The sequence below is a fragment of the Variovorax gossypii genome, from assembly GCF_003965815.1.
Taxonomy (GTDB): Bacteria; Pseudomonadota; Gammaproteobacteria; order Burkholderiales; family Burkholderiaceae_C; genus Variovorax; species Variovorax gossypii.
In genome coordinates, this window is record NZ_RXOE01000010.1 from 57,088 (window position 1) to 110,646 (window position 53,559).

At 69.1% G+C, this 53,559-nt stretch carries 57 protein-coding genes and 2 pseudogenes (2 of these 59 cut by a window edge); 27 read left to right on the forward strand and 32 right to left on the reverse strand.

Annotated elements, in window-relative coordinates; translation table 11 throughout:
• Both EJP69_RS26600 and EJP69_RS26605 read left to right on the forward strand, forming a co-directional pair.
• Positions 1-974, forward strand: the 3' portion of a protein-coding gene (locus tag EJP69_RS26600) for a tripartite tricarboxylate transporter substrate binding protein (RefSeq protein ID WP_126473285.1). 46 nt of this gene lie to the left of the window's left edge; the window shows 974 of its 1,020 coding nt (coding positions 47-1,020); its start codon lies off the left edge, out of view; the stop codon is at positions 972-974.
• Positions 975-994: 20 nt separating this feature from the next.
• Positions 995-2,710, forward strand: a complete 1,716-nt coding sequence (locus EJP69_RS26605) for an FAD-dependent oxidoreductase (RefSeq protein ID WP_126473286.1) — start codon at positions 995-997, stop codon at positions 2,708-2,710.
• Positions 2,711-2,716: 6 nt separating this feature from the next.
• Here the strand turns inward: EJP69_RS26605 and EJP69_RS26610 are convergent, their stop codons facing one another.
• Positions 2,717-4,183, reverse strand: coding sequence for an MFS transporter (locus tag EJP69_RS26610; RefSeq protein ID WP_126473288.1), 1,467 nt, complete (start codon positions 4,181-4,183; stop codon positions 2,717-2,719).
• Positions 4,184-4,370: 187 nt separating this feature from the next.
• On the opposite strand from EJP69_RS26610, the gene EJP69_RS26615 reads away from it, so the two are divergent.
• Both EJP69_RS26615 and EJP69_RS26620 read left to right on the forward strand, forming a co-directional pair.
• A complete protein-coding gene (locus tag EJP69_RS26615) occupies positions 4,371-4,898 on the forward strand; it encodes a phosphatidylglycerophosphatase A family protein (RefSeq protein ID WP_126473290.1) in 528 nt (175 codons plus the stop codon).
• A gap of 5 nt (positions 4,899-4,903) precedes the next feature.
• Complete coding sequence (locus EJP69_RS26620; protein WP_240652295.1) at positions 4,904-5,428, forward strand: CinA family protein; 525 nt, start codon at positions 4,904-4,906, stop codon at positions 5,426-5,428.
• Positions 5,429-5,450: 22 nt separating this feature from the next.
• Here the strand turns inward: EJP69_RS26620 and EJP69_RS26625 are convergent, their stop codons facing one another.
• Positions 5,451-6,635 carry an Acg family FMN-binding oxidoreductase gene (locus tag EJP69_RS26625; RefSeq protein WP_126473292.1) on the reverse strand — a complete coding sequence of 395 codons (1,185 nt, stop codon included), beginning with the start codon at positions 6,633-6,635 and terminating at the stop codon, positions 5,451-5,453.
• Between the two features lie 100 nt (positions 6,636-6,735).
• On the opposite strand from EJP69_RS26625, the gene EJP69_RS26630 reads away from it, so the two are divergent.
• From EJP69_RS26630 to EJP69_RS26640, 3 genes are read left to right on the forward strand one after another with little or no spacing between them, the layout of a single operon-like run.
• Positions 6,736-7,632 carry a LysR family transcriptional regulator gene (locus tag EJP69_RS26630; RefSeq protein WP_093203995.1) on the forward strand — a complete coding sequence of 299 codons (897 nt, stop codon included), beginning with the start codon at positions 6,736-6,738 and terminating at the stop codon, positions 7,630-7,632.
• 34 nt (positions 7,633-7,666) lie between these two features.
• Positions 7,667-8,164, forward strand: coding sequence for a nuclear transport factor 2 family protein (locus EJP69_RS26635; protein WP_093203991.1), 498 nt, complete (start codon positions 7,667-7,669; stop codon positions 8,162-8,164).
• Complete coding sequence (locus EJP69_RS26640; protein WP_126473294.1) at positions 8,161-8,481, forward strand: GNAT family N-acetyltransferase; 321 nt, start codon at positions 8,161-8,163, stop codon at positions 8,479-8,481. Before EJP69_RS26635 ends, EJP69_RS26640 begins: the two co-directional genes overlap by 4 nt.
• Here EJP69_RS26640 and EJP69_RS26645 read toward each other — a convergent pair.
• Both EJP69_RS26645 and EJP69_RS26650 read right to left on the reverse strand, forming a co-directional pair.
• On the reverse strand, positions 8,471-9,658 hold the full coding sequence (locus EJP69_RS26645) for an MFS transporter (RefSeq protein WP_126473503.1): 1,188 nt from the start codon (positions 9,656-9,658) through the stop codon (positions 8,471-8,473). The genes EJP69_RS26640 and EJP69_RS26645 overlap by 11 nt on opposite strands.
• A 52-nt stretch (positions 9,659-9,710) precedes the next feature.
• Positions 9,711-10,505, reverse strand: coding sequence for a YecA/YgfB family protein (locus EJP69_RS26650; RefSeq protein WP_126473296.1), 795 nt, complete (start codon positions 10,503-10,505; stop codon positions 9,711-9,713).
• Between the two features lie 55 nt (positions 10,506-10,560).
• On the opposite strand from EJP69_RS26650, the gene EJP69_RS26655 reads away from it, so the two are divergent.
• Both EJP69_RS26655 and EJP69_RS26660 read left to right on the forward strand, forming a co-directional pair.
• Entirely contained in the window at positions 10,561-12,258 is a 1,698-nt protein-coding gene (locus EJP69_RS26655) for an FMN-binding glutamate synthase family protein (protein WP_126473297.1), read from the forward strand.
• A complete protein-coding gene (locus EJP69_RS26660; protein WP_126473299.1) occupies positions 12,255-13,175 on the forward strand; it encodes a BUD32 family EKC/KEOPS complex subunit in 921 nt (306 codons plus the stop codon). The genes EJP69_RS26655 and EJP69_RS26660 overlap by 4 nt, the downstream gene beginning before the upstream one ends.
• An 18-nt stretch (positions 13,176-13,193) precedes the next feature.
• Here the strand turns inward: EJP69_RS26660 and EJP69_RS26665 are convergent, their stop codons facing one another.
• Genes EJP69_RS26665 through EJP69_RS26680 form a run of 4 tightly spaced genes read right to left on the reverse strand, consistent with a single transcriptional unit; the run spans position 13,194 to position 14,793 of the window.
• Positions 13,194-13,439: a hypothetical protein gene (locus EJP69_RS26665; protein ID WP_126473301.1), complete on the reverse strand. Its 246-nt coding sequence runs from the start codon at positions 13,437-13,439 to the stop codon at positions 13,194-13,196.
• Between the two features lie 50 nt (positions 13,440-13,489).
• A complete protein-coding gene (locus tag EJP69_RS26670) occupies positions 13,490-13,732 on the reverse strand; it encodes a hypothetical protein (RefSeq protein ID WP_126473302.1) in 243 nt (80 codons plus the stop codon).
• Positions 13,729-14,352: a type VI secretion system amidase effector protein Tae4 gene (locus EJP69_RS26675; protein WP_240652296.1), complete on the reverse strand. Its 624-nt coding sequence runs from the start codon at positions 14,350-14,352 to the stop codon at positions 13,729-13,731. The genes EJP69_RS26670 and EJP69_RS26675 overlap by 4 nt, the downstream gene beginning before the upstream one ends.
• 9 nt (positions 14,353-14,361) lie before the next feature.
• On the reverse strand, positions 14,362-14,793 hold the full coding sequence (locus EJP69_RS26680) for a putative toxin-antitoxin system toxin component, PIN family (protein WP_093301646.1): 432 nt from the start codon (positions 14,791-14,793) through the stop codon (positions 14,362-14,364).
• Between the two features lie 114 nt (positions 14,794-14,907).
• On the opposite strand from EJP69_RS26680, the gene EJP69_RS26685 reads away from it, so the two are divergent.
• On the forward strand, positions 14,908-15,405 hold the full coding sequence (locus EJP69_RS26685) for a surface-adhesin E family protein (RefSeq protein WP_093203974.1): 498 nt from the start codon (positions 14,908-14,910) through the stop codon (positions 15,403-15,405).
• Here the strand turns inward: EJP69_RS26685 and EJP69_RS26690 are convergent.
• The gene (locus EJP69_RS26690; protein ID WP_126473304.1) at positions 15,391-16,623 is read right to left on the reverse strand and encodes a THUMP domain-containing class I SAM-dependent RNA methyltransferase; all 1,233 of its coding nucleotides are present in this window, start codon (positions 16,621-16,623) and stop codon (positions 15,391-15,393) included. The two genes, EJP69_RS26685 and EJP69_RS26690, sit on opposite strands and share 15 nt — an antisense overlap.
• An 82-nt stretch (positions 16,624-16,705) precedes the next feature.
• Here EJP69_RS26690 and EJP69_RS26695 point away from each other — a divergent pair, with 82 nt between their 5' ends.
• From EJP69_RS26695 to EJP69_RS26720, 6 genes are all read left to right on the forward strand, one after another.
• A complete protein-coding gene (locus EJP69_RS26695) occupies positions 16,706-18,511 on the forward strand; it encodes a hybrid sensor histidine kinase/response regulator (RefSeq protein WP_093301641.1) in 1,806 nt (601 codons plus the stop codon).
• Between the two features lie 116 nt (positions 18,512-18,627).
• On the forward strand, positions 18,628-19,221 hold the full coding sequence (locus tag EJP69_RS26700) for a cytochrome b (protein WP_093203965.1): 594 nt from the start codon (positions 18,628-18,630) through the stop codon (positions 19,219-19,221).
• Between the two features lie 2 nt (positions 19,222-19,223).
• Positions 19,224-19,811 carry a YceI family protein gene (locus tag EJP69_RS26705; protein ID WP_240652303.1) on the forward strand — a complete coding sequence of 196 codons (588 nt, stop codon included), beginning with the start codon at positions 19,224-19,226 and terminating at the stop codon, positions 19,809-19,811.
• A 68-nt stretch (positions 19,812-19,879) separates the two neighbouring features.
• The gene (locus EJP69_RS26710) at positions 19,880-20,518 is read left to right on the forward strand and encodes a YceI family protein (protein ID WP_126473306.1); all 639 of its coding nucleotides are present in this window, start codon (positions 19,880-19,882) and stop codon (positions 20,516-20,518) included.
• A gap of 10 nt (positions 20,519-20,528) precedes the next feature.
• Positions 20,529-20,897, forward strand: a complete 369-nt coding sequence (locus tag EJP69_RS26715) for a hypothetical protein (RefSeq protein ID WP_126473308.1) — start codon at positions 20,529-20,531, stop codon at positions 20,895-20,897.
• Positions 20,898-20,944: 47 nt separating this feature from the next.
• A complete protein-coding gene (locus EJP69_RS26720; protein ID WP_126473310.1) occupies positions 20,945-21,604 on the forward strand; it encodes a LysE family translocator in 660 nt (219 codons plus the stop codon).
• A 13-nt stretch (positions 21,605-21,617) separates the two neighbouring features.
• Here EJP69_RS26720 and EJP69_RS26725 read toward each other — a convergent pair whose 3' ends face one another.
• The 7 genes from EJP69_RS26725 to argS all read right to left on the reverse strand — a co-directional run bounded on the left by EJP69_RS26725 (position 21,618) and on the right by argS (position 29,779).
• A complete protein-coding gene (locus EJP69_RS26725; protein WP_126473312.1) occupies positions 21,618-23,219 on the reverse strand; it encodes a phospholipase D family protein in 1,602 nt (533 codons plus the stop codon).
• A gap of 13 nt (positions 23,220-23,232) precedes the next feature.
• Positions 23,233-24,843 (reverse strand): RNA polymerase factor sigma-54, encoded by a 1,611-nt coding sequence (gene rpoN / locus EJP69_RS26730; RefSeq protein WP_093203954.1) that lies wholly within the window; start codon positions 24,841-24,843, stop codon positions 23,233-23,235.
• 21 nt (positions 24,844-24,864) lie between these two features.
• Positions 24,865-25,659 carry an LPS export ABC transporter ATP-binding protein gene (gene lptB / locus EJP69_RS26735; protein ID WP_093203952.1) on the reverse strand — a complete coding sequence of 265 codons (795 nt, stop codon included), beginning with the start codon at positions 25,657-25,659 and terminating at the stop codon, positions 24,865-24,867.
• Positions 25,656-26,375 (reverse strand): lipopolysaccharide transport periplasmic protein LptA, encoded by a 720-nt coding sequence (gene lptA, locus EJP69_RS26740; RefSeq protein WP_126473314.1) that lies wholly within the window; start codon positions 26,373-26,375, stop codon positions 25,656-25,658. The genes lptB and lptA overlap by 4 nt, the downstream gene beginning before the upstream one ends.
• Before the next feature lie 132 nt (positions 26,376-26,507).
• Positions 26,508-27,155, reverse strand: coding sequence for a thiol:disulfide interchange protein DsbA/DsbL (locus EJP69_RS26745; protein WP_093203947.1), 648 nt, complete (start codon positions 27,153-27,155; stop codon positions 26,508-26,510).
• Between the two features lie 156 nt (positions 27,156-27,311).
• Positions 27,312-28,082 carry an SPOR domain-containing protein gene (locus EJP69_RS26750; protein ID WP_126473316.1) on the reverse strand — a complete coding sequence of 257 codons (771 nt, stop codon included), beginning with the start codon at positions 28,080-28,082 and terminating at the stop codon, positions 27,312-27,314.
• Between the two features lie 11 nt (positions 28,083-28,093).
• Entirely contained in the window at positions 28,094-29,779 is a 1,686-nt protein-coding gene (argS, locus tag EJP69_RS26755; protein ID WP_126473318.1) for an arginine--tRNA ligase, read from the reverse strand.
• 131 nt (positions 29,780-29,910) lie between these two features.
• On the opposite strand from argS, the gene EJP69_RS26760 reads away from it, so the two are divergent.
• Entirely contained in the window at positions 29,911-30,255 is a 345-nt protein-coding gene (locus tag EJP69_RS26760; RefSeq protein WP_093301629.1) for a hypothetical protein, read from the forward strand.
• Between the two features lie 98 nt (positions 30,256-30,353).
• On the opposite strand, the gene EJP69_RS26765 is transcribed toward EJP69_RS26760, so the two are convergent.
• From EJP69_RS26765 to EJP69_RS26800, 8 genes and pseudogenes are all read right to left on the reverse strand, one after another.
• Positions 30,354-32,390 (reverse strand): fused MFS/spermidine synthase, encoded by a 2,037-nt coding sequence (locus EJP69_RS26765; RefSeq protein WP_126473320.1) that lies wholly within the window; start codon positions 32,388-32,390, stop codon positions 30,354-30,356.
• Positions 32,391-32,397: 7 nt separating this feature from the next.
• A complete protein-coding gene (locus EJP69_RS26770; RefSeq protein WP_093203932.1) occupies positions 32,398-32,850 on the reverse strand; it encodes a DUF2214 family protein in 453 nt (150 codons plus the stop codon).
• Positions 32,851-32,911: 61 nt separating this feature from the next.
• Positions 32,912-33,838, reverse strand: coding sequence for a LysR family transcriptional regulator (locus EJP69_RS26775; RefSeq protein ID WP_093203930.1), 927 nt, complete (start codon positions 33,836-33,838; stop codon positions 32,912-32,914).
• Positions 33,839-33,886: 48 nt separating this feature from the next.
• Positions 33,887-34,830, reverse strand: a pseudogene (locus EJP69_RS26780) (SMP-30/gluconolactonase/LRE family protein).
• 8 nt (positions 34,831-34,838) lie between these two features.
• Complete coding sequence (locus tag EJP69_RS26785) at positions 34,839-35,810, reverse strand: Bug family tripartite tricarboxylate transporter substrate binding protein (RefSeq protein WP_126473322.1); 972 nt, start codon at positions 35,808-35,810, stop codon at positions 34,839-34,841.
• 33 nt (positions 35,811-35,843) lie between these two features.
• Positions 35,844-36,824 (reverse strand): Bug family tripartite tricarboxylate transporter substrate binding protein, encoded by a 981-nt coding sequence (locus EJP69_RS26790; RefSeq protein ID WP_126473324.1) that lies wholly within the window; start codon positions 36,822-36,824, stop codon positions 35,844-35,846.
• Positions 36,825-36,828: 4 nt separating this feature from the next.
• Positions 36,829-38,031 (reverse strand): CaiB/BaiF CoA transferase family protein, encoded by a 1,203-nt coding sequence (locus EJP69_RS26795; protein WP_126473326.1) that lies wholly within the window; start codon positions 38,029-38,031, stop codon positions 36,829-36,831.
• Complete coding sequence (locus EJP69_RS26800) at positions 38,024-38,959, reverse strand: hydroxymethylglutaryl-CoA lyase (protein ID WP_093203919.1); 936 nt, start codon at positions 38,957-38,959, stop codon at positions 38,024-38,026. Before EJP69_RS26800 ends, EJP69_RS26795 begins: the two co-directional genes overlap by 8 nt.
• A 126-nt stretch (positions 38,960-39,085) precedes the next feature.
• Here EJP69_RS26800 and EJP69_RS26805 point away from each other — a divergent pair, with 126 nt between their 5' ends.
• On the forward strand, positions 39,086-39,826 hold the full coding sequence (locus EJP69_RS26805) for an IclR family transcriptional regulator (protein WP_126473327.1): 741 nt from the start codon (positions 39,086-39,088) through the stop codon (positions 39,824-39,826).
• Positions 39,827-39,960: 134 nt separating this feature from the next.
• Here the strand turns inward: EJP69_RS26805 and EJP69_RS26815 are convergent, their stop codons facing one another.
• Together EJP69_RS26815 and hisC are read right to left on the reverse strand one after the other, a co-directional pair.
• Complete coding sequence (locus EJP69_RS26815; RefSeq protein WP_126473329.1) at positions 39,961-40,932, reverse strand: Bug family tripartite tricarboxylate transporter substrate binding protein; 972 nt, start codon at positions 40,930-40,932, stop codon at positions 39,961-39,963.
• 66 nt (positions 40,933-40,998) lie between these two features.
• A pseudogene (hisC, locus tag EJP69_RS26820) lies at positions 40,999-41,988 on the reverse strand (histidinol-phosphate transaminase); the annotation flags it as partial.
• 195 nt (positions 41,989-42,183) lie between these two features.
• On the opposite strand from hisC, the gene EJP69_RS26825 reads away from it, so the two are divergent.
• Positions 42,184-44,358 carry a malate synthase G gene (locus EJP69_RS26825; protein ID WP_126473333.1) on the forward strand — a complete coding sequence of 725 codons (2,175 nt, stop codon included), beginning with the start codon at positions 42,184-42,186 and terminating at the stop codon, positions 44,356-44,358.
• A 148-nt stretch (positions 44,359-44,506) separates the two neighbouring features.
• A complete protein-coding gene (locus tag EJP69_RS26830; protein WP_126473334.1) occupies positions 44,507-44,752 on the forward strand; it encodes a hypothetical protein in 246 nt (81 codons plus the stop codon).
• Positions 44,753-44,954: 202 nt separating this feature from the next.
• Here the strand turns inward: EJP69_RS26830 and EJP69_RS30010 are convergent, their stop codons facing one another.
• On the reverse strand, positions 44,955-45,080 hold the full coding sequence (locus EJP69_RS30010) for a hypothetical protein (protein ID WP_276318402.1): 126 nt from the start codon (positions 45,078-45,080) through the stop codon (positions 44,955-44,957).
• A gap of 54 nt (positions 45,081-45,134) precedes the next feature.
• Between EJP69_RS30010 and EJP69_RS26835 the strand changes: the two genes are divergently transcribed.
• Together EJP69_RS26835 and EJP69_RS26840 are read left to right on the forward strand one after the other, a co-directional pair.
• Positions 45,135-45,392 (forward strand): hypothetical protein, encoded by a 258-nt coding sequence (locus tag EJP69_RS26835; RefSeq protein WP_126473336.1) that lies wholly within the window; start codon positions 45,135-45,137, stop codon positions 45,390-45,392.
• A 74-nt stretch (positions 45,393-45,466) separates the two neighbouring features.
• Positions 45,467-46,783, forward strand: coding sequence for an MFS transporter (locus EJP69_RS26840; protein ID WP_126473338.1), 1,317 nt, complete (start codon positions 45,467-45,469; stop codon positions 46,781-46,783).
• On the opposite strand, the gene EJP69_RS26845 is transcribed toward EJP69_RS26840, so the two are convergent.
• The 3 genes from EJP69_RS26845 to EJP69_RS26855 all read right to left on the reverse strand — a co-directional run bounded on the left by EJP69_RS26845 (position 46,773) and on the right by EJP69_RS26855 (position 48,286).
• Positions 46,773-47,210 carry an EamA family transporter gene (locus EJP69_RS26845; protein WP_093204267.1) on the reverse strand — a complete coding sequence of 146 codons (438 nt, stop codon included), beginning with the start codon at positions 47,208-47,210 and terminating at the stop codon, positions 46,773-46,775. The two genes, EJP69_RS26840 and EJP69_RS26845, sit on opposite strands and share 11 nt — an antisense overlap.
• A gap of 76 nt (positions 47,211-47,286) precedes the next feature.
• A complete protein-coding gene (locus tag EJP69_RS26850) occupies positions 47,287-48,066 on the reverse strand; it encodes a hypothetical protein (protein ID WP_126473340.1) in 780 nt (259 codons plus the stop codon).
• Positions 48,059-48,286 carry a hypothetical protein gene (locus EJP69_RS26855; protein WP_093203900.1) on the reverse strand — a complete coding sequence of 76 codons (228 nt, stop codon included), beginning with the start codon at positions 48,284-48,286 and terminating at the stop codon, positions 48,059-48,061. The genes EJP69_RS26850 and EJP69_RS26855 overlap by 8 nt, the downstream gene beginning before the upstream one ends.
• Positions 48,287-48,701: 415 nt before the next feature.
• On the opposite strand from EJP69_RS26855, the gene EJP69_RS26860 reads away from it, so the two are divergent.
• Entirely contained in the window at positions 48,702-49,280 is a 579-nt protein-coding gene (locus tag EJP69_RS26860) for a fasciclin domain-containing protein (RefSeq protein ID WP_126473342.1), read from the forward strand.
• Positions 49,281-49,309: 29 nt separating this feature from the next.
• On the opposite strand, the gene EJP69_RS26865 is transcribed toward EJP69_RS26860, so the two are convergent.
• Positions 49,310-50,245, reverse strand: coding sequence for a LysR substrate-binding domain-containing protein (locus EJP69_RS26865; protein WP_093203895.1), 936 nt, complete (start codon positions 50,243-50,245; stop codon positions 49,310-49,312).
• 82 nt (positions 50,246-50,327) lie between these two features.
• Here EJP69_RS26865 and EJP69_RS26870 point away from each other — a divergent pair, with 82 nt between their 5' ends.
• The 4 genes from EJP69_RS26870 to EJP69_RS26885 are packed head-to-tail and all read left to right on the forward strand — an operon-like array spanning position 50,328 to position 53,094.
• On the forward strand, positions 50,328-50,696 hold the full coding sequence (locus EJP69_RS26870) for a DUF2917 domain-containing protein (protein ID WP_093203893.1): 369 nt from the start codon (positions 50,328-50,330) through the stop codon (positions 50,694-50,696).
• A 32-nt stretch (positions 50,697-50,728) separates the two neighbouring features.
• Positions 50,729-51,544, forward strand: coding sequence for an enoyl-CoA hydratase-related protein (locus EJP69_RS26875; protein WP_126473344.1), 816 nt, complete (start codon positions 50,729-50,731; stop codon positions 51,542-51,544).
• Between the two features lie 57 nt (positions 51,545-51,601).
• Entirely contained in the window at positions 51,602-52,858 is a 1,257-nt protein-coding gene (locus EJP69_RS26880; protein ID WP_126473346.1) for a 6-phosphofructokinase, read from the forward strand.
• Positions 52,855-53,094: a cysteine-rich CWC family protein gene (locus EJP69_RS26885; protein WP_126473348.1), complete on the forward strand. Its 240-nt coding sequence runs from the start codon at positions 52,855-52,857 to the stop codon at positions 53,092-53,094. Before EJP69_RS26880 ends, EJP69_RS26885 begins: the two co-directional genes overlap by 4 nt.
• On the opposite strand, the gene EJP69_RS26890 is transcribed toward EJP69_RS26885, so the two are convergent.
• Positions 53,085-53,559, reverse strand: the final stretch of a protein-coding gene (locus tag EJP69_RS26890; RefSeq protein WP_126473349.1) for a zinc-binding metallopeptidase family protein. Its footprint extends 842 nt past the window's final position; only the last 475 of its 1,317 coding nucleotides appear in the window; its start codon lies beyond the right edge, outside the window; it ends in the stop codon at positions 53,085-53,087. The genes EJP69_RS26885 and EJP69_RS26890 overlap by 10 nt on opposite strands.

Genomic DNA, 53,559 nt, shown 5'->3' on the forward strand with positions numbered 1-53,559 from the left:
TGCTGCTGGCCGCCGCCGGCGCGGCACTGACCGGCGGCACGGCGCTCGCGCAGGCGCCTTCCGCGCCGACCGGCGATTTCCCGAACCGGCCCATCCGCCTGGTCGTGACCTTCCCGCCCGGGGGCAGCGCCGACGCGGTGATGCGCATGCTGGTGCCCCGGCTCAACGAGAAGCTGGGCCAGCCGGTGGTGATCGACAACAAGCCCGGCGCGGGCGGCAACGTGGGGCTCTCGCTGGTGGCCAAGACTCCCGCCGACGGCTACACGCTGGGGCTGGGCGCGGCAGGCGCGCTGACCGCCAACGTCAGCCTCTATCCGCAGATGCCCTTCGATCCGGTGAAGGACTTCAAGCCGGTAGGCATGGTCGCTGCCACGCCCTTCGTGATCGTGGGACACCCTTCCATCGCCGCGCGCACGCAACGCGAGCTGATCGCGCTGGCAAAAGCCAGCCCCGGCACTCTGTCGATCGGCCACGGCGGCAACGGCACGGCCATGCACCTGTCGGCCGCCCTCTTCGCGCAGATGGCGGACGTCAAGCTGGTGGAGGTTCCTTATCGCGGCTCGGGCCCGGCGGCGCTCGACGCCATCGCGGGGCAGATTCCGCTCGCGCTGGTCGACCTGCCCGCCTCGCTGCAGCAGATCAGGGCCGGCAAGCTGGTGGCCTTCGCGGTGACGAGCGCGCAGCGCGTGCCGATGCTGCCCGAGGTGCCCTCGGTGGCCGAGGCCGGGCTCGCCGGCTACGACTCCACCGGCTGGTTCGGCGTGGTGGCGCCTGCCGGCACGCCAGCGCCCGTCGTCGCGCGGCTCAACGCCGAGATCAATGCCGCGCTCGGCGACGAGCAGATCAGGGCCTCGATGCGCAACCTCGGCGCGGAGCCCGCGCCGACCTCGCCCGAGGCCTTCGAGGCGTACATCCAATCCGAAACGAAGAAATGGGCGAAGGTGATCCAGACCGCCCGCATCAGGCTCGACTGACGACAGGCATCCGCCAGAACATGACCGACCAGAACCACACCTCAGCACTGCAGGCCGACGTGATGATCGTCGGAGCCGGCCCCGTGGGCCTCACGCTGGCCATGGACCTCACCTCGCGCGGCGTCTCGGTCCTCATCTGCGAGACGCGCCGCTTCGCCGAGCCGCCGAACGTGAAGTGCAACCATGTCGCCTCGCGCACCATGGAACAGTTCCGCCGCCTTGGCGTGGCGCAGAAGCTGCGCGACGCGGGCCTGCCGGCGGATCATCCGAACGACGTGGTGTTCCGCACCACCGTGACGGGCACCGAGCTCACGCGCATCCCCATCCCCTGCCGGCGCGACCGCTACACCGAGACCGAGGGCCCCGACGCATGGTGGCCCACGCCCGAGCCGCCGCACCGCATCAACCAGATCTACCTGGAGCCCATCCTGCTGAAGCACACGGCCGCGCTGCCGGGCGTGCAGCTGCTCAACCGCACGCAGTTCGCGGGCTTCACGCAGGACGATACCGGCGTGACCGCGATCGCCACCGACATGGACAGCGGCGTGACGCGCAGCATCCGCTGCCGCTACATGGTGGGCTGCGATGGCGGCTCCTCGGCGGTGCGCAAGCAGATCGGCGCGAAGCTCGAGGGCACGGCAGTCATACAGCGCGTGCAGTCGACCTTCATCCGCGCGCCGGGGCTGCGCGCGCTCATCCCGGGCAAGCCGGCATGGTCGTACTACGCGATGAACCCGCGCCGCTGCGGCACGATGTTCGCCATCGACGGACGCGAGACCTGGCTGGTGCACAACCACCTGAACGCCGAGGAGCCCGAGTTCGACTCGGTGGACCGCGACCGGTCGCTTCGAGAAATCCTCGGCGTGGGCCCCGACTTCGAGTACGAGGTCATCAGCAAGGAAGACTGGATCGGCCGCCGCCTCGTGGCCAACCGCTTCCGCGAGGGCCGCGTATTCCTCGCGGGCGACGCTGCCCACCTGTGGGTGCCGTACGCCGGCTACGGCATGAACGCGGGCATCGCCGACGCGCTCAACCTCTCCTGGCTGCTCGGCGCGGTGGTCCAGGGCTGGGGCGACGAGGCCATGCTCGACGCCTACGAGGCCGAGCGGCTGCCGATCACCGAGCAGGTGTCGAACTTCGCGATGAACCATGCGCAGAAGATGATCCGCGCGCGCCGCGCCGTGCCGCAGAACATCGAGGAGCCGGGCGCCGCCGGCGACGCGCTGCGCGCCGAGATCGGCCGCGAGGCCTACGAGCTGAACGTGCAGCAGTTCTGCTGCGGCGGCCTGAACTTCGGCTACTTCTACAGCGGCTCGCCGATCATCATCCCGGACGGCGAGCACATGGCGCCGCCCTACTCGATGGGCGAGTTCACGCCCTCCACCGTGCCCGGCTGCCGCGCGCCGCATTTCTGGCTGGCCGATGGCCGCTCGCTCTACGACGCCTTCGGCCCCGGCTACACCATGCTGCGCTTCGACCGCAGCGTGGACGTGCGCCCGCTGGAGCGCGCCACGGCCGCCTACAACATGCCGCTCACGGTGCTCGACATCGAGACGGAGGAAGTGCCCAAGGCCTACACGCACCGCCTCGTGCTGTGCCGCGCCGACCAGCACGTGGCCTGGCGAGGCGCGCACCTGCCGGCCGAGGTCTACGACCTGGTGGGCATGCTGCGCGGCGAGGGCCAGCGCATACGCGCTCGCCGCAAGGCGCTGGCCTGGGAAGGCGTGGTGGCCTGAGCCGCTTCACCAGCTGCGCCGCGCGACGACGCGATACGCGAGCCACGCGGCGGCCGCCGGCGCGAACGCAAAGCCCGCGAACAGCCACACGGCCGCCGACTTCGCGCCCTCCACGCCACCCGGCACGCTGAGCCCCGCCGCGTTCGCCACCAGCCCCGCCACCGCCGCGCCCACGGCCATGCCGTAGAGCTGCACGGTGGTGATCGAGGCCGAGGCCAGTCCCTGCTCGCCCTTCGGTGCCAGCGCCATCACGCGCGTGATGAGGTGCGGCCAGCCGATGCCCACGCCGAGCCCCACGGCCGCGAGCGCGGTTGCGATCAGCAACGTCTCGAAGCCGCCGCCGAAGAAGCCCGGCGAAGGCAGCAGGCACGCGAGCGCCGCGAGCCCCAATGTGCACGCCACCGGCCCGATGCGCAGCATGCGGTCGGCCTTCGCGCCGCTGCGGCCCGAGGACAGCAGCGAGCCCGCGCTCCAGCCGCCCGCCATCGCGGCCGTGAGATAGCCCGCCGCCAGCGGCGAGTGGCCGTGCAGCAGCTGCAGGAAGTACGGCACGAAGATCTCGGTGGTGCTTCCGATGAGCAGCAGCGCCACGCTCGCGTAGATGGCGCCCAGCGGCGCGCTCACGGCGTAGGCGCCGGCCGGCAGCACGCGCACGGCGGCTCTGCTGTCGATGCGCGTGGCGGCGAAGCCTATGGCCAGGCCCAGCGCGACGCCCGCCGCCTGCCAGGGTAGATCGGGCACCAGGCCGCTGGCGGCGATCACGAGCACCGAGGCGGCGAGCAGGCCGATCTGCAGCGCCGGCACGCGCGGCGGCGTGGCGGGCCGCTCGTGCTTCACGCCCATCGAGGGCCGCAGCTGCACGAGCACCAGCACTGCTTGCGCCGCCGCCACCGGCAGCAGGAACCAGAAGGCCCATCGCCAGTGCCCGGCCTGCGCGAAGAGCCCGCCCACGGCCGGCCCGCACAGCGTGGCCACGCCCCACATGCCCGACACCAGCGCCACCGCGCGCGGCCACAGCCGCTGCTCGAACACCAGCTGGATCAGCCCGTAGCTCAGCGCCGCTAGCAGCCCGCCGCCCAGCCCCTGGACCGTGCGGCCCGCCAGCATCCACGGCATGGCCGGCGCGAGCGCGCAGCCCACCGAGCCGGCGCTGAACACCGCCAGCGCCGCCAGGCAGGCGCCGCGCGGGCCCAGCACCGCGAGCAGCCGCACCGACAGCGTGGCGCCGAGGATCGAGCCGATCACGAAGAGCGTGGTGCTCCAGGCGTACCAGTCGAGCCCGCCGATCTCTCGCACCACCGAGGGCAGCACGGTGGTCACGATGTGCACGTTGACCGCGTGCAGGGCGACGCCGCCGGTCAGGGCCAGGGCGCGCCAGCCGTTGCGGCCGCTGAACAGTTCGCCCCAGGCGGCGGTGGAAGAAGGGGCATGCAGAGCGGCGGACGAGGCTGGAGAGGAAGGCATGGCAGGCATCGCGCTGGCGCGAGGATCGGATCGGAAGGAGCCCGGATACTAGGCGTCGCCCGCCAATTAAACAAGCTATTGCTTTGATAAATAAAACTGCACCGACCCGACCCCGCCGCAGATGCGCGAAACTCCTGCCCCGATGCAAGCCGTTTCCCCCAACTCTTCCTCTTCGTCCACCCCGACCTCCGGCGCCATGCCCCAACCCTCGATGCGCCGTGCCACGCTGAGCTTCCTGCTGTCCCACCCCGCGCACTTCATCGCGCTGGGTTTCGGTTCCGGCCTCTCGCGCCTCGCGCCCGGCACGGTGGGCACGCTGTGGGCCTGGGTCGCCTTCTCGGTGATGCAGCTGTGGTTCTCGCCCGCCACCATCGGCTGGATCATCGCGGCCTCGCTGCCAGTCGGCTGGTGGGCCTGCACGGTGGCCGCGCGCGACATGAACGTGGCCGACCCCAGCCCCGTGGTGTGGGACGAGGTGGTCGCCTTCTGGATCGTGCTCTGGCTGGTGACGCCGGCCGGCCTGCTGGCGCAGACGGTGGCCTTCCTGCTGTTCCGCTTCTTCGATGCCGCCAAGCCCGGCCCGGTGGCCTGGGCCGACAGCCTGTTCAAGCCGCGCGACCCGGCGCAGGTGCGCTGGTGGCAGGCCGGCTTCGGCATCATCCTCGACGACCTGGTGGCCGCCTTCTGCACGCTGCTGGTCATTGCGCTGTGGCGCGCATGGTGACCCCGATGGATTCCTCGCTCTCCCCGACCACGGCGCTCGCGGACCAGGACACGGCCGGGCTGGTCGTGACCCTGGCCGACCTGCTGCAGAAAAAGGGCTGGATGCTGGCCACCGCCGAGAGCTGCACCGGCGGGCTGATCGGCGCGGCCTGTACCGACCTCGCGGGTTCGAGCGTCTGGTACGAGCGCGGCTTCATCACGTATTCGAACGAGGCCAAGACCGAGCTGCTGGGCGTGGACGCGGGCGTGATCGCCGCGCACGGCGCCGTCAGCGAGCCGGTGGCGCGAGCCATGGCCACGGGCGCGATCGCGCATTCGCCGCCCTCGCGCGTGGCGCTCGCGGTGACCGGCGTGGCCGGACCCACGGGCGGCACGCCCGACAAGCCGGTGGGCACCGTGTGGTTCGGCTGGTCGGTCGACGGCGACGTGCGCACCGAGCGCCGCCGCTTCGACGGCGACCGCGCCACGGTGCGCGCGGCCACGGTGCACCACTCGCTGCAGACGCTGGTGGAGCTGCTGCTCGCGCGCTGAGCCCGCCGGCGCCCGCGGCGCCTCAAGCCATCATGAAACCCGCGAGCGCCCGGCGCGGCGCGGCGGGCACGGGCGCCATCGGGTAGCCGAGGCGGCAGATCATCTGCACCGTCGGGCCCTGCCTGTCGCCCGGGAGCGCGGTGCCCAGCAGCATGTCGTGCGCAGCCGCGCGGTGCGGCGCCATTTCCGCGAACTCCTCCAGCGGCTGGCTCATCGGGTGCATGCCCAGGCCCAGGTCGGTGGCGCGCAGCTGCTGGCGCATGTAGGCACGGCCCGCCGCGATCTGCTCGGTGCGGCTGTTGCCGCGCGTGCTGAGCCAGACGAAGCCCATCGCGGTGTTGGCCTGGTCCTCGAACAGCTGCAGGGTGCGACGGAACGAGAGGCTGTCCTCGGACGCGGGCGTGCGGCGGTCGAACTGCCCCAGCGCGACGGCGACGCGCAGCGCAGGGTCGTTGATCGAGAAGCCGTCGCGGTGCGCGAGGATCTCCTGCGGGCCGACGCGCAGCAGCTGCAGGTTTTCCATCGCCGTGCCGGGCGTGGTGAGCTCCACCCGCGCGGCCGCCGCGCAGAGCTTGCGCAGGGGCTGCACGCGCGCCATGTCCACCGTGCCGGCCGAGCTCACCATGCCGCCCGCGGACGCGATGGAGGTCAGGCCCTGCAGGATGTCGGCCGACACCGGCCGCGTGAGGTCGAAGCGCTGCTTGGGCGTGCGCCGCCGCAGCACCTGCGCGAACAGCGGATCGGGCACGCCGCCGCCCGCCAGCCGCAGCCGCGCAACCGGAACGTGCGGCCAGTGCCTCGGCTCGCCGGCCAGCTCGCCCTGCGGCCACAGCTGCACGCTGGCCTGCAGCCCCTGCTGGGCGAGCGCCATCACCAGCAGCTCGATGAAGGCACCGTGGCCGATGACGATCTGGCGTCCGTACGGATCGGTCTCGGGCTGCACGCGCTCGCGGTCGCAATACACCACGATGGCGTCGGGCTCGCGCAGGTCGACCAGCCAGGGCTGGCGGTTGTAGGCGGTGGGAGCCGTCACGGCGTACGCGACGGCGCGCTTGCGCGCATCGGGCTCGTCGCCGGGGCCGTTCCATATCTCCAGCGCGGCCGCCGGCACGTCGGAGTTCAGCCACCAGGTTGCCAGCGCGGCCGCACCCGCCGCCACCACAACGCCGCCTCCCAGCAGCCGGACAAAGTTTCTTCGCTCATCCATCGGGCGGATTATCGAAAGCGGGGCAGCGATTAACAATCGCTTAAGCTTCCATAACTGCTATGCGGAACTGAATACCTGCCCGACACCCACCGGACCTCCGATGCGCTCCGAAAACGAACTCGGCTTCGACTGGCGGCTGGTGCGCGCATTCCTGGCCGCGCTCGACCACGGCAGCCTGCTCGCGGCAGCGCGCGCCCTGGGCGCGAGCCAGCCGACGCTGGGCCGGCACATCGCGGAGCTGGAGTCGCAGCTGGGCGTGGTGCTGTTCGAGCGCACCGGCCGGGGGCTGCGGCCCACGGCCATGGCCACGCGTCTCGCGGAATCGGCCCGTGCCATGGAGAACGGCGCGCTCGCGCTGTCGCGCAGCGTCTCGGGCGCCAACGCGACCATCGCGGGATCGGTGCGCATCTCGGCGAGCCAGGCCACCGCGCGCCAGATGCTGCCCGGCCTGCTGGTGCGGATGCGGCAGGAGCTGCCCGAGATCCAGGTCGACCTGGTGTCGACCAGCGAGATCAGCAACCTGCTGCAGCGCGAGGCCGACATCGCCATCCGCATGACGCAGCCCACCGCGGCCACGGTGGTGGCGCGCCGCATCGGCACCTTCGCGCTCGGAGCCTTCGCCCATGTCGACTACCTGCGGCGCCGCGGCACGCCGAGGCAGACGACCGACCTGTACCGGCACGACGTGCTGGGCTACGACAGCATCGACACCATCGTCCGCATGTCGGCGCAGCTGGGCACGCCCTTGCTGCGCGAGCACTTCTGCTTCCGCACCGACGACATGGGCGCCTACTGGGAAGCGCTGCGCCTGGGCATGGGCATAGGCTTCGTCAGCGAGTCGCTCGCGCGCACCGACGGCTCGGTGGTGCGCGTGCTGCCGCAGCTGAAGATCAAGTCGCTGCCGGTGTGGCTCGCGGTGCATCGCGAGATCCACACCGACCGGCGCATCCGCGCGGTCTATGATTTCCTCGCGCGCAACATCCCGGCGTCGATCTGACGCCACGCCGCTCCGCTCAACCCCAAGAGGCCTCATGACAGCAGCCACCAACGCCCAGACCATCGAGCGCTTCTACAGCGCCTTCGCGAAGCTAGACGCGCCCACCATGGAGGCCTGCTACGCCCCCGACGCGGTGTTCGACGACGAGGCCTTCTCGCTGCGCGGACGGCGCGAGGTGGGCGGCATGTGGCGCATGCTGGCCGGCGGCACCAAGGCCAAGGGCGCCGACGTGTGGAAGCTGACCTGGCGCGACGTGAAGGCGAACGACGACGGCACCGGCAGCGCCCACTGGGACGCGCACTACCGCTTCACCGCCACCGGCCGCATCGTCGACAACAGCATCGACTCGCGCTTCACCTTCACGCCCGAGGGGCTGATCGCCACGCACCGCGACAGCTTCCCGTTCTGGACCTGGTCGCGCCAGGCGCTCGGCACGCCGGGCCTGCTGCTAGGCTGGAGCCCCATGCTGCGCAACAAGGTGCGCGCCACCGCGGCAGCCAACCTCGCAACCTTTCTCGCACGACAGCCATGAGCACCAATGACACCGCCCTCGCCTTTTCCAACAACGAAGCACAGCACCGCTACGAGGCCGCGCTCGACGGCAAGCTGGCCGGCTACGCCGAATACAACCTGCTGACCGACGCGATCATGTTCACCCACACCGAGGTGCTGCCCGAATTCGAGGGCAAGGGCGTGGGCTCGGGCATCGCGAAGCACGTGCTCGGCGAGGCTCGCGCGAAGGGGCTGCACGTGATTCCGGTGTGCCAGTTCATCGCGGGCTATATCCGCAAGCACCGCGAATACGCTGACCTGGTGCGGCCCGATATTCAGCGCGCCTTCAAGATCTAGGCGATTCGGGCTTCGGGGCGGGCAGCCACGCGAAGGCTGCGATGCCGATCACCAGCAGCACGGCGATCGTGCCCAACACGGCCGTCAGCGGATCGCCGCCATGCGCCGCCGCCACCGAGGCGGCCACGCCCGTGCCCCACTGCATGAACGCCACGCCGAGGAACATCGCCATGGTGAACACGGCCATCGCGCGGCCGGTGAGCGTGGCCGGGTAGGCGCCGCGCACGTCGGCGTACTGCCAGACGATGAAGCCCGAGAGCACGCCGATCAGCACCATGCCTGCGATGTCGAGCCAGGCCGAGTGCAGCACGGCGATGAGCGCGAAGAGCCCGGCGTAGCCCAGGCAGCAGATCGCGATCCAGCGGCGGCGCGAGGCACCGTCGCGGTCGAGCCGCCCGAAGAGCGGCGCGCCGAACAGCGAGATCACCGACACCGCCAGCGCCACGTTGCCGCTCTGCACCAGCGAGTAGCCGTGGCGCTCCATCATCAGCGGGCCCAGCCACAGGCCGCGCAGCGAGATGAAGGCGGCGTAGGTGACAGCTCCCAGCACCATGATGCCCAGCGTATGCGGCATGGCGAACAGCGCGCCGAACTGGCGGATCGCCTCGGGAATGGACTCCCGCTTGCCCGGCATGGCCGAGGCCGGCTCGTGCACCCAGTACCAGATCGCCAGCCACGCCAGCGCTGCGGCCAGGGCCAGCACCAGGAAGCCCGCGCGCCACGAATACGCCTGCACCAGCCAGGCCAGCGGCGTGCCGGTGGCCAGCATGCCCAGGCCGCCGACGGCCAGCACGATGCCCGACACGGTGGCGAAGCTCGCCGGCGGGAAGTGGCGTGCGATGAACACCGTGCAAACCAGGAAGGCCGGCGCGCAGCCCACGCCGATCAGCGCCTGCCCGGCCACCAGCACCAGGTAGCTGGACGACACCGCCGACAGCAGCGCCCCCGCGATGGCGACCGGAAAGGCCACCAGCACCGTGCGGCGCACGCCGTGCAGGTCGATGCCGATGCCCATGAAGAGCTGCATCGCGCCGAACGCAAAGTGAAAGGCCCCCGAGAAGATCCCGAGGGCCTGTGCGGAGAGATGGAAATCGGCCTGCAGCGGGCTGGCCATGATGGCGCCCACCGTGCGGAACGCCTGGCTAAGCGCGACCCCGACGCACAGCGCCAGGACCATCACCCATGCCGCACGGGGCGTCAGGGGTGCGTCGTCTTTGCCAGTGCCGCTGCTAGGTGGCACCGTGGCACTTCTTGTATTTTTTTCCGCTGCCGCAGGGGCAGGGGTCGTTGCGGCCGGGAGCCGCTTCCTTGCGGATGGTCTCGGCCTTCGGGCCCAGGCTCTTCCAGAGCTGACGCAGGTCGTACACGGCCCAGATGGCGGCGCCGAAGTCGTCCAGCCGCTGCTGGCTCACGCTGGGCGGCGCGTCGTCGCTGTACATCGACAGCGTGGGCTTGCCGGTGTCGTCCTCGGTGAGGGCGACGATGTTGTCGAGCGCGTCGTTCAGCATGCGCGCGGCGTCCTTGTCGCGCGGCTCGGCCCAGTCTTCGGGCCAGTTCTCCACGGCGTACATGAAGCCCAGCGCCCAGACCTGGGCGAACGAGGGAATGGCCTCGCCGGCGACTTCGGCGCGTTCTTCTTCCGGCAGGGAGGCGATGGCGCCGCGGGTGTCGAGCACTTCGGGCTGCCAGCTGCGTTCGTCGTCGAGGGTCTCGACGGGGGCGTCGAGGCCTTCCTCGATCTCGATCCAGCGGCGCTTCCAGTTCCAGACGAACTCCATGTGCTGGGCGGAAGAGAAGCTGTCGCCCAGCAGGACGGGCCAGTATTCGGACGGCAGGATGGGCCGGCGGGTGCAGATCAGGGCGGCCATGAAGCCCTCGCAGAACTCCCACTGGGGGATTTCCTCGTCGTGCTCGCGCATGGCGTCGAGGGCCTGGTCGAGGGCGTCGAAATCGTCGGGGCCGAGGGGAGTGCGGGCTGCGGGGGTGCTGTCGGGAGGCGAAATGGGGTCGGGAATGGTCGTCATGGCAAGTTCGAGGCAGCCCTCTATGATGCAGCAGGCCACGGTCGAGACTATTTCTATGCCCACGATTATTCCGTTTCCGACGCGCTACAGCGCCTTCGCCCTGTGCGTGGTCGGTCTGGTGGCATGCCTGGCGTTCGTGCTGGTTTCGCCCCATCTGTGGCTGGCCTGGATCGGCGTCGCCGTCTTTGCGGTACTTACAGGTACCGGCGTACACGACCTGCGGCAGGCCCGTCATGCCATCCTGCGCAACTACCCGGTGATCGGCCACCTGCGCTTCCTGCTGGAGTTCATCCGCCCCGAGATGCGGCAGTACTTCATCGAGAGCGACTCCGAGGCCGCGCCCTTCTCGCGCGCCCAGCGCTCGCTGGTGTACCAGCGCGCCAAGGGCGACCCCGACAACCGCCCCTTCGGCACGCAGATGAACGTGACCATCGCGGGCTACGAGTGGATCAACCACTCGATGCGGCCGACCAAGCTGGCCGACCACGATTTCCGCATCGTGATCGGCGGCACGCCCCAGCCGGCGGGCGCGAACCCCGCGCAGGTCTGCACCCAACCCTACAGCGCCAGCGTGTTCAACATCTCGGCCATGAGCTTCGGCGCGCTGTCGGCCAACGCCATCCTCGCGCTCAACAAGGGCGCGAAGATGGGCGGCTTCGCGCACGACACCGGCGAGGGCTCGATCTCGCAGCACCACCGCGTGCACGGCGGCGACCTGATCTGGGAAATCGGCTCCGGCTACTTCGGCTGCCGCAACGACGACGGCAGCTTCAGCGAGGAGCGCTTCACCGCCAATGCGCGCGATCCGCAGGTGAAGATGATCGAGATCAAGCTGAGCCAGGGCGCCAAGCCCGGCCACGGCGGCGTGCTGCCGGCGCCCAAGGTCACGCCCGAGATCGCCGCCGCGCGCGGCGTGCCGGTGGGCGTGGACTGCATCTCGCCGGCCTCGCACAGCGCCTTCTCCACGCCGACGGAGATGATGCATTTCGTCGCCAGGCTGCGCGAGCTGTCGGGCGGCAAGCCCACCGGCTTCAAGTTCTGCCTGGGCCATCCGTGGGAGTGGTTCGGCATCGTCAAGGCGATGCAGGCCACCGGCATCACGCCCGACTTCATCGTGGTCGACGGCGCCGAGGGCGGCACCGGCGCGGCGCCGGTCGAGTTCAGCGACCACGTGGGCGCGCCGCTGCAGGAAGGCCTGCTGCTGGTGCACAACACGCTGATCGGCGTGAACCTGCGCCACCGCATCAAGATCGGCTGCGCCGCCAAGGTGATCACGGCCTTCGACGTGGCGCGCATGATGGCGCTGGGCGCCGACTGGTGCAACGCCGCGCGCGGCTTCATGATGGCTCTGGGCTGCATCCAGGCGCAGAGTTGCCACACCGGCCACTGCCCCACCGGCGTGACCACGCAGGACCCGCTGCGCCAGAAGGCGCTGGTGGTGCCGACCAAGGCCGAGAGGGTGCACAACTTCCACCGCAGCACGCTGCACGCGCTGCAGGAGCTGGTGCAGGCCGCGGGCCTCGACCATCCGCAGCAGATCACCGCGCACCACATCGTGCGCCGCATTTCCGACACCGAAGTGCGCCTGTTGAGCAACCTGGTGATGCAGGTGCAGCCGGGCGCCCTGCTCGGCCCGCTCGACGAGCAGCACAATGTCTTCCGTACCTACTGGCCGCTGGCCAGTGCAGAGAGTTTCCAGCCCGTGACGCAGGGCCCGCAAGGGCTCGTGACGGGCTTCGCATTGGCCGCATGAACCCACTGAGTAGAGGCGCCAGCCGGCGCCTGCAAACGCGCAAGGGCGCAGCTTCGGCGCCCGCGCCCCTGGACGCGCTTTCCCCGAACCCGCCGGCGCCCGGCGACTACGCGGAATTCCTGCGCACCACCCTGCCCCAGCAGCAGAAGAACGTGGCCAGCCACCGCTTCGGCAGCGAACGCGTGTGGCTCAAGAAGGCCGGCCCGCGGCACGGCAAGTGGGGCTACCGCGTGATGGCGGCGGTCGCGCGCATGGCGCGTCTGGACATCATCAAGCCCGTGCCCAACCCCGGCGGCGAGGCCGCCATCGCCACCGAGGCGCGGCGCCTCAAGCAGCTCGCGGCCGCCGGCCTGCGCGTGCCGGTGGTGCTGGCGCAGCAGCCCGACGGCCTGCTGATCTCCGACCTGGGCGAGAGCGGCCGCGCGACGGTGGTGCTGCAGGAGCGCCTCGACCAGGCAGCGGCCGCCGGCCCCGCCGCGCTGCTGTCGGTATGGCGCGAGGGCCTGGCCGCCATCGCCGCCGTGCACGTGTGCGGCCAGCACCTGAGCCAGGCCTTCGACCGCAATCTCGTGCAGTGCCCCGACGGCGTGATCGGCTACATCGACTTCGAGGACGACCCGGCCGAGGTCATGACCCTGGCCGAATGCCAGGCGCGCGACTGGCTGAGCTACCTGCATTCGACAGCCATGATGCTCGAGGCCGCCGCCCCGCAGGCCGCCGGGCAGCACTGGCACGCGGCCCTGGCCGGCGTGGGCGAAGAGGTGCGCGAGCGCATCGCGAATGCTGCAAGGCGAATGAAATGGGCGCAGAAGCTGCCGGCGAGCCGGCGCTGGGGGCGCGATACGCAGCGGGTGCGGGCGGTGGCTCGGCTGCTGGGGCGGTGGCATCTGCAGGCTTCAAACGGGATCCAGCACTAGCGGCTGCTGGCAGGGGTCTCATTCGCGGCCGGACGGCTTCCAGCGCCATCTACGGAACAGCCGATCGCCGAGCCATCCTCCAACGACGGCGCAGGAAACCTGTACCGCAAGGGCAAGCGCAAAGGCTCGCGTCAAGTCGCTCTCGCTTTGCGCCTTGCTCATCTCATACCAATGGCCAACGGGGACGAGCACGACCTTGGTCACAACAAAGCTGAGCGCCAATCCTCCCAGCACGATGCAGACGAGGCGAAGCAGGACTTTCAAGGGGTCTGTCGGAACCATATGGATTACGCTGGCGACGATCGGCGTAGGCTCTATGCGCGGTCAGCCTGCTTTCGGCGCCACCTGCGGAACAGTCGATCGCCGAGCCAGCCTCCGACTATCAAGGCAGCAAGTTGGACAGCGAGTGCAACCATGTACGCTCTACCCAAGTCGTCATCACTCTGTGCGAAGTTGAGCTCGTACCAGTAGCCGACAGGCCCGATCACCTTGTAGAAGACGAAGCCGAGCGCAATGGCTCCTACAACGATGAAAAGAATGCGGGCGGCCAGTCTCATGACACGTACCAGAACCATATAGCGGAAGCCTTCCGGAAGTCAGTCATATAGCCCTCCCACGACAGATGTAGCTGTATGCGGAACCATGATGACAAGGGAGTCATCCGCGAACCATTCCAGAGATCGATGTGGTCACCCTGTCGCCCTTCGCCCCAGTAGTTCTGGACGAACACGATTCCTGTGCGCTTGGCGATTTTCTCGAACCCTTCCTTGCCTGAGTATTTCTCGGTGCGAGACATGAAGCCGGACTTGCCGGAGTCCAGCCAGTTCGCGAGTTCCTGAGCCCTGATCGGGTACTTCGGCCTGTCCTTCTGCCAGGAATAGACACCAGGGAAGCTCTCGAGGCTCAGGCTGGAACGGATGAACGCCGCGCTCACGTTGATGGCGCATTGATCCTTGTAGACGTCCTTGTCCAGCAAGGCGTCGTCCCCCTTGATCGTCGGGTGGTTCGCCCAGAGGGTCGCAAAAGATGGCTGCATGATTTCCAGTCGGTCAAGGCAGGCGCAAGCCTGCGATGCCCATTCACCGCAGCCACCCTCCCCTTGCTGAAAATCTAGTGCCGCTTCAAAAAAGTTCGATGAACGAAACGTTGTCAATTGATACCCGGCACCGGGCAACATCACCGGCCACTAGGCCCCATACGCCGCCTGCACCACCACCCCTCGCAGCGCCAGCCGCTTCTTCATCGACAGCACCGCCCGGTCCTTGCTCAGCAGCAGCGCCTTGTGCGCCACGGCCAGGTCGATGAAGACCTGGTCGTCGGGGTCGCTGCACACGCATGGCGCGCGCGGCGGGACGGCTTCCACCACGTGCACCCGCGCGTCGAAATCGGCGAGCACGGCCGGCGCCTGCAGTTCCCGCTGCGCCATGCGCCGGGCGATCAGGGGGTAGCCCAGCACGCGTTCGAGTTCGGTGCGCATGGCGGCCGTGGCCAGCCAGCGCAGTTCGCCGGCGGCCAGGCGCGCGGTCAGCGGGCCCCAGGCCGGGTCCTCGAAGACCAGCAGGTCGAGCGCGATGTTGGTGTCGATGACGACAAGGCTGGCGGGTTCTGTCAACGTCATGGGATGTGCGGGGAATATCGCCGATGTTGCACCATCCGATGCCGCGGTCAGCCGCCCGTTAGCCGGGCCGACGACAATCGGACTTCGCCAAAACCAGCATCCCCGCCTTCCTTCATGAAACGCCTACCGCTGCTCTGCCTCGCCCTGCTCGCGTCCGTTGGCGCCCGGGCCGAGTGGCTGACGCTGGCGGGCACGCCCGGCGACGAGACCGCCAGCTATGTGCAGGTCGACCCGACCAGCGTCGAGGCCGACGGCTCGAAGCGCCTGGTGAGCCTGCGCATGAGCCTGCCGCAGGACCGCACCGGCCGCGACGGCATCAAGTACCGCTCCTTCCAGGCCCGGGCCAAGGTCGATTGCGATGCCCGCAGCGCGCGCTACGTGAACGTCAGCTACTTCGGGCATCCGAACTTCGTGGGCGAACCGGTCGCGGTGAAGCACTACGAAGAAGAGGAAGACGTGCGCCCCGTGACGCTGGCCGGCGCACGCGACCTCGTCACGCGCACGATCAACGCGGCCTGCGCGGTGCGGCCGAAGGAAGCCAGGGAGCCGCAACAACAACAGCAGCCCAGGCCCGAGGGCGAACCGCCGCTCTCGCCGCTACCTGCGCGCTGAGCCCGCGACCATGTCGAAGCGGAACAGCCGGCATTCGATCGGGCCGTTCCACATCGGCACGCGGCGCGACTCCTTCAGGCGCATCAGCTTCGGCAGCTTCAGGTCGGGCGTGAGCACCCAGGCGGTCCAGCCGGCGTAGTTCTTCTTCCAGTGGGTGGCGAGTTGCGGGAAGAAGTCGCCGCCGTCTCCGTCGGTGGACTGCGCCGCCTCCCGCGCCCCGGGGCGCCCCGCGCCGGCCACGCCGCCCACGGCGATGCGCTCGCCGTACGGCGGGTTGAGCATGATCACGCCGCCTTCGGCCGGCGGCATGCGCTGCAGCGCGTCGCCGCCGCGGAACTCGACGGCCTGCGCCACGCCGGCTCGCTCGGCGTTGCGCTGGGCGAAGTCGACCATGCGGTGCGACACGTCGGAGCCGAAGACCGCCGGGGCGCCGTCGCCGGCCACGGCCGCCTCGGCTTCCTGCCTGATGGCCGACCACACGTGCGCCTGGAACGGCAGCAGCTTCTCGAAGCCGAAGCGCCGCAGCGATCCGGCCGCGATGCCGCGCGCGATCTGCGCCGCCTCGATGGCGATGGTGCCGCTGCCGCAGCAGGGGTCGTACAGCGGCTGGTCCGCGACCTCGCCGGTCTCGGGGTTCCACCAGCCGCTGGCGGCCAGCATGGCGGCGGCCAGGGTCTCCTTCAGCGGGGCGTCGCCCTTGTCCTGGCGCCAGCCGCGCTTGAAGAGCGGCTCGCCGCTGGTGTCGATGTAGAGCGTGCAGGTGTCGGTGGTCAGGTGGGCGAACACGCGGCAGTCGGGCCACTGGGTCTCGATGCTCGGGCGCACGCCGTTGGCCTTGGCCCGGAAGCGGTCGGCAATGGCGTCCTTGATGCGCAGGGTGGCGAAGTTCAGGCTCTGCAGCGGGCTGTGCTGGGCGGTGGTCTCGATCTTGAAGGTCTGCTTCGGCGTGAACCAGATCTCCCAGGCCACGCCGCTGGCGATGCCGTAGAGGTCGTTCTCGTTGCGGTAGGGCCCGTGGGCCAGCTCGACCAGCACCCGCTGCGCGAGGCGGCTGTGCAGGTTGAGCTTCAGGCCGTCGCGCCAGTCGGCACGCACGCGCACGCCGCCGCGCAGGGAAAGCAGGTCCTGCCCGGCGCGGCCGGTCAGGGCGTGCACCTCCTGGGCGAGGAATTCCTCGACGCCGGCGGCGCAAGGCAGGAAAAAGGAGAGATCGTTCACGGAAAGTAGGCCATCGGGAAGCCCGACTAGGGGACTCCATTGTCGCCGCGCTGCAACCCTTCTCTATATAGTCGATTCGCCGATGACTCCCACCCCCGCATCTCCGCCAGCGCCGTCCCCCGCCGGCAACGGCAGCGACAGCTTCGCGATCCAGTGCGAAGTGCTGCGGCTGTCCATCAAGCCCATCGGACCGGTGCTGCTGGTGCAGTACCTGCTGAACTGCGGCGTGGCGGCGCTCTTCGCCTGGCAGTTCTCGCTCGTGCGCGCGCTGGCGTGGATCGCGCTGATCACCGGGGTGACGGCGATGCGGGGCTTCTTCCCGCAGCGGCTGCCCGAGCCCTTCACGCCCGCCAGCCTGCGCGAGGCGCAGCGCACCCATACGCTGCGCACCGCCGTCTGGGAGCTGGCGCACGGGCTGGCCGGCGTGCTGCTGTTCAACCCCGCACGCGTCGACCTCCAACTGCTGCTGGGCGTGATCATCATGGGCATGACGCTGTCGTCTGCCTTCTCGGTGTCGTTCTACACGCCGGCCACGCAGCTGGCGATCACGCTGCTGCTGGCGCCGATCATCGTCACCGGGCTCTGGCTGGGCGCCCCGGTGATGGCGGCGGTGGCCGTGATCGGGATCGGCCTGACCGCGATGATGTGGAAGCTGGTGGCCGAGCGCTCGCGCCAGCTCGAGGAAAACATCGGCCTGCGGCTCAACGAGCACAGCCTGCGCGAACAGGCCCTGGCCGGCCTGCGCGCCTCCGAGCAGGCGCAGGCCGAGCGGCTGCGCTTCTTCTCGGCCGCCAACCACGACCTGCGCCAGCCGGTGATGGCGATCGGCCTGCAGGCCGAGGTGCTGCGCCACCAGCTGGACGACGGCGCGAGCATGGAGGCGGTGCAGCACACGGTGGGTTCGCTGGCGCGGGCGCAGCAGGCGCTGGAAGGGCTGACCAACCAGCTGCTGGAAATCGGCCGCATCGAGGCCGCCGTCGACCCCCTGCGGCCCACCACCGTGGCGCTGGCGCCGCTGCTGCAGGAACTCGCGCGGCAGGCGGGCAACGGCCGGGTGCTGGTGCGCTGCCCGCCCGGCGCGATCGCCTGGAGCGACACGGTGTCGCTGCGCCGCGTGCTCGCCAACCTGGTCGACAACGCCGTCAAGTTCACGCCGCGCGGGCGCGTGCTGCTGGCGGTGCGCGCCCGCCGGCGCGACGGCGCCCGGGCCTGGCGCGTGGAGGTGCGCGACAGAGGCATCGGCATTCCGCCCGAGGCGCAGCAGCGCGTGTTCGACGACTTCGAGCAGATCGGCAACGTCGAGCGCAACCTGCAGCGCGGCCATGGGCTGGGCCTGGCGATCGTGCGGCGGCTGGCGACGCAGCTCGGCATCGAGGTGTCGCTGCGCTCGGCGCCGGGACGGGGCTCGGTGTTCGGCTTCGAACTGCCCGCCGCGCCCGAGGGCGCACAGGCGACTGCTCAGCAACCCACCGCTCCGGCCGCAAAGGACGAGGGCGCCGGTGCAACGAGCACGCTGCGCCCCGGCCTCGCCGTGCTCGTGGTGGAAGACAACGCGGTGGTGGCCGACAGCCTCGCCGCGCTGCTGCGGCAATGGGAAGTGGAGCCGCGCGTCTACGCCAGCGCCGCCGAGGCGCTGGCGCTGGCCGACCTGCACGCGCTCGACGCGGCGCTGTGCGACATCCGCCTGCCGGGCGCGCTCGACGGCATCGCGCTGGCCGCGAAGCTGCAGCAGCAGAAGCCCTCGCTGGCGATCGCGCTGATCTCCGCCGACATCACCGAAGCCACCCAGCGGCTGGCCGCCGAGCAGGGCTGGCGCGCGCTGCGCAAGCCGGTGCAGCCGGAGGAGCTGCGCCGGATGCTGCTGGGAGTGCAGCAGGCGCGCGGCTGACGCACCCGACCTACCTGACGCACCTGACGCGTGCTGGAGCTGGCACGGCCCGTGCTGTCATCGCTTCCGGGATATGCTCCGCGCACACCGCGTACAGGCCGCCGTCCCCGCCCCCGATGTCCACCGACACGCCTTCTTCCCCCCTCGCCACCGACCCGGCCGGCCTGCGCTACGACCTGTTCGCGATCGCGCTGCACTGGCTGCTCGCGGTGCTGATCGTCGGCTCCTTCGGCGTGGGGCTCTACATGACGGGCCTGCAGTTCTCCCCGCTGCGGCTGAAGATCTACAGCTGGCACAAGTGGGCGGGCATCACGATCCTCCTGCTGTCGGCATTGCGCCTGCTGTGGCGGCTCGGGCACCGCCCGCCGGCGCTGCCCGCGGGCATGTCGCGCCTGCAGCTGGCGAGCTACCGCGTCAGCCATGCGCTGATGTACCTGCTGTTCTTCGCGGTGCCGCTGTCCGGCTGGGCCTACAGCTCGGCCATGGGCATGCCCGTCGCGTGGTTCGGCGTGCTGCAGCTGCCCGACTTCGTGCCGGTCGACCACGACTTCGCCGAGGCGATGCTGCAGCCGCTGCACCGCAACTGCGCCTTCGTGCTGGCGGGCGTCACGCTGCTGCACGTGGCGGCGGTGCTCAAGCACCACTGGATCGACCGCGACGGTCTTCTGAAACGCATGTGGCCCGGGCCACGCCAGGAATCAGCTCGATGACGATGAAGATGAAGTTCCCGTTGTTCACCCCGGTGCTGGCCCTGGCCCTGGTCATGGCGCTGCCGGCCGGCGCGGAGCCCCCGGCCGCCAGGCTCGTTGCCGACAAGAGCCAGATCGTGTTCGTCAGCAAGCAGATGGGCGTGCCGGTGGAAGGCACGTTCAAGAAGTTCGACGCGCAGGTCGCCTTCGACCCGAAGAAGCCCGAGGGCGGCAGCGTCGTGCTTCACATCGACACCGCCAGCGCGGGCTTCGGCATTCCCATGAGCGACGCCGAGCTGCCCAAGCAGCCGTGGTTCGACGCGGCGCACTTCCCGCAGGCGAGCTTCCAGTCGAGCGCCATCAAGGCGCTGGGCGAAGGCAGGTTCGAGATGGCGGGCAAGCTCACCATCAAGGGCACGTCCAGGTATGTGACGGTGCCCGTCAGCATCGCGCCGGCGCCCGGCGGCAACTACGCGGTGGCCACCGGAAGCCTTACGATCCAGCGGCTCGACTACAAGGTGGGCGACGGCGAATGGACCGACACCTCGATGGTCGGCAACGAGGTGCAGGTGCGCTTCAGGTTCACGCTCGCGGGCCTCGGGCCGCTGTGATCCGCTTCGCCCACCCGCCCGCCCTCCTTCATCGGTTTTTCTCTTTCATGCCCCACACGACCAACGCCATGAAAAAGCTCCTTCTCACCGTGGCCCTGTCGGCCACCGTGTTCACCGGCGCCACGGCCCAGCAACAGCTGCCTTCCGAATTCGCGCCGGCGGCAGCCGCCAAGCCCGCGGGCGGGCCGGCGAAGAACGCCAACTACGTGATCGACCCCACGCACACCTTCGTGATGTACGAGATGGGCCACTACGGCACCACCACCAACCGGGGCCGCTTCAGCACCAAGGACGGCTCGGTGCAGATCGACGGCACCGGCACCAGCGGCAAGGTCGACATCACGATGGACATCAGCTCCATCAATACCGGCGTCGACCTGCTCAACCGCCACGTGCAGAGCAAGGACTTCTTCAACGTGGCCGAGTTTCCGACCGGCCGCTTCGTGGCCGACCGCATCGAGTTCTCCGGCGACAAGGTGGTCGACGTGCCCGGCACGCTCACGCTGATGGGCCAGACGAAGCCCGTGACGCTGAAGGCCGTGCGCTTCAACTGCTACCTGAGCCCGCTCATCAACCGCCAGGTGTGCGGCGGCGACTTCGAGACCACCGTGGAGCGCAGCGACTGGGGCATCACCTGGGGGCTGAACTTCGGCTTCGAGAACAAGGTGAGGCTGCTGGTGCAGGTCGAAGCGGTCAACGTGCAATAACAACGGGCTCATGTTCATCCGGTTCGTGGTTGGAGGCGACGAGGAAGATCACCGGCAGCTCAGCGGGCTCGTCACCGAGACCCGCATCCTGCGAGACAAGGGCGAATTCACGGCCGCGGAAGAAGAACGGCTCGAAGCGGTCTATGCATGGTTCAACGCGAATCTGCCCTGCCCTCCGTTTTCGAGCGCCGGCTGGTCGAGGAACGCCGTGGCCTGGTTCAAGGACGGCGCCACCGAGTCGATCCAGCAGATGCGCAGCCTCGCAGCACTTCTGATCCAGCATGACACCGCTGTCCGGATGCTTCGCTCGCGCAATCCCGGCAAGGTGCTCTACGAGGACCCGTTCCAGATCGTCGTCGAGGAATGGAAGAACCTGTGATGCAGCGAACCGGGCGAACTGCGCCCGGCGACAACCAAGGAACCTGAATGATGGACACCACCCTCGCCCTTCTCGGCATCGCCGGCGCCATGACCGTGGGCGCGATGAGCCCCGGCCCCAGCTTCGTGATGGTGGCGCGCACCGCCGTGACCTCGCGCGCCGACGGCCTCGCGGCGGCGCTGGGCATGGGCGCCGGCGGGCTGGTCTTCGCGATCGCGGCGCTGGCGGGGCTGCAGGCGGCGTTTCTCGCGGTGCCGGCGCTGTACCTTGCGATCAAGGGGCTGGGCGGCGCATACCTCGTCTACCTCGGCTTTCGCATCTGGCGTGGCGCGCGGCAGCCGCTGGCCGTGGCGCAGGAGGCCACTGACCCTTCGCAGCGCCAGCAGCAAGGTCGGGGCCGAGGCAAGCGCACCTTCCTGCTGGGCCTAGCCACGCAGGTGAGCAACCCGAAGACGGCGGTGGTCTACGCCAGCATTTTCGCGGCCTTCCTGCCGCGCGAGGTGCCGCTGGTGCTGGCGCTGGCCGTGCCGGCGGTCATCTTCTGCATCGAGACGGGCTGGTATTCGATCGTCGCGCTGGCGCTGTCCTCGGCGGCGCCGCGCTCGGCCTACCTGCGCTACAAGGTCTGGATCGACCGCGCGGCAGGCGGCGTGATGGGCCTGCTGGGACTGCGGCTCGTGTGGTCGGCCGTGCGCGGCGGCCACTGAGCGGCGTCGAGGCTCAGAGCAGGCTCTCCGGTGTCAGCGGCGCCAGGATCTCGAGCATGGTCCGGTCCCAGAAGCCGGAGTCGGGTTCCTCGGTCAGCACGGTGAGCTTGCCGGCGTCGTCGCTGACCCATTCGATGCGCGACTCGTTGCTGCCCTCGGCGAAGCGCAGCCTGTAGGCGCCCTGCTGCTTGAGCACGTCGATGAGCTTGAGCGCCTGCTGCGCCATCTCGGGGCTGCGGATGAAGAGGCCGATCTCGGTGTTGTGCGTTTCTGAGCGCGGGTCGAAATTCATCGAGCCGACGAAAAGAATGCGCCGGTCGATCACCGCCGACTTGGCGTGCAGCCTGCCCACCGAGGTGCCGAAGAGCCCCAGCCGCACGCTGCGCCGGGTGCGGTTGGTGCTCAGCTCGTAGAGGTCGGCGCCCAGCTTGAGCATGTCGGGGCGGTAGCGGCGGTAGGCGGTGTGCACCAGCGGCTCGTCGGTGGCGGCCAGCGAGTTGGTGACCACGCTGATCTTCACGTTGCGGCCGCGGATCTCGCGCATCACCTCCAGCCCCGAGGGGCCCGGGATCAGGTAGGGCGAGACGATGGTCACGTCCGAGCGCGCGCGGCGCATCTGCTCGACCACGTTGTAGCGCACGCTGTCCACGTCGAGCAGCGGCACGCCGCCGTAGGAAGCGGTCTTGCCGATCACGCGCTCGGGCGAATCGGCGTATGCCTCGGCGGTGGTCCAGATCAGGCCGAGCTTGCCCGCGTCCAGGTCTTCCGCCATCGGGCTGTAGCCCAGCAGGTCGTTGGGCGCGGGCCTCGGCGGCGGCGGCGTGGTGTCGGGGCCGGTGGCGAGCTCGAAGCGTTGCTGCAGCTCCTCGCGCGACAAGGCACTGCTCGCCACCGACTGGATCGGCCGCACGTAGACGCTGTTCCAGTACTGGTCGAAGAGACTGCCCAGCCGGGGGATGAGCGCGCCTGTGACGAAGGTATCGAGGTCGATGAAGTTCTCGCCCGCGGTGCGCCTGAAGTACTGGTTGCCGATGTTGCGCCCGCCCGCGACCGCCATCGCGCCGTCGGCGATGAACAGCTTGTTGTGCATGCGGCGGTTGACGCGGCTGAAGTCGAAGAGCGAGGCGGTGAAGCGCTTCAGCAGGCTGCCGCGGCCGGCCGGGAACGGGTTGAACAGCCGCAGCTCCACGTTGGGCGTGGCAGCGAGGCCGAGCAGCAGCTCGTCTTCGCCGGAGGTGTAGAGGTCGTCCATCAGCAGCCGCACGCGCACGCCGCGCAAGGCGGCGTCGCGCAGGGTGCGCAGCAGGTAGCGGCCGGTCTCGTCGTTCTCGATCTGGTAGTACTGCACGTCGAGCGTGCGCTGGGCGCGGCGGGCCAGCTGGATGCGGGTGTCGAAGGCGAAATCGCCGCCGGGCATCAGGCGGAAGCCGCTCAGGTCGGGGTCGGGCTGGGAAGCCAGCGCGATCTTGCCGAGGGCGGTGTCGGCCGAGACGGCCATGGCCCTGGTGGGCGTGCGCGGCGCCTCGTCGGGCAGCGTGGCGCAGCCTGCGAACAGCAGCACCGCCACCATGGCGAAGACCCAATGCCCACAGCGCGACATCAGGCCCCGGCTCATCGGCGGTGTCTTTCTACAGGGCTTTGCGCAGGTTGGCGGGCGCGATGCGAAGCGCCTCGCGGTACTTGGCGACGGTACGGCGCGCGCACTCGATGCCCTGTTCCTTCAGCATCTCGGAGATCTGGCTGTCCGACAGCGGCTTCTTCACGCTCTCGGAGCCGACGAACTGCTTGATGAGCGCGCGCACCGCGGTGCTCGACGCATTGCCGCCGGTCTCGGTGCCCAGCGCCGAGCCGAAGAAGTACTTGAGCTCGACCGTGCCGAAGGGCGTGGCCATGTACTTGGCGGTGGTCACGCGCGAGATGGTCGACTCGTGCAGGCCCAGCTCGTCGGCGATCTCGCGCAGCACCAGCGGGCGCATGGCCAGCTCGCCGTGCACGAAGTAGCTCTTCTGCCGCTCGACGATGGCGTTGCTCACGCGCAGGATGGTGTCGAAGCGCTGCTGGATGTTCTTGATGAACCAGCGCGCCTCCTGCAGCCGCTGCGACAGCGCCTGGCTGCCCTCGCCCTTGTGCGACTTGAGCGCGCCGGCGTAGATGTCGTGCACGCGCAGGCGCGGCATCACCTCGGGGTTGAGCATGACGCGGAACTTCACGTTCGTGCCGCGCCCGGTCTTGGTGACGATCACGTCGGGAATGATGATGTTGCGCTCGACGTCGACGAAGCTGCGGCCCGGCTTGGGCTCCAGCCGCGCGATGATCTGCAGCGCCGAGCGCACCAGGTCCTCGTTGCTGCGGGTGAGCGTGGCCAGGCGCTTGAAGTCGCGGCGCGCGAGCAGCTCCATCGGCTGCTTGCAGATGGCGATGGCGGTCTTGCGGACCTGCTCCTCTTCCTCGGTCTCGTCCTCGCTGGCCATGGCGCGCAGCTGGATGCTCAGGCATTCGCCCAGGTCGCGCGCGCCGACGCCGGCGGGCTCCAGGCTCTGCAGCAGGCCGAGCGCCACCTGGAAGTGGTGCACCAGGTCGTCGAACTGGTCGTTGTCGTCGCCGGCCAGGCCCGAGGCCAGGGCGGGCAGCGAGTCTTCGAGGTAGCCGTCGTCGTTGAGCGACTCGATCAGGAAGCGCAGCGCGGCGCTGTCGTTCTCGTCGAGGCGCAGGCTCAGCGCCTGGCGATGCAGGAAGGACTGCAGCGACTCCTGGCTGCGCGCGAGCTCGGTGGCGTCGGCGCGCTCGTCGTCGCCCAGGTTGTTCTGGCGCGCGGGCGCGTCGCTGCCCCATTCGCTGTCGTCGGGCGCCATGTCGACGGTGCCGTCGCCTTCCCAGTCGGGCTCGCGCTCGGAGATGTCGGCGGCGGGGCCGTCGGTGTCGGCCGTGCTGGTGACGGTTTCGGTGGAAGCAGTGGAGGCGCTGCTGGCGGCCGGCGAAGCGAAGTCGCCCTCGCCGTCCCCGCCTTCACCACCATCACCGCCTTCATCGCGCGGAACCGGGGCATCGGCCGTGTCGAGCCCGAATTCCTCGCGCGCCGCTTCTTCCGCGGTGCGCTCGAGGAACGGGTTCTCGTCGAGCATCTGCTCCACCTCCTGGCTCAGTTCGAGCGTGGAGAGTTGAAGCAGCCTGATCGACTGCTGCAGCTGTGGCGTCAGCGCCAGATGCTGCGAAACGCGAAGGGACAGCCCTTGCTTCATGGTGGAAACCGCCCCCGCGCCTTACATGCGGAAGTGCTCGCCCAGGTACACCCTGCGTACCTCGGCGTTGTCGACGATCTCCGAAGGCGTGCCTTGTGCCAGCACATGCCCGTCGCTGATGATGAAGGCGTGATCGCAGATGCCCAGCGTCTCGCGCACGTTGTGATCGGTGATGAGCACGCCGATGCCGCGCTCCTTCAGGAAGCTGATGATCCGCTGGATCTCGATCACCGCGATCGGGTCGATGCCGGCGAAGGGCTCGTCCAGCAGGATGAAGCGCGGCTGCGTGGCCAGCGCGCGCGCGATCTCGACGCGGCGGCGCTCGCCGCCCGACAGCGCGAGCGCGGGCGAATCGCGCAGGTGGTCGACGCGCAGGTCGGCCAGCAGCTCGGACAGGCGCTCCTCGATGTGCGGCTTCGACAGCGGGGCCATCTTGCCGTTCGCGTCGGGCTCCATCTGCAACTCGAGCACCGCGCGCACGTTCTCCTCGACCGTGAGCTTGCGGAAGATCGAGGCTTCCTGCGGCAGGTAGCTCAGGCCCATGCGGGCGCGGCGGTGGATCGGCATGTGGGCGATGGGCTCGCCGTCGATGGTGATGTCGCCGGCATCGGCGCGCACCAGACCCACGATCATGTAGAACGACGTGGTCTTGCCGGCGCCGTTGGGGCCGAGCAGCCCGACGACTTCGCCCTTCTGCACGTCGAGCGAGACGTCCTTCACGACCGTGCGGCTGCCGTAGCTCTTCTTCAGGCCGCGCGCGACCAGGCGGCTGCCCGGGGCGCCGTTGACGTCCTGCGTTCCTGCGGATTCGATCACTTGCGGATATCTCCCTGGTCACTACCGAGCGTGGTGCTCTGGCGCAGGCCCTTGCCGGGTGCCGGGGTGGGCGCCGGCGGCGCTGCCTTCGCACCACCGGCCGGGGCCGAGGCGCCGGCCGCAGGGGCTGTGGCGGCCTTGGGGGTCAGGATGGTCCTGACGCGCCCGCCCGGAGCCGAGGCGTTGACGGCGGTATTCGGCGGCACGGTGGAACCGTTGACGGTGTAGGTGTCGTTGCTCTGGTCGTAGACGATCAGCGCGCCCTGGCTCTCGTCGTTCGGCGTGGCGCCCAGCAGCCGGCGCATGGTGGCATTGCGGATGAACTTGACGTTGTCGGCGCGGCTGTCGTACTCGATCACTTCCGACTCGCCCTCGATCCACTCGTCGGGCGCGTTGCGCTTCTGCTTGTAGTAGGCCCGCTTGCCGGGTGCCGCCGTGACCACGCCGTACTGGTAGCCCTCGGCGTCCTGGCGCACGTCCAGCCGCGCGCCGCGGATGATGATCGTGCCCTTTGTCACCAAAACGTTGCCGGTGAACACGCTGGTCTGCTTCAGGTCGTCGTAGCGCATCGCGTCCGACTCGATGTTCATCGGCTTGGAGCGGTCGGCGGTCTCGGCCAGGGCACCCGAGGCGAAGCCGGCCAGCAACAGCGCGCCGGCAGCCAGCCGGCTGACGCGACGAAGGAAGGGGGTGGTGGGGTAAGAGTGCAATGTCATAGAGGCACGAAACTTGCTCGGCATTGTATGCGTCTGAGTGCTTCTGCCCCGCACGCACAGATGAAAAAGCCCGCCTAGGCGGGCTTGACTTTCGCTCTGGTTTGCTACCAGAAACAGCGTGAATCCAAGGGCTCAGCCCTTCTTTGCTTCGCCGATCAAATAGTTCACGACCTGAAGTACTTTGGTCATGTTGCCGGCGGTCTCGCCGTCCACGTACCAGCGGCCTGCCACGGCCATCGCGGGCACGCCGGCCACCTTGTAGGCGTCGGTCAGCTGCGAGGCGCGCTTGGCCTTGCTGGCCACGCCGAAGGAGGTGAAGGTTTCCTTGAACTTGGCGGCATCCAGGCCGTTGGCGGTGGCCCAGGCAATGATGTTGGCGTCGCCGTTCACGTTCTGGCGCTGGGCGTGGATCGCGTTGAACACCTTCGGCTGGTATTCGTCGACCTTGCCCATGGCTTCGAGCGTGTAGTACAGGCGCTGCTTGGCCTCGACGTCGTTGCCCACGAAGGGAACGGGGATGCGGCGGAAGGCGACTTCCTTCGGCACCGTCTTGATCCAGGCTTCCAGCGACGGCTCGAAGTCGTTGCAGTGCGGGCAGTTGTACGAGAAGAACTCGACCACCTCGATCTTGCCGGCGGGCGCGTCGACCGGCACCCGCTTGTCGAGCACCAGGTACTCGGAGCCGGCCTTGGGCACGCGCGCCTGGGCGTGTGCCGGGTTGGCGGCCAGGGACAGCAGTCCGAGCGAAGTGGCGGCCAGCGAAAAGTCACGACGTTTCATTGAAAGAGCTCTCCAGTTATTACGGCAGACTGAGCCGGCGCGCGGCGGGGAGTTCCCCCGCATCCGGCGCGCCCGAGGCTGTGGATGGTGGCGGCAAACGCCGCGCTGCGAAGCTTAGGGGCTATTCGTGTCGGTTGCCGGCCGGATGGCGTCCGGTCAGCGCTGCACGCGGACCAGCGCCGAATCCATGCCGCCGCCGTCGAGCCGCTCCTTCAGGCGGTCGGCGTCGTCCTTCTTGTTGAAGGGGCCGGCACGCACGCGATACACGGTGCGGCCCGCCTGCTCGCGCTCGGTGACCTTGGCCTCGACGCCCATCAGCGACAGCTTGGCGCGCTGCGCCTCGGCGTCCTCGGTGGTGCGGAAGGCGCCGGCCTGCACGAAGTACATGAACGGATCGGGGCCGGAACTGCTGCCGGCGTTGCTGCCGCTGCTCGGCGCGGCCGACGCGGTGGTCGTGCTACCGGAGCCCGAGACGCTGCCCGAGCGAGCGCGGGCCAGGTCGCCCAGCGGATCGTTCGACGGCGGCAGGGCGTTGGCCTCGGCCGGCACCGGCGCGGGGCGCGGCTTGGGCGCCACCACCACGGGCACCGGCGGCGCGGTGTTGGGCGAAGCGGTGGCCGGGGCCGCGGCGGCGTTGCCGGAGGCCGGCTCGCCGGTGATGGGGTTGACCGGGCCGGTCGGAGCGGCCGGGGCCGCCGGCTTGGGAGCGCCTGCCTTGCCGGCCAGCGGCGCGTTCGGGTCCCAGTCGCGGTTCTTGCGGGCTTCGGCCTCGTCCTGCTCGGCGCCGCCGCGCTGCGTCTTGGTCACGAACGGGATCGGCACCTTGGTCACGTAGACCGCGATGCCCAGCGCGACGCCCAGGCCGAGCACCAGCCCGATGATCAGGCCGATGACGATGTTGCCGCGTTGACTTCTTGTCTTCTTCATGGTGAGGGAGTTCACATCTTGCTCGGCGCACTGACGCCGAGAATCGCGAGGCCATTGTGCAGCACCTGCGCGGTCGCGGCGACCAGCGCCAGGCGGGCCAGTTTCACCTTTTCGTCGTCGACCAGGATGCGCTCGGCGTCGTAGTAGCTGTGGTAGCTGGCGGCCAGCTCGCGCAGGTAGAAGGTGACATCGTGCGGGGCGAAGTCCTTCGAGGCGGCGGTCAGCATGGCCGGGTACTTGGCCAGCAGCAGCATCAGCGCCTGGGCGGCCGGGCTCTCCAGCGGCGACAGGTCGACGTCCTTGAGCGCGGCCGTGTCGCCGCCCCAGCCGGCCAGCACCGAGCAGATGCGCGCGTGGGCGTACTGCACGTAGTAGACCGGGTTGTCGTTGTTCTTCGTCACCGCGAGGTCGACGTCGAAGGTGTACTCGGTATCGGGCTTGCGGCTCAGCAGGAAGAAGCGCACCGCATCGGTGCTGGTCCACTCGATCAGGTCGCGCAGCGTGACGTAGCTGCCGGCGCGCTTGCTGATCTTGACCTCCTCGCCGCCCTTCATCACGCGCACCATGGTGTGCAGCACGTAGTCGGGGTAGCCCTCGGGAATGCCTTCGCCGGCGGCCTGCAGGCCGGCGCGCACGCGGGCGATGGTGCCGTGGTGGTCGGTGCCCTGGATGTTGATGACCTTGTGGAAGCCGCGCTCCCACTTGGCGATGTGATACGCGACGTCGGGCACGAAGTACGTGTACGTGCCGTCCTGCTTCTTCATCACGCGGTCCTTGTCGTCGCCGTAGTCGGTCGACCTCAGCCACAGCGCGCCGTCCTGCTCGTAGGTCTTGCCGGCGGCCACGAGCTTGCGCACCGCATCCTCGACGCGGCCGCTGGTGTAGAGGCTGGACTCCAGGTAGTACTGGTCGAAACGCACGCGGAAGGCCTGCAGGTCCAGGTCCTGCTCGCGGCGCAGGTAGGCCACGGCGAACTCGCGGATGGCGTCGATGTCCTCGATGTCGCCGCTGGCGGTGACTTCGCGGTCTTCCGACTTGACGGTCTTCTTCGCCTTGAAGTCGGCCGCGATGTCGGCGATGTAGTCGCCGTTGTATGCAGGCGCCTTCTCGCCGCTGGGCCATTCGGCGTCGCCGGGCTTGAAGCCGCGCGCGCGCAGTTGCGTGCTGTTGGCCAGCGTCTGGATCTGCACGCCGGCGTCGTTGTAGTAGTACTCGCGCCACACGCTCTCGCCCTGCGAGGCGCGCAGGTTGCAGATGGCGTCGCCGAGCGCGGCCTGGCGGCCGTGGCCCACATGCAGCGGACCGGTCGGGTTGGCCGAGACGAACTCGACCAGCACCTTCTCGCCGGTGGCCGGCTGTTGGCCGAAAGTATTCCCGGCCGACAGCACCTCGCGCACGATCTGCTGCTTGGCGGCAGTCTTCAGGCGGATGTTGAGGAAGCCGGGCCCGGCGATCTCGATGGCGTCGACCCACTGGGCGAACGCGGGGGTGGCGAGCAGCGCGGCGCTCAGTTCCTCGCCCAGGTCGCGGGGCTTGCGCCCCAGCGGCTTGGCGAGCTGCATCGCTGCCGTGCAGGCGAAATCGCCGTGCGCGGCCATCTTGGGCGACTCGAACGCGGCCTTGGAGCCGGCGCCGGGCGAGAGGGATTCGAGCGTGTTCGCGAGCGCCGCGAGCAGCTCCTGTTTGACCAATAGCATCCGGAAATTTTACCGGGGGCAAACCCGGGCGCTGTTGACGATGGTCATCCGATCGTTGCCTTGGCCCGTTACGATGGTCGGCCCCGAGGCGGGGAACCTGTCACAACTCAACCTAGCGAGGACATATCACCATGAAGAAGCTCCTTTCCCTGGTCGCACTGGGCATCTGCCTTTCCTTCGGCGCAGCCCAGGCTCAAGACAAGGCTCCCGCACCCGCTGCAGCCCCCGCCGCTGCCGCCCCTGCCGCAACAGCCCCCGCCGCCGGCGCGAGCTGCGAAGCCAAGGCCGTGGACAAGAACGGCAAGGCCCTGGCCGGCGCCGCCAAGGCCAGCTCCATCAAGAAGTGCGAGAAGGAAACCAAGGCCGCGGCCGCTCCCGCCTGCGCCGCCAAGGCCGTGGACAAGAACGGCAAGCCGCTGGCCGGCGCCGCCAAGAACAGCTTCATCAAGAAGTGCGAGAAGGACGCCAAGGCCTGAAGCCATGGCGCGTCGGTGCATCGAAGCACCGGCCTTCGAGAAGAACGAGGCCCGCAGCGTGCGGGTCTTTTCTTTTGGCGTGACCGTGCCGCCGTGCGCTACTTCAGCGCGCCGAGCAGGTTGTTGAAGTCGTCGGTCCAGGGCCGTTGCCCGGGCTGCACGACGATGGGCCGGGCTCCCGCCCGCACCGGCTCGCGCTCGAGCACTCGCGGATCGCGCGCGACCAGCACCCAGTCGGTGCGATTCAGCCACTCGGACTGCTCGGCCAGGTCGTGCACCAGCACCGCGTGCAACCCCCGCGCCTGCGCCACCCCGGCGATCACGGGCGCCAGTGCCAGGAAGCGGTTGGTCACGTGGAAGGCGATGACGCCGTCGGGCTTCATATGCCGCAGGTAGGCGTCCATCGCCTCGGCCGTGAGCAGGTGCACCGGCACCGAGTCTCCGGAAAAGGCGTCCACCGCGAGCACGTCGAAGCCCTGAGCTGGCTCGCGCTCCAGCGCCAGCCGGGCATCGCCGAGCACGCGCTCGATGCGCGCGGCGCTGTCGCGCAGGAAGCTGAATTCCTTGTCCGCCAGCTCGAACACCTGCGGATTGATCTCGTAGAAGCGGTAGACGTCGCCGCTGCGCCCGTAGGCCGCGAGCGTGCCGGCCCCCAGCCCGATCAGGCCCACACGCCGCGGCCCGGCCGGCGCGGCCGCAATGGCGCGGCCGATGCCCGAAGTCTGGCCGTAGTAGGTGGTGAACTCGCGCCGGCGCGCCGGGTCGAGGAACTGCGAGCCGTGCTTGACCGATCCATGCGCCAGTTGCCGGGTGCTGTCCGAGGGCGGATCGCGCTTCGTGTCGTACACCTGCAGCGCACCGTAGAAATTGCGCTGCAAACTGCGGGCGCCGAGGTTATCGCTGGCGACCTGCCGCAGCAGGAAGAAGGTGCAGCAGGCGGCCAATACCACGCAACTCACCCGCAGCCAGGCTCGCTGGCGCAGCACGGCTGCCGCCACCAATGCCGTCAGCATCAGGCCGAGCCCCAGCTCGTAGTACGCCGCCAGCACGTGCGGCGCGACCAGCCCGACCATCACCCCGCCCAGCGCCCCGCCCAACGACAGCATCAGGTAGAAGCGCGTGAGGTAGCGCGCCCCCGGCCGCAGCCTCGCGGTTTCGCCGTGCAGGAACATGCACAGCACGAAAAGCCCCGACACGTAGAGCGGCAGCGCGACGTAGACATCGGCGCCGATGCTGTGCTGCAGCCCGAAGGCGCACAGCAGCAGCATCACGGCCGCCAGCGGCAGGAACACGCCACGGCGGTACCAGCGGTCGCTCTCGAAGCACAGCACGAAGGTCAGCAGATACAGCGACAGCGGCAGCACCCACAGGAAAGGCACCGCGGCGACGTTCTGGGTGATGTGGTTCGTCACGGCCAGCAGCAGCCACGAAGCCAGCGCGGGCAGCGCGAGCCACAGCAGGTAGTCGGCGGGGCGCGGCGGATGGTCCGGCGCGGCAACCTGGCCGGGCGGCTGCGGCGCCACCACGCCGACCGGCCAGCGCCGCGCCATGTACAGCGTCGTGCCCGCGCACAGCAGCACGAACGCGCCGTAGCCCCACGACCATCCGTTGGCCTGCTGCCGCAGCGTGCTGAACGGCTCGATCAACACCGGATAGCTCAGCAGCGACAGCAGCGAAGCCAGGTTCGACAGCGAGAAGTACCGGTACACCTGTGCACCCCACGGCGTGCGCGCCACCCACGACTGCACCAGCGGCCCGGTGGTGGAAAGCAGGAAGTACGGCAGGCCGATGGTGGCGAGCAGCAGCCCCAGGATCCGCCAGGCCGGGTCTTCGGCGCCGGTCGGCTTCCACTGCGCGCCCACCACGATCGGCACGAAGGCCAGGCTCGCGACGAGCAGCCCCACGTGCAGGACAGCCTGCGCCCGCATGCGCAGGTGGCGCGCGACCCAGTCGGAGTACGCGTACCCCGCCAGCAGCACGGCCTGGAAGAACACCATGCAGACCGACCACACCGCGGCCGAGCCGCCGAACCACGGAAGAATCTGCTTCGCGATCAGCGGCTGGACCAGGAACAGCAGGAACGCGCTGCTGAAGATCGTTCCGGCAAACAGGAGCTGGATGCCGGCGCGTCCCATGCCGCGCCTACTTGCCGAAGCCCCGTGCCAGGAACACCGCCACCAGCGGGATCAGCGCGATCAGGTGCGCCTGGATCATCACCAGCTTGCGGGTCTTCAGGATCTCGGCCTCGGCCGGCAGCTTGCCGGTGGCGCGCAGCGTCTTGCGCCAGCGGAAATACGTGAGCGTCGGAAAGATCGACACCACGCCCACGATGATGAAGAGCCCCAGCTTCACGTGCAGCAGCGGGTTGGTCCAGTACCAGGCCGTGCCCTTCACGCCCCACCAGGTGCGCGCGATGCCGGTGGCGAGCACCGCGATGGCGGCGATGCCGTAGACCATGTCGACCTTGGCCAGCCGCTCGACCACCGCCGCGTTGAGCCACTGCACGCGGCACAGCGCCGCTTCGCTGGAAATGAACACAACCATCGTCAGGATGGCGAGCAAGTGCAGGTACGCGAGGATGGCTTCGAGCGTCATCAGTGACTTTCTTCTCTGTGGGGTTGCAAATGCAAACAGATTGTGACGCCGCTGATGCGCCTCAGGCCCTTCCTCCCCAGAATTCCGGATTCCCGTACTGCTCCTTGAGGAAATCAAGCCACAGTCGCACCCGCAGCGGCAGGTGCTTGGCACCCGCGAACACTGCGTAAATGCCGTTGGGCGGCGCGGCGAACTCGTCGAGTAGCGGCACGAGCAGGCCGGCGTCGATCTCGGCCTCGACCTCCCAGGTGCTGCGCCAGGCGATGCCGTGGCCGGCGAGGCACCAGTCGTGCAGCACCTGTCCGTCGGAGCAGTCGAGCGGGCCGCTCGGGCGCAGGTGGATCAGCTCCTGATTGCCCTCCTCGTTGACGATGCGGAAGGCCCAGCCGCGCGTCTGCGAGGCGTCGCTCGAAAGCGTGAGGCAGGCGAAGCGCGAGAGCTCGCCCGGATGCTTCGGCTTGCCGTGACGGCGCACGAACTCCGGCGTGGCGACGCAGCGGCGGCGGTTGTCGGCGAGCCGAACGCTCACCAGCGAAGAATCGGGCAGGTCGCCCACGCGCACCGCGCAGTCGAAGCTCTCGCCGGTGACGTCGACCACGCGGTCGCTGAGGTTCAGCGAAATGGTCACTTCGGGGTGCAGCGCATGGAAGCGCGGCACCAGCGGCGCGACGTGGCGGCGGCCGAAGCCGGCGGGCGCCGTCACGCGCAGGTGGCCGCTGGCCTTGAGGCCGCCGGCGCTCACGCTGGCCTCGGCATTGGCGAACTCGGACAGCAGGCGCTGGCAGTCCTCGAGGAAGGAGCTGCCTTCGTTCGTGAGCGTGATGCGGCGCGTGGTGCGCACCAGCAGCTTGACGCCCAGCCGCTCTTCCAGCGCGTCGAGCCGGCGCCCCATAATCGCGGGCGCCACGCCCTCGGCCTTGGCCGCGGCGGTGAGGCTGCCGCGGGTCGCGACCGAGACGAAGGATTCGAGTTGCTTCAGGCGGTCCATGGGGCGGGAACTATAGCCCCGCTCACTCCGGCACCGGCCCTTCCGGCTCTAGGCCTGGTGCCGGGAGTCCGTCGCGTGCGAGAAGAGCGGCGCCCCGCTCACGGGCAGCTCCGCCTCGAGCACGCTGCCGGTGGCCGAATCGGTCAGCACCAGCTGCCGCGTGCCGGGCCGGAAGGCGATGTTGGTCACTGTCTGCCCGGCCGGGCTGCGCACCATGTGCGTGACCTCCCGCGCGCATTGAGCACGAAGGCGCCGCCCAGGCTCGCATGCGCCACCACGAGGCCGCCATCGGCCGTGACCGCCAGCCCGTCGGGCCCGCTGGTGCCGAAGAAAGTCTGCAGCGCGCCCACCTTCGAGAGGCTGCCGTCGGGCAACAGCGGCGCGCGCCAGACCTGGTTGCCGCGCGTGACCGCCACGAAGAGCACCTTGCCGTCGGCACTGGCCGCGATGCCGTTGGGACTCGGCGCGTTGCCCAGCAGCAGGTCGAGCCTGCCGTCGGCATGCAGCCGGTACACGCGCCCGGTGGGGTCGTGCAGGCCCGTCTGGCCCTGGTCGGTGAAATAGAGGCGCCCGTCGAGATCGAAGCTCAGGTCGTTCACGCCCTTGAAAGACTCGCTGTTGCGATGCCCGAGCACCGTCTCGATACCGCCGCCTCCCGCATCGCGCCGCAGGATGCCGCGCCGGTAGTCCGCGAGCCAGAGGCTGCCGTCGGCATGGATCGCCAGCCCGTTCGGCCAGCCTTCGTATTCGGCGACCAGCTCCCAGTCGAGCGACGAAGGCGCGATCCTGAAGATGCGGCCATAGGGAATGTCGGTGACGTACAGGTTTCCCGCCCGGTCGAACACCGGGCCTTCGAGAAAGCTGTCCATCACGTGGCCGGGCTTGTTGGCGTCGACCCACTCGGTGCGCCGCGGCTTGCGGAACGCATCGGGCAGGCGGGTGAGCACGCGCGCCTCGATGATCTCGGGCGGCAGGAAGTTCAGGTTCCACATGGCTTCGCTCAGTCGGGCTGCACGCCGGCGGCCTTGATGACCGCACCCCAGCTCTGCGTCTGGCCCTGGACGAATTTGCCGAAGTCGGCCGTCGCCGCGCCGCCGGGGCTCGCGCCCTGCTCGGCGAAGCGCTTCGCCAGGTCGGGCGACGCCAGCGCCTTCTTCACCTCGGCCTGCAGCTTCTCCACGATGGGCTGCGGCGTGCCCTTGGGCGCCGCGATGCCGAACCAGTTGGTGGCGGTGAAGTCCTTCAGCCCGGCCTCGGCGCTGGTCGGCACCTCGGGCAGCGCTGCAAGACGCTGCGGCGAAGTCACCAGCAGCGCGCGCACCTTGCCGCCCTTGACCTGCGGAATGGCCGTGGGCGCCGCCGTCACCAGCACGTCGACCTGCCCCGACACCACGCCCAGCATCGCCTCGCCCGCGCCCTTGTAGGGCACGTGCGTCAGCGCGAGCTTGCCGTTCTGCTTGAGCAGCTCGCCGCCCAGGTGGGTGGAGCTGCCCACGCCGCCCGATCCGAAAGTCAGCTTGCCGGGATTCGCACGGGCCTCGTCGATCAGCGCCTGCACCGTCTTGTAGGGCGAGCTCGCGCCCACCACCAGCACCAGCGGCGCATCGACGATGGCCGTCACCGGCACCAGGTCGGCCGGCTCCCACGGCAGCTTCTTGAAGAGGTGCGGCAGCATCGCGTAGGTGGTGTCGTTGATCAGGAACGCGCCGCCGTCCGGCGCCGCCTTGGCCACGAAGTTGGAGCCGATGGTGCCGCTCGCGCCGACCCTGTTGTCCACGTAGAAGGACACGCCGGTCTGCTCGGTGAGCTTCTGCGCGATCTGGCGCGCCGCGTAATCGGTGGTGCCGCCCGGCGCGTACGGGACCACGAGGCGCACCGGCTTCGAGGGCCACTGGGCCTGGGCGTGCGACTGCGCGGGGGCGATGAACGGAGCCGCCAGCGCGATGGCGGCGAGCCAGGAGTGCAGCTTCATCTTTGTTCCTTTGTCAGCAAGGAAAGGAGTCGGTCACTCGGGTCGCACGCCGGCCTCGCGCACCGCCGTGCCCCAGCGCGCATGCTCGGCCTTGATGTACTGCGCCGCCTGTTCGGGCGTACCGCCCACGGGCGTGCTGCCTTCGGCCAGCAGCTGCGAGATGGTCGCGGGCTTGGCCAGCGCCTTGTCGACGGCGGCGCCGAGCTTCTTCACGATGTCGGGGCTGGTGCCGGCCGGCGCGACGAGCGCCTTCCAGTCCACCGCCTCGAAGCCCTTGTAGCTCTCGGCGACGGTGGGCACGTCGGGCATCACCGGAAGGCGCTTGGCCGAGGTGACGGCCAGCGCGCGCAGCTTGCCGCCCCTCACCATCGCGAGCGCGCCCTGCGGCGTGGCGAACATGTAGTCGGTCTGGCCGCCGAGCAGGTCAGTGATGGCGGGAGCAGCGCCCTTGTACGGCACGTTGAGCACCGTGAAGCCCGCGCGCTTGGCCAGCACCTCGCCGGCCATGTGGCCCAGCGTGCCGGTGCCCGCGAGCGCCTGCCTGATCTCGCCCGGCTTGGCCTTGGCGGCGGCGACCAGCTCGGCCAGCGACTTGAACGGCGCATCGGCACGCACCACCAGCACCACGGGCTGCGAAGCCACCACCGCCACCGGCACCAGGTCCTTCAATGCGTCGTAGGGCATCTTGGGAAACAGCGTCGGGTTGATCGCGAGGTTCGCGGTCTGGCCCAGGCCGATGGTGTAGCCATCAGGCTTGGCCTTGGCCACCACGTCCATGCCGATGTTGCCGTTGCCGCCCGCGCGGTTGTCGACGATGAAGGTCCACTTGGTGTCGTCGGCGAGCTTCTGCGCGACGAGCCGCGCCACGATGTCGGTGGCGCCGCCGGGCGTGTAGGGAACGATGAGCCGAACGGGCTTGTCGGGCCAGGCGGTGTCGGCAAGGGCGGGGGCGGCGTTCAGCCATGCGGCGGCCGCGGCGCACGCCAGCAAGGCGCGCCGTGCATTGAAAAACATGAGGTCAGTCTCCGAGTGTGATGTGTCGTGTTTCGAGCGCGGCGATCTCTTCGTCGCTGTAGCCCACTTCCTTCAGCAGCTCGCGGCCGTGCTCGCCCACGCGCGGCGGCTGAAGGCGGATGCCCGGGCGTTCGCCATCGAGCGTGAACGGCATGAGCGGCACCTTCGCCATGCTGCCGTCGTTCATGCGCACCGGCGCGAGGCCGCCGGTGGCGTTGAGGTGCGGATCGTCGAACAGCTCCTGCGGCCTGGTGATGGGCGCGAAGGGCAGCTCGTTCTTCTCGAACACCGCGGCGAGATCGGCCGCGCTGTGGTTCGCGAGGTGCGAGCGCAGGATGGGCATCATCCATTCGCGCGCCAGCACTCGGTCGTTGTTGGTCTTCAGGCGCGGGTCGGCCAGCATCTCGTCGAGACCGAATGCCTTGCAGAAGATGGCCCACTGCTTGTCGCTCACCGCCGCCAGGAAGATCTGCTCGCCGTCCTTCACGGTGAACACGTCGTACACGGCCCAGGCCGAGATGCGGCTGGGCATCGGGTCGGCCGCCTTGCCCGTGGCGGCGAACTGCATCATGTGCTGCGCGACCAGGAACACGTTGTTCTCGAACAGCGCCGACTGCACCTCGCAGCCCTTGCCGGTGATGTCACGCTGGCGCAGCGCGGCCATCGCGCCGATGGCGCCGAACATGCCGCCCATGATGTCGTTCACGCTGGTGCCCGCGCGCAGCGGGTCGCCCGAGCGGCCAGTCATGTAGGCGAGGCCGCCCATCATCTGCACCACTTCGTCGAGCGCGGTGCGGTGGTCGTAGGGGCCTGGCAGGAAGCCCTTGTGGCTCACGTAGATGAGGCGCGGGTTGAGCCTGGCGAGCGTGTCGTAGTCGAGCCCCAGCTTCTTCATCGTGCCGGGCTTGAAGTTCTCGCTCACGATGTCGGCGGTGGCGATGAGGCGCAGCGCGGCTTCCACGCCCTCGGGCTTCTTGAGGTCGAGCGCGATGCTCTTCTTGTTGCGGTTGAAGGTCGGGAAGAAGCCCGAGCCCGAACCGAGCAGGCGGCGGGTGTTGTCGCCCTCGATGGGCTCGACCTTGATGACCTCGGCGCCCAGGTCGGCCAGCAGCAGGCCGCAGGTCGGGCCCATGACCATGTGCGTGAACTCGACGACGCGGACGCCGGCGTACGGCAGCGGGTTCGACGATGGGTTGGCTTCAGACATGGGTAACGGCTTCCTGGACAAAGCCTTTCGGCAGGCCGGCCTCGGGCGTCATGCCGTAGACCGGTTCGCCGGGCAGGCCGGCCATGAGCGGCGCGCGCGCCGCGATGAGTTTCTGGATGTCGATGCCGGTGCGCACGCCCATGGCTTCGAACATGAAGACGAGATCTTCGGTGACGGCATTGCCCGAGGCGCCCGGTGCGTAGGGGCAGCCGCCGAGTCCGCCCAGGGATGCGTCGAAGGTGCGCACGCCCTCGTCCCATGCCGCGAGGCAGTTGGCGATGCCGAGGCCGCGCGTGTTGTGCATGTGGGCCGCGCCGGCGTGCCTGCCGATCTCGGCGCGCAGCCGCTTGAAGAGGCGGCGCACCTGTGCGGGGTTGGCGTAGCCCACGGTGTCGGACAGGCCCGATTCGTCGGCACCGGCCTCGATGCATTGCGCGGCCAGGCGGATCACGTCGTCCTCGGGCACCAGGCCCTGCAGCGTGCAGCCGAAGGCGGTGGAGATGCCGGCCTCGAGCCTCACCTGCGGCGCGATCTCGCGGCGCAGCTCGGAGATGGCGCGCACCTCCTCGACCATCTCGGTGGGTGTCTTGCGCACGTTGGCCAGCGAATGCGCCACGCTGGCCGACACCGGCATCGTGAGCTTGTGCGCACCGGCCTCGAGCGCGGCCTGCGCGCCCTTGCGGTTGGGCACCAGCGCCATCACCACCAGGCCGGGCAGCGTGACGGCGTGGCGCACCACCTCGGCGGCGTCGGCCATCTGCGGCAGCAGCTTCGCGGGCACGAAGGAAGCGACCTCGATCTCGCGCACGCCGGCGGCGTAGAGCGCGTCGATCCAGCGCAGCTTGTCGGCCGTGGGCATGGTGGCCTTGACCGACTGCAGGCCGTCGCGCGGACCGACCTCGCTGATGAGGACGTCGGGGGGTGTCATCGAATCCGTCTCCTGTTCTGGAATTGCTTGACTGTTCTGTCTTACAGAACTATATTCCGTTAAACAGAATTAGACCGTCGATCCGCCCCGACTGTCAAGCCGAGCCATTCCCAACTCCTTCCCTTCATGCCCCGCAAAGCCCAGACCGAATCCGTCTCCGACCTCAATGCCGCCCCCGGCGGCGCGGCCGCGGTCGACCGCGCGCTGAGCCTGCTCTCGGCCTTCCAGCCGGGCGACGAGGCGCTGTCGCTCGCGCAGTTCGCCGAACGCACGCAGCTCTACAAGAGCACCGTGCTGCGGCTGCTGGCGTCGCTGGAGCACGCGCGGCTGATTCGCCGCCAGGACGACGGCCGCTACGCGCTGGGCATGGAGATCGCGCGGCTGCACGGGCTCTACACGGCGTCGCAGTCGCTCGACCGCATCGTGCTGCCGGTGCTGCGCGCGCTGGTCGCGACCACCGGCGAGAGCGCGGCGTACCACGTGCGGCAGGTGCAGGGCGACAGCTGGGTGCGGCTGTGCCAGTTCCGCGTCGATTCATCGCACGTGGTGCGCGACCACGTCCGCGCCGGCGACCTGCTGCCCAACGACCGCGGCGCGGGCGCGCGCGTGCTGATCGCCTTCGGCCCCGCAGCCGAGCTGCCGCGCGGAGCGAAGGAACGCAAGCTCTACGACACCATTCGCGCGCAGGGCTGGTGCGCGCTGGTGGGCGACCGTACGGCCGAGCTGGCCGGCATCTCGGCGCCGGTGTTCCATGCCGACGGCAGCCTGGCGGCCGCGGTCACGCTGACGATGCCCACGCACCGCTACGACGAGCGCTACATCGAGCCGGTGCGCGCCGCGGCCAGGGAACTCAGCGGGCAGGTCTGACGGTCTTGCTCCTTCCCCTTTTGGGGGAAGGCTGGGATGGGGGCAAGCGGCCTTCGATGCTCAGCTGAAGATGCATCCGCCGCTTGCCCCCACCCCAGCCCTCCCCCAGCGGGGGAGGGAGAAATGCGGGAGCCTCAGGACTCGGCCTTGAAGCCCGAGTTCTTGATGGGCAACTCCCAGCGCTTGAGGTGCGCCGCCTGGATCGCAGCCAGTTCTGCCGGCCCCGCATGCGCGGGCACGAGCCCCAGCGCGTAGATCTTTTCCTGCACGTCGGGCATCCGCAGCGCCTCGGCCACGGCCTTGTCGATGCGCGCGACGAGTTCGGGCGACATCCCCGGCGGCCCGTACATCCCGAAGAAGGCATCGGCCGTCACGTTGATGCCCGCCTCCTTCAGCGTGGGCACCTCGGGCAGCGCGCGGCTGCGCTGCTCGCCCGTCACCGCGAGGATGCGGACCTTGCCCGCGCGATGGTGCTCGATGGTTTCCGAAGCGGTGTCGACCATCAGCGGCACCTGCCCGCCGATCAGGTCCTGCGCCGCCGGAGCACCGCCGCGATAGGCCACGTGCGTCATCGGCACGCCGGAGGCCTGGGCGATCAGCTGTCCCGCGAAGTGCGGCACCGTGCCCGCGCCCGAGGTGGCGTAGTTCGCCTTGGCGGGATTGGCCTTCATCCACGCTAGCACCGCCTTCAGGTCGCCAGCCGGCGCGCCCGGACCGGCCGTGACCGCGAAGTCGAAGGTGCTGCCGAGGGCGATCGGCGTGAAGTCCTTCGCCGGGTCGTAGCCGAGGTTCGGGTACAGCCATGGGTGAATCACCATCGCGCCGCTGGGCGAGAAGGCCAGCGTGTGGCCGTCGGGTGCCGAGCGCTTGAGCTCGCCCAGCGCGAGCCGTCCCGCCGCGCCGGGCTTGTTGTCGATGATGACGTTCTGCCCGAGCGAAACACGCATCTTGTCGGCCAGCAGGCGCGCCACCACGTCCACCGACCCGCCCGGGGGAAAGCCGACCAGTATTCGTACCGTGCGGTCCTGCTGCGCGAACGCCAGCGGCGCGGCGGCCGTGACGGCAAGGGCGGCAGCGGCCTGCGCTGCGAACTGACGGCGTTTCATGGTCTTGTCTCCTCGTGGCGTTGTGGAAATGTCGGACCCGCCGGGTTCAGCCCGGCCTTGTTCGGCTCAGCGCAAGGCGGCCAGCACCGCCCGGTTCTGCTCCGGCAGGCCGATGCTGACGCGCAGCCACTCCGGCAGGCCGTAGGGGCCGAGCAGCGAAACCTCGATGCCGGCCGCCAGCAGGCGCGCATGCACGGCCTGCGCGTCGCCGACCCGCACCATCAGGAAATTGCCGGAAGAAGGAACGCATTCGAGGCCCAGCTCCTTCAAGCCGACCGCGAGCTGGTCGCGGCCCGCGGTGTTGAGCTCGTAGGTGCGCGTGAGGAAATCCGCGTCGCCCAGCGCGGCCACCGCCGCTGCCTGGGCCGGCGTCGTCACGTTGAAGCGTGGACGCTGCGCGTTCATGCGCGCCGTGAGCGCCGGCTGCGACACGCCGTAGCCGATGCGCAGCCCCGCCAGCCCGAAGGCCTTGGAGAAGGTGCGCGCCACGATCAGGTTGGGCAGGCGCCGCACCCATTCGATGCTGTCGTAGCGCTGCGCTGGCGACAGGTATTCGGTATAGGCCTCGTCCAGCAGCACCGTCACGTGCGCCGGCACCGACTGCAGGAAGGCCAGCAGCGGCGCGGCGTCGATGAAGGTGCCGGTCGGGTTGTTCGGGTTGGCGACGAACACCAGCTTCGTGTCGTCGCCGATGGCGGCGCGCATCGCGTCGAGGTCGTGGCCGAAGTCACGCGATGGCACGACGGTTGCGTGCGCATGGGCATGCGCCGTGGCCTGCGCGTAGACGATGAAGCCGTACTGCGAATAGACGACGCCCTCGCCCGGCTTCAGGCTCACCTGCGCCGCCAACTCGAGGATCTCGCTCGATCCGCTGCCCAGCGTGAGCCAGTCGGCCGGCACGTCGAGCCGGGCGGCCAGCGCGTTCTTCAGCGCCGTGCCGTTGCTGTCGGGGTAGTTGCCGGCGCCCGCGAGCGCTTCGGCGGCCGCGCGGCGGGCCGATTCGGGCATGCCGAGGGGGTTTTCGTTGGAGGCCAGGAGGATCATGGAACTGGAATTCGTTTTTATTTAAGAAGTTAAATATATCCGGCACTTGCAACGCTCTTATCAGTGCCTACCCTTTGCACCACAGGGCGCCCGACATCGATTACCTCCATTTTTGTCACGGATAAATCCCGCTTCCGGCTCTTACTGGCCAGCAAAGTATCGAATAAAGTTCGTCCCAGGATTGCATTTGTCTCAAGGAGAACCCCCATGACCGCCCGCACCACCGCCCACGGACTCCAGGTCGCGACCGAGCTGCACCGCTTCATCGAGGACAAGGTCCTCCCCGCCAGCGGCGTGGCCAGCGAAGTCTTCTGGAAGGGCTTCGACGCCATCGTCAGCGACCTCGCGCCGAAGAACATCGCCCTGCTCGCCGAGCGCGACCGCCTGCAGAGCGAACTCGACGCCTGGCACAAGAAGAACCCCGGCCCCATCGCCGACATGCCGGCGTACCGCGCCTTCCTCGAGAAGATCGGCTACCTGCTGCCCCAGCCCAAGGGCGTGAAGGCCACGACCGCGAACGTCGACTCCGAACTCGCGCTGCAGGCCGGCCCGCAGCTGGTGGTGCCGATCCTGAACGCGCGCTATGCGCTGAACGCCGCCAACGCGCGCTGGGGTTCGCTGTACGACGCGCTCTACGGCACCGACGCCATTCCCGAGACCGGCGGAGCCGAGAAGGGCAAGGGCTACAACCCGGTGCGCGGCGCCAAGGTCATCGAGTTCGCGCGCAACGTGCTCGACCAGGCCGCGCCGCTGCAGAACGGCTCGCACAAGAACGCCACCGGCTACAGCGTGAAGGACGGCAAGCTGGTCGTCGCGCTGCAAAGCAGCAGCACCGGCCTGGCCGATGCCTCGCAGTTCATCGGCTACCAGGGCGACGCCGCCGCGCCGTCGTCGGTGCTGCTGAAGCACAACGGCATCCACCTCGACATCCGCATCGACCGCTCCACGCCCATCGGCAAGAGCGACGCCGCCGGCGTGAGCGACCTGGTGCTCGAAGCCGCGCTCTCGACGATTCTCGACCTCGAGGACTCGGTGGCCGTTGTCGACGCAGCCGACAAGGTGGTCGCGTACTCGAACTGGCTCGGCATCGTGCAAGGCACGCTGACGGAAGAAGTCGCCAAGGGCGGCAAGACCTTCACGCGCGGCCTGAACGCCGACCGCGAATACACCGGCGCCGACGGCAAGCCCGTGAAACTGCACGGCCGCTCGCTCATGTTCCTGCGCAACGTGGGCCACCTGATGACCAACCCGGCCATCCTGTATGCCGGCGGCAAGGAGATCCCCGAAGGCATCCTCGACGCCGTGGTGACCACCACCATCGCCACCATCGACCTCAAGCGCAAGGGCAACTCGCGCACCGGCAGCATCTACATCGTCAAGCCGAAGATGCACGGCCCGGCCGAAGTGGCCTTCGCCAGCGAGCTGTTCGGCCGCGTCGAGCAGCTGCTGGGCCTGCCGGCCAACACCGTGAAGCTGGGCATCATGGACGAAGAGCGCCGCACCAGCGTGAACCTGAAGGCCTGCATCGCCGAGGCCGCCGCGCGCGTGGCCTTCATCAACACCGGCTTCCTCGACCGCACCGGCGACGAGATGCACACCGCCATGCAGGGCGGCCCGATGATCCGCAAGGGCGACATGAAGTCCAGCGCGTGGATCGGCGCCTACGAAAAGAACAACGTGCTGGTCGGCCTGTCGAGCGGCCTGCGCGGCAAGGCGCAGATCGGCAAGGGCATGTGGGCCATGCCCGACCTGATGGCCGCGATGCTCGAGCAGAAGATCGGCCACCCCAAGGCCGGCGCCAACACCGCCTGGGTGCCCTCGCCCACCGCCGCCACGCTGCACGCGCTGCACTACCACCAGGTCAGCGTGACCGCGGTGCAGCAGGAGCTGGAGAAGATCGACGCCGATGCCGAGCGCGACAACATCCTCAACGCGCTGCTGCAGGTGCCGATCGCGGCCGAAGCCAAGTGGAGCGCCGAAGAGCGCCAGCAGGAGATCGACAACAACGTGCAGGGCATCCTCGGCTACGTGGTGCGCTGGATCGACCAGGGCGTGGGCTGCTCGAAGGTGCCCGACATCCACAACGTCGGCCTGATGGAAGACCGCGCCACGCTGCGCATCTCCAGCCAGCACATCGCCAACTGGCTGCTGCACGGCGTCGTGACCAAGGCGCAGGTCGACGAAACCTTCCAGCGCATGGCCAAGGTGGTCGACGAGCAGAACGCAGGCGACCCGCTGTACCAGCCGATGGCCGGCAACTTCGCGACCTCGGCCGCCTACAAGGCTGCGCAGGACCTGGTGTTCAAGGGCATCGAGCAGCCCAGCGGCTACACCGAGCCGCTGCTGCACGCATGGCGCCTGAAGGTGAAGGGCGAGGCCTGAGCCCCTGCTCGCCTGCAGCCGGGCAGGCGTGAAATGAAGTGAAGTGGAAGCCGGGCTCGTGCAGCCCGGCTTTTTCTTTGGCGGTGCCGGCTGGCAGCGGCTCTTGTAGCGGCTCCTATCATCCGCAATCGCACACTCGCGTACCGCCATGAAATCCACCACCTTGATCCTCGCGGGCACGGCCCTGGGCGCCGTCATCGGCTACTTCGTCGGCGCGGGTCCGCGCGGCGTGGGCATCGGAGCGGTCATCGGAGGAATCGCCGGGCCAGCCTATGCGGCGATGGGTGCCGGCATCGGGCTGCTGTGCGGCGTGGTAGCAGCGATGCTGTGGTCAGCCGCGCAGGAAGCGTCGCGGCCCGATGCACCTCCTCGCGCACGAGGCGACGAGCCATGAGCATGGACGCCCGGGTTCACGACGCCTTCACCCTCTGCATCCAGGCAGTCAACCTCGATAACGCCATCGGTCACCACCCCGGCAGCGAGCAGCGGGCCCAGGTCGATGCGCTGGCGGCGCAGGTACAGCCTTTGATCGAGGCACTGGCCAGCGAGCCCTACACGGGCAAGGGCCTGGGCTGCGGCTACCTTGGCCATCGCGGCTATCGCACGCCCTGGGCCGACATGATGAACCGGCTGCGCGGCAGGGGCTCGACACAGCGCTGCAGCTGTGCGACGCGGCCAAGGGCTTCGACGACAGCCACCGCACCACCGCGATGCGCATTCATGCGGGGACGGTGGACGTCGCCACCATGCGCGCATGAGTCGCGGCGCACCAGGACATGTTCGCCACGGCGCCAGGCCTCGAGGAAGAACTGCTGGTACGTGCCTACACCCATGGCCCCCGGGCCGGCGACGACGCCTTCGACGAACTGCTGGCCAGGGTCGACGCCATCGACAAGTCTCTGCGCCAAGGCGACGCGCGCCTGCGGGATGCGCTGCTGCTCGACCTCGGCATGGCCGCCGGGCAGGGCCCGCGCCGCCAGCTGTGCCGCAAGAAGATCGGCAATGCGTCGATCAAGCGCGAACTGGACGGCTAGAGGCGAGGCTACGCGAATCCCGTCGATCCATTAGCATTCAGCCCGCCTCATCTTTCCCGGTCTTTCTCCCCTTCATGAATCCGAACGCGGAACCGACGCCCGCGGAGCGCACTGGCGATGACGCATCGCGCTCTCGCATCCCCCGCTCTTCCCACTGGTCCTCTTCCGCGGCCGCCATGCTCGTGGCACTGGCCACCGCCTTCGCACTGAGCCAGGCCTTCCGCACCGTCGGCGCCATGATGGCCACGCCGCTCACCAGCCACTTCGGGCTGACGCCGCAGCAGCTCGGCACCTGGGCGGGCACCTTCCACTTCATGTTCGGGATCATGCAGCTCGCGATGGGCGTGTCGATCGACATGTTCGGCGTGCGCCGCACGGTGCTGACAGCCTTTCCGCTGGCCATCGCGGGCGCGGTGCTGTGCGCGATGGCGCCGAACTTCCACGCGCTGCTGCTGGGGCAGGCGCTGATCGGCGTGGGATGCGCGCCGGCCTTCCTGGCCTGCACCGTGTTCATCGCGCGGCACTTCGACGCATCGCGCTTCACCGCGATGTCGGGGCTGGTGATGAGCCTCGCCGGCATGGGCATCCTGTTCACGGGCACGCCGCTGGCACTGCTGATCGAGGCTTCGTCGTGGCGCGTGGGCTATGCGGTGCTGGCTGCATTCGCTGTCCTTTCGTGGCTGCTCATCTCCTGGCGCGTGCACGAGCCTGCGCGCCCTACGGACCAAGCACCCGCGGGACAGACCGAGCGCCAGTCGCTGCGCAAGGCCGTGCGCGAGCTGCTGCCGCTGTTCGCCATGCCCCACACGCTGGGGCTGCTGTGCTTCGCCTGCGTGTCGTACGCCGCCTTCATCACGCTGCGCGGCCTGTGGCTCGGCCCGGTGCTGCACGACCGCCACGGCCTCTCGCTGGTGGCGAGCGGCAACGTCGCGCTGGTGATGACCGTCGCCGGCATGATCAGCCCCACGCTCTTCGGCCGCATGGACCCGGGCGGCGCGCGGCGCACGCGCTGGATGATGGGCTGCGCGCTCGCCGGCACGCTGATGTTCGGCGCGATGGCGCTGACGCATTCGCGTGCGGTCGACATCGGCCTTCCGATCATCTATGGCCTGCTCTCCGGCTACAGCGTGCTGCAGTACGCGTACACCAAGAACGCCTACCCGGCCGCCATGACGGGCCGCGCGATGGCGCTGATGAACATGGCCATGTTCCTCGGCGTCTCGCTGATGCAGTGGACCACCGGTGTGGCCGCGTCGTGGGCCGTGGCGAATAGCGTCGAGCCGTTCCGCGCGGTGTTCCTCACCGTCGCGGGCATGCTGGCCGCCGGCACCATGGCGTTCTTCCTGCTGCCGCGCGCACCCGCACGGACGGCGGCGCAGCTCAGCGCTTGATCGCCAGCATCAGCACGCCGCCGGCGATCATCGCGACACCGGCCCATTCGCGGCCGGATGGGCGCTCGCCGAGGAACATCACCGCGAAGAGCACCACCAGCACCACGCTGAGCTTGTCGACCGGCGCAACCTGAGAGGCATTGCCCATCTTCAGCGCGCGGAAGTAGCAGACCCACGACGCGCCCGTCGCGAGCCCCGAGAGAACGAGAAAGAGCCAGGTGCGCGGCGACAGCTGCAGCGGGTTCGTCCACTTGCCGGTGGCGTTCACGAAGACCAGAAGCACCGCGAAGATCACCACGGTGCGCACCAGCGTGGCCATGTCGGAATCGACGCCGGCCAGGCCCAGCTTGGCGAGGATGGCCGTCAACGCGGCGAAGACGGCCGACAGGACGGCCCAGAGGAACCAGTTGGAGGCGGTGAGGTTCATGGTGCTTTCTTTCATCGACGACAACGCGGGCGCCTCCATCATGCGCGACGCGACTTGTCGCTAGCTGACGAGCGGCTCAGGCGTCTTCACCCAGCCTCGCCCGGATCTCCTTGCGGCTCAACTGGCGCTTGGTCGCGGCATAGACATCCGGTCGCCCGTACATGGCCTGGTTGCTCGATACGCCGAACTCCGGTCGACCCCATGTGCAGGTGGTCTTGACGAAGCAGCGCCGCAGCGCGTCGAAACGCTTCTCCCAGACGCCCGGAGCCTTCATCGGCGGCGTGGGCGCCAGCGTGATCTCGAACCAGTCGCCGTTCACGCAGTGCCATTGCGTGAGTTCGTCGATCGCGATGAAAGACGCATGTGGCTTCTTTCCGCTCCTCTCATCGCTCTCGCCGCGAGCCCATAGCCGGGCCTGGGCGAGACGCCGGTTGGGCAGCAGGATGCCGGTGACCGGATGCACGAACAGTTCGACATGCGAAGCCTGATGCAACGGCGCGCGACTGCCGTCGTTCCACCAGCGTGCCCGCACCCACACTTCGCCATCGCGCAGCACCGCTGCGCGTTCGACGAAGTCGTCGATGTGTTCAAAGATGTGCGCCTGCACCGTGCTGCGGCGATCGATGCCGCTGCACAGTTCCGCGTAGACCTTGTCCCATGGCCGGTGCACCTGTTTGTGCAGCCAGCGTTTGAGCGGCGCGAGGTTTTCGTTGAGCCACTTCCTGTGCTTGTAGCCGCGCTTCATGCCGACGCGCGATCCTGCTTCGTTGCTGTTGCGCCAATTGCGTCCATCGCCCTGCACGCGCCAGCCGCTTCGCGGCCGCTCGACGATGACCTTGTCCATGTCGTCACGCATCGTCGCTCCTCCCCCTGAAGTCACGCGCTGCCTTCTGCAGCGCCACCTTCTGCGCGCGCCGCTCGGCGCTGTGGGTGCGCAGGTGGCGCCCCGCCTTCTGGCTTGCTTCGCGGCGCGCCAGCGCGGCCACCACGGGATTGCGAGGTGCCGCATTCGGCACCGAAAAATAGAACCGGCCCAGACGTTTGTCGTCATCGCGGGCCTTTCGTTGAGCACTCATGTGCACACACTCCGAAAAACAAAAAGGCCCCGGCGAATGGCTGCGCGGGGCCTTTGTCGACTGGCCTCGGCGGGTGCATGGAATGCACATCCGGCCGGGGCGGTCGGTGTGCGGATCAGGTGTTCAGGTAACGGTTCATTGGATTGATGTGTCGCCAGGGAGGTTGATCGTCGCCGGGCGCGAAGGGAGCAAAGACTGTTGCTGAAAAACGAAGGGCGGATTCTGTCGATCGCGCATGCGATGTGCAAGCGCCGCATGTGCCTCTGTGGCGCAAAGCCTACGCAAGGCTTTTCTTGAACCCGGTGAATCCGGTTGCGTGAATGCGCCGTATCCCACTCAAGCGCGTCGCGCCTCCGAGCTGTTGGCGGTTTCCACAGAGAGCCTCGAGAACCAATCACCTTTCCAGGAGACTTCCATGAAGAAACTCGTGATCGCAGCAAGTGTCTCGGTCCTGCTCGCAGCCTGCGCAGGCGGCATGGGCATGAGCGGCAGCAGCAGCAGCAGTGGCGCATCGAACCCGATGGTCGGCGGCGCTCCGATGTACCCGACGAAGGACATCGTCGACAACGCCGTGAATTCGAAGGACCACACCACGCTGGTGGCCGCCGTGAAGGCCGCGGACCTCGTCGGCACGCTGAAGAGCCCCGGCCCCTTCACCGTGTTCGCGCCCACCAACACGGCCTTTGCCGCTTTGCCGGCGGGCACGGTCGACACGCTGCTCAAGCCCGAGAACAAGCCCACGCTGACCAAGGTGCTGACCTACCACGTGGTGCCCGGCAAGCTCGACGGCGCCGCGCTCATGAGCGCCATCAACGCGGGCGGCGGCAAGGCCACGCTGAAGACCGCGAGCGGCGGCACGCTCACCGCGACGATGAGCGGCGGCAACGTGATGGTGACCGACGCCAAGGGCGGCACCGCGACGGTGACGATCGCCAACGTCTACCAGTCCAACGGCGTGATCCACGTCGTGAACAAGGTGCTGCTGCCGGGCTGATCGGCCCCCTTTTCCGTTTTCCGCTTTCGTCAGCCGCGCTGCGCGGCCTCGGCTTCGTCGCGCAGCCACTGCGCGAACTCCTGCGCGTCGCGGTTGCCCGCGGCGCGCCTGGACATCTCGATGAAGTAGCCGCGATGCGAGGCGGCGCCCTCGCCCAGCGGCGCCACGAGCCGGCCGTCGCGCACCAGCTCGCTCAGCAAGGGCAGCCGCCCGATCACCACGCCCTGCCCCGCCACCGCGGCGGACACGGCATCGGCGTACTGCGTGAAGCGCAGCGTGCTCTTCATGCGCAGGTCTTCCAGCCCCATCACCTTGAGCCAGGGCTCCCAGTCGGCCGTGGGAGCTTCGCTGTGGTCGGGGTACTCGACGGTAAGCAGCGTGAGCTTCGAGAAGTCGGAAAGCTGGCGCAGCGATGCGGCCACCTGCGGCGAGCACAGCGGGATCACCGACTCCTCGAACAGCGCCGGGCCGATGCCGCGGCCCACGGGCACGAAGCGCACCGCCAAGTCGATGCGGCTGCTTTCCAGATCGAGCACGTCGAGCGTGGCCGACACGCGCACGTCCACCTGCGGATGGCTGCCGGTGAAGCGCGCCAGTTTCGGAATGAGCCAGATCGACGCGAAGCCCGGCGTGGTGGTGATCGCCACCTGGCGCGGCGCCGAACTCGCACGCACCCGCGCCGTGGCGTCGCGCAGGCGCTCGAGGCTGTCGGTGACGGCACGCTGCAGCACCCCGCCGGCCTCGGTGAGCGACAGCGCGCGGTGGCGCCGCTCGAACAACAACACGCCCAGGCTGGCCTCGAGCTGCTGGATCTGCCGGCTCACGGCCGACTGCGTGAGGTGCAGCTCGGCGGCCGCCAGCGTGAAGCTCAGCCGGCGCGCGGCCGCCTCGAAACTGCGCAGCAGCTCCAGCGGCGGCAGCTCGCCGCCGGTGGCTCCGGCGGCTTTCGCATTCTCTGTACGCATGCAACGAGTTCCGAATTACCGTGTGCAAAGAGGGATCCGGCTCACTATATTCATTCGCATAGTGAATGCAATGGAGCTTGCCATGAGCACCTCGTCCTCTTCCACCGCCTCTTCTTCCTCTCCCTCCGTGACTTTCTCGTCCAGCACTTCCCGCTTCCACGTGAGCCTGCCGAAGCGCTCGGTCTTCGCCGTGCCCGACGGCGCGGGCGTGGGCATCGAATGCCGCAGCGGCTCGGTATGGGTCACGATCGACCGCGACACGCGCGACATCGTGCTGGAGCCCGGCGAGCGCTTCGAGAGCAGCGATCACCGTCGCGTGCTGGTGTCGGCGCTGGAATCGTCGTGCATCACCGTGTCGGACGCCCGGCCGGCCGCCATGCCGCTGCCCGCGCCTTCGCCGCGCGCATGGTCGCCCCGGCGACTGCTGCCACACGGGTTGTCCCCGGCTTGACCGGCACCCATGCGCATCGAACCATCGATGCCATGAGTTCCGACACGACCCCACAACCCTTCATCCTCCAGGAGCAGGCCGACGGCATCGCAACGCTGACGCTGAACCTGCCCGCCAAGCTCAATCCCATCGCGCGCGACCTGCAGGTCGAGCTGCGCGACGCGCTGGAGCGCATCCGCGACGACCGCTCGGTGCGCGCCGTGATCCTCACCGGCGCCGGCAAGGCCTTCTGCGTGGGCGCCGACCTGAGCGCGATGACACCGTCCGAGGAAGGCAAGTCGCTCGGCACGCAAACGGCCGAGTGGATGCAGAGCCTGAGCAACCCGCTGATCGAGACGCTGCGCACCCTGCCGGTGCCGGTGGTCGCCGCGGTGAACGGCCCGGCCGCCGGAGCGGGCGTGGGCCTGGCGCTCGCGGCCGACGTGACCATCGCCGCGCGCAGCGCCTACTTCTACCTGCCCTTCCTGCCGAAGCTGGGCATCGTGCCCGACCTGGGCTGCACCTGGGCCATTCCGCGCCGCGCCGGCCGTGCACGCGCCATGGGCATGGCGCTGCTCGACGAGCGCGTGGGCGCGGGCCGCGCGGTGCAGTGGGGCCTGATCTGGGCCTGCGTGGACGACGAGCAGCTGCTCGAAGAGGCCAAGGGGATCGCGCAGCGCCTCGCCCGCCTGCCGGCGCATGCGGTGATCGAGGCGCGCGAAGCCTTCGAGGCCTCCGAGCACCACACGCTGAAGGAGCAGCTGCACTACGAGAGCGAGCGCCAGCGCGAGCTGATCGACCGCCCCAGCTTCCGCGAAGGCGTGAGCGCCTTCCTGCAGAAGCGCCCGCCGGTCTTCGGGAGCCGCTGACAATCCGACACCGGCGTCCACTGGCGCCTGCCCGGGGGCTGCGGGACAATCCCGCGCATGTCCATCCCCAACGCCTTCTACGCCCAGTCGGGCGGCGTCACCTCGGTCATCAACGCCTCGGCCTGCGGCGTGATCGAAACGGCGCGCCGGCACCCCGACCGCATCGGCAAGCTCTACGCCGGACGCAACGGCATCATCGGCGCGCTGGCCGAGGAACTGATCGACACCGGCGCCGAATCGGCCGAGGCCATCGCGGCGCTGCGCACCACGCCCTCGGGCGCCTTCGGCTCCTGCCGCTACAAGCTCAAGTCGCTGGAGAAGAACCGCCGCGAGTACGAGCGGCTGATCGAGGTGTTCAAGGCGCACGGCATCGGCTACTTCTTCTACAACGGCGGCGGCGATTCGGCCGACACCTGCTTCAAGGTGAGCCAGCTCTCGCAGTCGATGGGCTATGCGCTGCAGGCCATCCACGTGCCCAAGACCATCGACAACGACCTGCCCCTGACCGACTGCTGCCCCGGCTTCGGCTCGGTCGCGAAGTACGTGGCGGTATCGACCATCGAGGCCTCGTTCGACGTGCGCTCGATGGCGGCCACCTCCACCAAGGTGTTCGTGCTCGAGGTGATGGGCCGGCACGCAGGCTGGATCGCGGCGGCCGGCGGCCTGGCCTCGGACCAGGGCATTCCGGTGGTGGTGCTGTTCCCCGAGATCGAGTTCGACAAGGCGCGCTTCCTCGCGCGCGTCGACGAGCTGGTGAAGCAGCACGGCTACTGCTCGGTGGTGGTGTCCGAAGGCTGCCATCACCCCGACGGCACCTTCCTCGCGGAGCAGGGCACGCGCGACGCCTTCGGCCATGCGCAGCTGGGCGGCGCCGCGCCGGTGGTGGCGCAGATGATCAAGGAAGCGCTGGGCCACAAGTTCCACTGGGCCGTGGCCGACTACCTGCAGCGCGCCGCGCGGCACATCGCATCGGCCACCGACGTGCGGCAGGCCTACGAACTCGGGCAGCGCGCGGTCGAACTCGCGCTGGAAGGCCGCAACGCGGTGATGCCGACCATCGAGCGCATCTCCGACGTTCCGTACGCATACCGCATCGGCAGCGCGCCGCTCGAATCGGTCGCGAACGTCGAGAAGCCGATGCCGCGCGACTTCATCTCCGACGACGGCTACGGCATCACCGAGAAGTGCCGCCGCTACCTGCTGCCGCTGATCGAGGGTGAGGACTACCCCGCCTACAGCGGCGGGCTGCCGGTGTACGCGACGCTGCGCAACGACATCGTCGCGAAGAAGCTGCCGGCCTTCGAGATTTCATGATGACCACGGAGGCCGTTCCCGGCCTGATCGACGCCACGCGCTGCCCGCTGTGCGGCGAGTTGAACCGCTGCGCGATAGAGATCGAGCGCGAGACCGGGCAGGCGCAGCCGCCGTGCTGGTGCATGCGGGTCGACTTCAGCAAGGCGCCGCTCACCAACCTGCCGGAAGAGATGCGCGGGCTGGCATGCATCTGCATGCGCTGCGCGACGGGCGCGGCGCCTCAGTCTCAGGACTGACCAAGGCTCTGCTGCTGTGCCTCTGCCTGCGGCTGCGCCTGCGCAGCCTCGGCCACGTCGGCCGCCACCACCATCGACGGCGCATCGCCCGGCCTCTGCTGCGTGACCACGCGGTGGATGAACTGCAGCTTGCCCACCGCCACGCGCGGCATCACGAACGGGTAGTAGTCGGGCTGCCCCATGCTGCGCGACAGCTCGTTGAGCACGTTGGTGAGCAGCACCCAGCCGTTGACGAAGTCGAGGAACTTGCCTGCGTCGGGGTCGTCCGGCTGCCAGAGGTCGTCGAGGGTGAACAGGTCGCTCGCGAGCTCGACGTTGGTGGCGTCGACGCCGAAGCTCATCGCGGTATCGGCCGTGTCGGCCATGTGCAGGTAGTGGGCCCAGGTCTCGGCCCAGTCTTCCCACGGGTGCGTGCTCGCGTAGCTGCTCACGAAGCGGTCGGCCCAGTCGGGCGGCGGGCCCTGC

Bases quoted from the DNA above. Each gene is read 5' to 3' on its own strand.
- EJP69_RS26605 (WP_126473286.1), top strand. From the start codon at position 995: ATGACCGACCAGAACCACACCTCAGCACTGCAGGCCGACGTGATGATC.
- EJP69_RS26610 (WP_126473288.1), bottom strand. From the start codon at position 4,183: ATGCCTGCCATGCCTTCCTCTCCAGCCTCGTCCGCCGCTCTGCATGCC.
- EJP69_RS26615 (WP_126473290.1), top strand. From the start codon at position 4,371: ATGCCCCAACCCTCGATGCGCCGTGCCACGCTGAGCTTCCTGCTGTCC.
- EJP69_RS26620 (WP_240652295.1), top strand. From the start codon at position 4,904: ATGGATTCCTCGCTCTCCCCGACCACGGCGCTCGCGGACCAGGACACG.
- EJP69_RS26625 (WP_126473292.1), bottom strand. From the start codon at position 6,635: ATGGATGAGCGAAGAAACTTTGTCCGGCTGCTGGGAGGCGGCGTTGTG.
- EJP69_RS26630 (WP_093203995.1), top strand. From the start codon at position 6,736: ATGCGCTCCGAAAACGAACTCGGCTTCGACTGGCGGCTGGTGCGCGCA.
- EJP69_RS26635 (WP_093203991.1), top strand. From the start codon at position 7,667: ATGACAGCAGCCACCAACGCCCAGACCATCGAGCGCTTCTACAGCGCC.
- EJP69_RS26640 (WP_126473294.1), top strand. From the start codon at position 8,161: ATGAGCACCAATGACACCGCCCTCGCCTTTTCCAACAACGAAGCACAG.
- EJP69_RS26645 (WP_126473503.1), bottom strand. From the start codon at position 9,658: ATGGTCCTGGCGCTGTGCGTCGGGGTCGCGCTTAGCCAGGCGTTCCGC.
- EJP69_RS26650 (WP_126473296.1), bottom strand. From the start codon at position 10,505: ATGACGACCATTCCCGACCCCATTTCGCCTCCCGACAGCACCCCCGCA.
- EJP69_RS26655 (WP_126473297.1), top strand. From the start codon at position 10,561: ATGCCCACGATTATTCCGTTTCCGACGCGCTACAGCGCCTTCGCCCTG.
- EJP69_RS26660 (WP_126473299.1), top strand. From the start codon at position 12,255: ATGAACCCACTGAGTAGAGGCGCCAGCCGGCGCCTGCAAACGCGCAAG.
- EJP69_RS26670 (WP_126473302.1), bottom strand. From the start codon at position 13,732: ATGAGACTGGCCGCCCGCATTCTTTTCATCGTTGTAGGAGCCATTGCG.
- EJP69_RS26675 (WP_240652296.1), bottom strand. From the start codon at position 14,352: ATGTTGCCCGGTGCCGGGTATCAATTGACAACGTTTCGTTCATCGAAC.
- EJP69_RS26680 (WP_093301646.1), bottom strand. From the start codon at position 14,793: ATGACGTTGACAGAACCCGCCAGCCTTGTCGTCATCGACACCAACATC.
- EJP69_RS26685 (WP_093203974.1), top strand. From the start codon at position 14,908: ATGAAACGCCTACCGCTGCTCTGCCTCGCCCTGCTCGCGTCCGTTGGC.
- EJP69_RS26695 (WP_093301641.1), top strand. From the start codon at position 16,706: ATGACTCCCACCCCCGCATCTCCGCCAGCGCCGTCCCCCGCCGGCAAC.
- EJP69_RS26700 (WP_093203965.1), top strand. From the start codon at position 18,628: ATGTCCACCGACACGCCTTCTTCCCCCCTCGCCACCGACCCGGCCGGC.
- EJP69_RS26705 (WP_240652303.1), top strand. From the start codon at position 19,224: ATGAAGATGAAGTTCCCGTTGTTCACCCCGGTGCTGGCCCTGGCCCTG.
- EJP69_RS26710 (WP_126473306.1), top strand. From the start codon at position 19,880: ATGAAAAAGCTCCTTCTCACCGTGGCCCTGTCGGCCACCGTGTTCACC.
- EJP69_RS26715 (WP_126473308.1), top strand. From the start codon at position 20,529: ATGTTCATCCGGTTCGTGGTTGGAGGCGACGAGGAAGATCACCGGCAG.
- EJP69_RS26720 (WP_126473310.1), top strand. From the start codon at position 20,945: ATGATGGACACCACCCTCGCCCTTCTCGGCATCGCCGGCGCCATGACC.
- EJP69_RS26725 (WP_126473312.1), bottom strand. From the start codon at position 23,219: ATGAGCCGGGGCCTGATGTCGCGCTGTGGGCATTGGGTCTTCGCCATG.
- rpoN (WP_093203954.1), bottom strand. From the start codon at position 24,843: ATGAAGCAAGGGCTGTCCCTTCGCGTTTCGCAGCATCTGGCGCTGACG.
- lptA (WP_126473314.1), bottom strand. From the start codon at position 26,375: ATGACATTGCACTCTTACCCCACCACCCCCTTCCTTCGTCGCGTCAGC.
- EJP69_RS26745 (WP_093203947.1), bottom strand. From the start codon at position 27,155: ATGAAACGTCGTGACTTTTCGCTGGCCGCCACTTCGCTCGGACTGCTG.
- EJP69_RS26750 (WP_126473316.1), bottom strand. From the start codon at position 28,082: ATGAAGAAGACAAGAAGTCAACGCGGCAACATCGTCATCGGCCTGATC.
- argS (WP_126473318.1), bottom strand. From the start codon at position 29,779: ATGCTATTGGTCAAACAGGAGCTGCTCGCGGCGCTCGCGAACACGCTC.
- EJP69_RS26760 (WP_093301629.1), top strand. From the start codon at position 29,911: ATGAAGAAGCTCCTTTCCCTGGTCGCACTGGGCATCTGCCTTTCCTTC.
- EJP69_RS26765 (WP_126473320.1), bottom strand. From the start codon at position 32,390: ATGGGACGCGCCGGCATCCAGCTCCTGTTTGCCGGAACGATCTTCAGC.
- EJP69_RS26770 (WP_093203932.1), bottom strand. From the start codon at position 32,850: ATGACGCTCGAAGCCATCCTCGCGTACCTGCACTTGCTCGCCATCCTG.
- EJP69_RS26775 (WP_093203930.1), bottom strand. From the start codon at position 33,838: ATGGACCGCCTGAAGCAACTCGAATCCTTCGTCTCGGTCGCGACCCGC.
- EJP69_RS26785 (WP_126473322.1), bottom strand. From the start codon at position 35,810: ATGAAGCTGCACTCCTGGCTCGCCGCCATCGCGCTGGCGGCTCCGTTC.
- EJP69_RS26790 (WP_126473324.1), bottom strand. From the start codon at position 36,824: ATGTTTTTCAATGCACGGCGCGCCTTGCTGGCGTGCGCCGCGGCCGCC.
- EJP69_RS26795 (WP_126473326.1), bottom strand. From the start codon at position 38,031: ATGTCTGAAGCCAACCCATCGTCGAACCCGCTGCCGTACGCCGGCGTC.
- EJP69_RS26800 (WP_093203919.1), bottom strand. From the start codon at position 38,959: ATGACACCCCCCGACGTCCTCATCAGCGAGGTCGGTCCGCGCGACGGC.
- EJP69_RS26805 (WP_126473327.1), top strand. From the start codon at position 39,086: ATGCCCCGCAAAGCCCAGACCGAATCCGTCTCCGACCTCAATGCCGCC.
- EJP69_RS26815 (WP_126473329.1), bottom strand. From the start codon at position 40,932: ATGAAACGCCGTCAGTTCGCAGCGCAGGCCGCTGCCGCCCTTGCCGTC.
- EJP69_RS26825 (WP_126473333.1), top strand. From the start codon at position 42,184: ATGACCGCCCGCACCACCGCCCACGGACTCCAGGTCGCGACCGAGCTG.
- EJP69_RS26830 (WP_126473334.1), top strand. From the start codon at position 44,507: ATGAAATCCACCACCTTGATCCTCGCGGGCACGGCCCTGGGCGCCGTC.
- EJP69_RS30010 (WP_276318402.1), bottom strand. From the start codon at position 45,080: ATGAATGCGCATCGCGGTGGTGCGGTGGCTGTCGTCGAAGCCCTTGGC.
- EJP69_RS26835 (WP_126473336.1), top strand. From the start codon at position 45,135: ATGTTCGCCACGGCGCCAGGCCTCGAGGAAGAACTGCTGGTACGTGCC.
- EJP69_RS26840 (WP_126473338.1), top strand. From the start codon at position 45,467: ATGAATCCGAACGCGGAACCGACGCCCGCGGAGCGCACTGGCGATGAC.
- EJP69_RS26845 (WP_093204267.1), bottom strand. From the start codon at position 47,210: ATGAACCTCACCGCCTCCAACTGGTTCCTCTGGGCCGTCCTGTCGGCC.
- EJP69_RS26850 (WP_126473340.1), bottom strand. From the start codon at position 48,066: ATGCGTGACGACATGGACAAGGTCATCGTCGAGCGGCCGCGAAGCGGC.
- EJP69_RS26855 (WP_093203900.1), bottom strand. From the start codon at position 48,286: ATGAGTGCTCAACGAAAGGCCCGCGATGACGACAAACGTCTGGGCCGG.
- EJP69_RS26860 (WP_126473342.1), top strand. From the start codon at position 48,702: ATGAAGAAACTCGTGATCGCAGCAAGTGTCTCGGTCCTGCTCGCAGCC.
- EJP69_RS26865 (WP_093203895.1), bottom strand. From the start codon at position 50,245: ATGCGTACAGAGAATGCGAAAGCCGCCGGAGCCACCGGCGGCGAGCTG.
- EJP69_RS26870 (WP_093203893.1), top strand. From the start codon at position 50,328: ATGAGCACCTCGTCCTCTTCCACCGCCTCTTCTTCCTCTCCCTCCGTG.
- EJP69_RS26875 (WP_126473344.1), top strand. From the start codon at position 50,729: ATGAGTTCCGACACGACCCCACAACCCTTCATCCTCCAGGAGCAGGCC.
- EJP69_RS26880 (WP_126473346.1), top strand. From the start codon at position 51,602: ATGTCCATCCCCAACGCCTTCTACGCCCAGTCGGGCGGCGTCACCTCG.
- EJP69_RS26885 (WP_126473348.1), top strand. From the start codon at position 52,855: ATGATGACCACGGAGGCCGTTCCCGGCCTGATCGACGCCACGCGCTGC.